Consider the following 56,387-nt stretch of genomic DNA (forward strand, 5'->3'; position numbering starts at 1 on the left):
CGCCGCCACGGCCGCCGTCGCCGGGCCCGCCATCCCCGCGCCCAGCGCGCCGCCCGCCACGGCCCCCGCGCCGGCGAGCAGCCTCCGCCGGCTCACCTGCTCTCGCTCCGACTGACTCATGTCCATCCTTCCGGCGCCGGTCCCCTGAAGACCGGGGTCTCCTCACCGTCCCAGCGCCGCGACCGCCCCCGCATCGGCCGATCCCCCGGTACGGCGGCTGAACCGCCGCTCCACCGGACGGCTGACCCGGCTCCGCCGATCGGCCGGTCGCCGGGCGATCACCGCGTCACGAGCGGGCGCAACCGGGCCGAGAAGCGGTCGGGGTGATCGACGAAGCCGGTGTGGTCGCCGGGGAACAGCACGGGCTCGGCGCCGAGGGCGTCCGCCAGGGCCCTCGCGGTGCGGTCGCACAGCTGACCGGCCGACTCCTCGCCGATGCCGATCACCAGCCGGACCGGCAGCGTACGCATGAGGGCGAGGTCGGGCAGCCAGTGGTCGGTGTGCACCATCTCGTGGGCGAACCAGCGGCGCTCGTCCTCGACGTGCCGCGGATCGCGCTCACCACCGAACATCATCTCCAGCGCCCCGTCCGGCAGCTCGATGCCGGCCTGCTCCATGAACATCGCCCACGCCCCCACGACGTCGCCGGCCAGGTAGGAGGCCCTGAGCTCCTCGGTCCGCGCGTGCACCCGCTCACGGTCGGGCAGCAGGTTCACCAGCGGGGGTTCGTGGGCGATGACGGTGTGCACCTGATCGGGGCGGGACTGGGCCAGGGCCAGCGCGGTGACCGCGCCGCCGCTGGAGCCGAAGACCGCGGCCGGGCCCGCGTCCAGGTGGGCCAGCAGCCGGGACAGGTCGTCGGCGCGCAGGCCGGGGGTGGAGTCCTGCCCGGGGTCGGCGAGCCGGCTGCGGTTGATGCCGCGCGGGTCGGTGGTGAGCACCGTGTGGCCGGCGGCGAGCAGACCGGCCAGCGGCTCGAAGGCCACGGCGTCCATCGGCGCGCCGACCAGCGCCACGAGCGGCCCCTGCCCGCGAACCTCGTAGTGCAGGCGTGCGCCGGGGACGTCGAGCGTGCCGGTGGTGATCGTGCTGGTCATGGCATTCCTCCTGTTCGGAGCCGTCGCGGCCCCTCCGGGGTGAAGGTGAGATCTGCATCGTGGCCGAGCCGGTCGCGCGGAGTCCAACACCTGTTCGAACGGGATACACGCACCAGGCGCGTCAATCGGATAGGAAGGAGGCGTGCCCGACGACGTCGAAATGCGGTTGCTGCGCCACTTCGTGGCCGTGGCCGAGGAGCTGCACTTCAGCCGGGCCGCCCAGCGGCTCTTCCTGGCCCAGCAGGCGCTCAGCCGCGACGTGCGCCGGCTGGAGGACCGGATGGGCGCCCGGCTGCTGCACCGCACCACGCGACAGGTCACCCTCACCCCGGCCGGGACGCTGCTGCTGGGCCGGGCCAGGGAGATCCTCGCGATCTACGACTCGACCCTGCTCGAACTGCACGGTGAGCGCCGCTCGCTGACCGTCGACGTGGTCGGCCCCGGGCTCACTCCCACGCTGGTGCTGGCGCGGGCCCGCCAGCAGGCTCCCACGGTGGAGTTCTTCGCCCGCTTCCACACCGGCACCGAGGCGGCCGTGCCGCTGCTGCTGGCCGAGAAGGTGGACGTCACGTTCGGCCGCGTGCCGGGCCGGGCCGACGGGGTGCGGCAGCGGCCCGTACGGTACGAGCCCATCGCGGTGCTGCTGCCCGATCGCCACCCGCTGGCCGAGGCCGACGCCGTCCCGCTGGAAGCGCTGCGCGGCACCGGGGTGTGCCTGCGCGCGGGCAACCACGCCACGCCGGGCTGGGAGCACGCGGTGCTCCAGTTGCTGGCGCCCTTCGGGGTCGACGCGGCGCTGGCCCATCCACACGTTCAGGGCGTGGACGAGCTCGCCCAGCACATCCGCGAACGCAACGCCCCCATCCTCACCATGACGACCCAGCCCGCCGTTCCCGGCGCCGTCGTGCGGCCGCTGGTGGAGCCGGTCGCGTTGTTCCCCTGGGCGATGATCTGGCGGCCCGGCACCGACCACCCCGGCCTGCGCGCCCTGCACGAGGCCGCGGACGACCTGGCCGCCACCCATGGCTGGCTCACGACGCCGCCGGCGGCCTGGCTCCCCGAGCCCGAGTCCGCCCCGCACGACTGATCACGCCGCCGGAACGGTCTGGCCGGGCGTCAGGAACCGGTGAGGACGACGAGTTGACGGGTCGCCCTGGTCATCGCGACATACCGGTCCACCGCTCCCTCGACGCCCTCCCCGAACCGCTCCGGATCGACGAGGACGACCAGGTCGAACTCCAGTCCCTTCGACAGCTCAGGGGTCAGTGACCGGACACGGGGGGTCTCCTGGAACGTGGGATCGCCGATGACGCAGGCGGTCCCGTCGGCGTGCTCGGCGAGCCAGGCGTCGAGGATCGGGCCCAGCTCCGCGACGGATCCGTACCCGACGGGGACGCCTGCGGCGCGGATGGACGTGGGCACGTTGGCGTCGGGCAGCACGGCCCTGATGACCGGCTCGGCCTCGGTCATGATCTCCTCGGGCGTGCGGTAGTTGACGCTGAGGCCGGCCAGGTCGATCCGGTCGAGCCCGATCCGCTCCAGCCGTTCCCGCCACGACTCCGTGAAGCCGTGCCTGGCCTGGGCCCGGTCCCCGACGATGGTGAAGCTCCTGGACGGGCAGCGCAGCAGCAACATCTGCCACTCCGCGTCGGTCAGCTCCTGGGCCTCGTCCACGACGACGTGCGCGAACGGTCCGGCGAGCAGGTCGGGCTCGGTGCCGGGCGGTGTGCCCTCCTCGATCAGGCTGTTCTGCAGATCCTCCCCGCGCAGCATGGTCACCAGGCCCTCGCCGTCGGGGTCGGCGTCGATCAGGGCGTCGACGACCTTGTTCATGCGCTCGCGTTCGGCGGCGACGGAAGCCTGGTGCCGGCGCCTGCGCCGGGACGCCTCCGGGTCGCCGAGCCGTTGCCGGGCCGCGTCCAGGAGCGGCAGGTCGGAGACCGTCCAAGCCTGGGCGTCCTGGCGGCGCAGCCGTCTGACCTCGTCGGGGCTGAGCCAGGGGGCGCACATCCGCAGGTAGGCGGGCACCGACCACAGGTCTCCGACGAGGTCCGCGGCTTCGATCAGCGGCCAGGCGCGGTTGAAGGCTGTGCGCAGTTCCCTGTTGCGCAGCAGCGACGTGCGCAGCAGGCCGTCCGGGACCTCCTCCTCGTGCTTGTCGATCAGGATCGTGAGCAGTTCCGCCCAGATCTGCTCGCGTGCCTCGTTGTGCGGCGTGCCCGGCTCCGCCGCCTCGAACGCCTCGGCCCAGTCCTCGGGGCTCAGCCAGAGGTCGGACCAGGGGGTGGTGACCGTCATCCCCTCGGCCGGGGGGTTCTCGTAGAACCTGACGGCCGGTTCGATCGCCTTCACCATGCCGGCGGACGACTTCAGGCGCGCCACCTCCGGGTCGGTCTCGACCGTCGCCGTGGCGCCCTCGGCGACGAGGTCGCGCAGGGTGCAGGTCTGTACGCCCTCCTCCCCGAGGCTGGGCAGGACGTCGGCCACGTAGGCCAGGTACGGCTGGTGCGGGCCGACGAACAGCACGCCGCCCCTGCGGTGGCCGAGGCGGGGGTCCGCGTAGAGGAGGTAGGCGGAGCGGTGCAGGGCGACGACGGTCTTCCCGGTGCCCGGGCCGCCGTCCACGACGAGGGCGCCGCGCGATCCGGCGCGGATGATGGCGTCCTGGTCCGCCTGGATGGTGCCGAGCACGTCCCGCATCCGGGCCGAACGGCTGCCGCCCAGGCTGGCGATGAAGGCCGACTGATCGTCGAGCGCGGCGTGCCCTTCGATCCCGTCGGGGGTGAACACCTCGTCCCAGTAGTCGCTGATCCGGCCGCGGGTCCAGCGGTACCTGCGGCGGCTGGTCAGGCCCATCGGGTTGGCGTGGGTGGCGCCGAAGAACGGCTCCGCGGCGGGTGAGCGCCAGTCGAGCAGCAGCCGGCGGCCCGCGCTGTCGGTCAGGCCGAGCCGGCCGATGTAGACGGGCTCGGGGTCGTCCGCGCCGACCATGTGCCCGAGGCACAGGTCCAGGCCGAAGCGGCGCAGGGCGCGCAGGCGGGCGGTCAGCCGATGCACCTCCAGGTCCCGGTCCATCGCCTGCCTGCCGAGCCCGCCTGGCGACTTCCGCTCGGCGTCGAGGCGGGCGGACAACTCGGCGATCGACGCTTCCAGACTCTCCGCGATGGCCGCGAACCGCTCCTCGTCCCCGGCGATCAGCGCCGGGTCCGCCTTGGGGGCGAGGCGGGCGGGAAGGTCGAACGCGCTGATGGTCAGGTGGTTCACAGTCATTGACTCCCGTTTGCGCAGCTGTCGGCCTCGGCCGCCGATTCTGCGGCATGACCGGGGCCTTGTGGCAAGCCCCCCTGTGCGCTATACGTTGAGAGTGGAAGGGAGTTGTTTCTCCTCTTCTCCCCTTCTCCGCCCCGCGGCTTTTCCCGTTCCTGGCCCCTCGGCGCCGCCGCGCGTCAGGCGTGTGCGGCCGGTTCCAGCACCCAGCGGGCGAAGTCGGCGGGCAGCACGTTGCTGCCGCACAGGATCGTGGTGACGCGCCGGCCGGCGAAGCGCTCCGGCTGCTCCAGCACGGCGGCGATCCCGAGCGCCGCCGACGGCTCGACGACGAGGCCCGCGTGCTCGTAGAGGGCGCGCAGACCGGCCTTGATCGAGTCCTCCGCCACGAGCACCACGTCGTCCAGCACCACGAGCAGGTCGTCCAGCACCTCGGGGATCGGGCAGCGCCCGGCGACGCCGTCGGCGATCGTGTCGATGTGGTCGGTCTCGACGACCGTGCCCCGCCGCCACGACAGCGCCATGGCGGGCGCGCCGGACGGCTGGATGCCGATCACCTCGGCGTGCGGGGCGAGCGAGCGCACGACGTAGCCCACGCCGCCGGCCAGCGCCCCGCCGCCGAGGGCGACGAGCACGACGTCGAGCTCGGGGTCGTCGCGGACGAGTTCGAGGCCGATCGTGGCGGCGCCTTCGCAGGTCGCCAGGTCCAGGCTGTCCTCGACCAGGTACGCGCCGTCGGCCCGGGCCAGCTCGCGGGCCAGCAGCCGGGCGTCCTCGATGTCGGCGCCTTCGAGCCGCACTTCCGCGCCGAGTTCGGCGATCCGGCGCAGCTTGAGCGGGTTTGCGGTGGTCGCGGCCACGACGGTGACGTCGAGCCCCCGGCGCGCGCCGCTGTGGGCCAGCGCCTGGCCGAGGTTGCCCGCGCTCGCGCACACCATGCGGGACGCGCCCGCCCGCCGGACCTGGGCCGCCACGGTCTCCGTACCGCGTCCCTTGAAGCTCCGTACCGGATTGAGCGTCTCGACCTTCAGCGTCACCGCGCACCCGAGGGCCTGGCCGAGCGGCGGGCACGGCAGCGACGGCGTGTCGAGGAACACCGGATCGATCTCGCCGGCCGCCGCGCGGACCCGATCGAGCCGCATGCGAACGCGATCAAGGTCCCTCATGGTGACGGAGTATGTCACGCCCTCATCGCCGCTCGCCAGGCCCTCGGCAACGGGTGCCACGCGCTCAGCGCCGCCGCGCCTCCAGGTTGCGCTGCCACTGCTCCATGGCCTGCCGGAGCGCCTCGCTGACGAGGAACAGCAGCTCGGCGGCGGTCTCGAAGCGGTCGCCCGCCGGGGTGGCGGGCCCGAGGATCTCGCCGCCCCGCCGCGACGCGGCCGTCAGAGCCTCGTTCATGTCCACGGACGCCTGGATGGAGCGCAGCCAGATGTCGTCGTCGGTGACGTAGCGTTCGCGGCGCCCGCCGGGAGTCCGTTCGCGCCTGAGCATGCCCTGCTGTTCGAGGAAGGTGACGGCGTGGGAGACCGAGGCCGGGCTGATGCGCAGCCGCTGGACCAGATCGGCGGCGGTGAGGCTGCCGGCGTCGGTGACGTAGAGGCAGGCGAGGACCCTGGCCGCCATCTTGGGCAGCCCCTGCCCGACGAGGAGGTCGGTGAAGGACTCGGTGAACTCCTGGACCGCCTGGGGGTCGCGGCCGTGGCCGCCGTCGGGGATCGCCGGCTGCTGCGGCTGGGCCTGCTTGCGCCTGCGGGCGCGGTGCCGGGTGGCCTCCTGCGCGCGGTCCGCGCCGTAGTCGCCGGGGCCGCCGTTCCTGGCGACCTCGCGCATGATCGTCGAGGCGGGCCGGCCGAGGCGGCGGCCGATCTCCGCGTAGCCGAGCCCCTCAGCCAGCCATGTCGCGATGTGCCGGCGGTCCTGGCCGGTCAGTCTGCCTCCGGGCATCGGTGCTCGGCTCCTGTCTGCTCTGGTCGGCGTGCGCCGTTCTGTCGCACAGTATGCATTCAAGCGCACCTCATTGCAATCCTCGCTCGGATCCGTCATTGCGTTCACTCTCATTGTCATTGCAAAACTAAGCCATCCCGCTCTTTTCAACAGGTTATACAGCCAGCTTTTGCTTGTTGACGATTCCTTGAACGCAATGTACTGTCAGGGTCGTTCAGAGATTCCCGAACATCCATGAGGAGATTCACGATGGAACACGACAACGGCGGCTTCTCCGTCAGCGGGCTGCGCAGGCTGCACGACGTGCTGGCCCGGCGGGTCGAGTCCGGCCGCATCCCCGGCCTGGTCGCCCTGGTCAGCCGCGGCGGCGAGACGCATGTCGAGGCACTGGGCACCATGCGCCACGACGGCGGCCCGCCGATGCGCCGCGACACGATCTTCCGGATGGCGTCCACGTCCAAGCCGGTCGCGATGGCCGCGGCGATGATCCTGCTCGACGAGTGCCGGGTGCGGCTGGACGACCCCGTGCAGCAGTGGCTGCCCGAGCTCGCCGACCGGCGGGTGCTGAAGCGGGTCGACGGCCCGCTCGACGACACCGTCCCGGCCCGGCGGCCGATCACCGTACGCGACCTGCTGACCTCCACCTTCGGCCTCGGCATGGACATGACGTCGCTGGGCACCCCGATCATGAACGCGGTCTTCGAGCAGGGGCTGACGCCCAACCTGCCGGAGCCGATGCCCGAGCCCGACGAGTGGATGCGCCGCCTCGGCTCGCTGCCGCTGATGTACCAGCCGGGCGAGCAGTGGCAGTACCACATCAGCAACGACCTGCTCGGCGTGCTGGTGGCCAGGGTCACCGGGCAGACCTTCGAGACGTTCCTGCGTGAGCGGGTCTTCGAGCCGCTGGGGATGAAGGACACCGGGTTCCACCTGGACGGCGACAAGATCGACCGGCTGCCGGTCCTCTACGCCCCCGACCCGCAGACGGGCGAGTTCCACGTGTGGGACGAGGCCGAGGGCGGGCGCCACAGCAAGCCGCCGGCGTTCCAGGGCGGCGGCGGGGGCCTGGTCTCCACCGTCGACGACTACCACGCCTACTTCAACATGCTGCTGAACGGCGGCACGCATGAGGGCGAGCGGATCCTGTCGCGGCCGGCCGTCGAACTGATGACCACCAACCGCCTCACCCCCGCCCAGCAGGCGGTCAGGAACGCCATGGCGACCGACAACGTACACGTGTCCTTCGGTCAGGGGCAGCACGGCGGCTGGGGCTTCGGCATGGCGGTCCGCACCTACCGCGGCGACTACGCCTCCGTCGGCCAGTTCGGCTGGGACGGCGGCACCGGCACCACGGCCTACTCCGACCCGGCCAAGGGGCTCACCGGCATCCTGCTCACCCAGGTCGGGATGAGCATCCCGGACCCGGCCCAACTGGTCCACGACTTCTGGACCACCCTCTACCAGGCCATCGACGACTGACCAGCGCGCCCTACGCCCGACCACCTTGAAGAACTCGCACAAGGAGCAAACCCCCATGACCATCACCCTCACCGACCAGGACAAGCTGACCCTGCGCACCGCCGCGTACGGCGCCGTCACGCTGCTGGCCGCCGCCGACGCCGGGGGCAGCCCGCACAAGGTCGCCACCAAGGGCTCCATCGCCCTGTACTCCGCCACCGGCCCGATCGGCCACGTGCTGGCCGACAAGTCGACCGGCGTGGACCTGAACGGCAAGTCCGTGGCCGCCATCGCCGACCACGTGCTGCCCGCCCTGACCGCGGCGATGAGCCTGCTCAAGCGGCAGGACCCGGCGGAGGCGGGCAACTTCCGCCAGACCGTCCTCGTCGCCGTCGAGGCGGCCACCCGCACCGACCAGGGCCGTCAGCCGAGCCCGACGGTCGCCGACATGACCCGCAAGATCACCGAAGCCCTCGACGCCGCCTGACCGACGCACCACCTGTCACATCCCCCTCTTTTTCCCCACGGCGGAGCACTCGGCAGTGCTCCGCCGTATCGTGTGCCAGGCATGTCACATGTCGCCGGTGACTAAGCGCATAGTCAGCCCTAGAATGCGAGTTACCAAGACTCGCGGCGGGCCACACCCTCATCGTGGCCGGCATGTCCGATGGGCGGCGCGGGCGGCATCGAGACCACGCACTCGGGGTCGAAGGGGGCGAGGATCGAAGATGGCCCGACGGCAGGCCCGGTTCACCGCGCAGGATCTGGCGGACGACTCACGGCTGCGGGACCACTCTCCCGAGCTGTGGCGAGACGACCTGGGGGAGGTCCAGCGCCGGCTGCTGTCGTCGGCCGTGCGCTGCTTCGCCGCGAACGGCTTCCACGCCACGACCACGCGCGACATCGCCGAGTGCGTCGGGCTCAGCCCGGCCGCCCTCTACGTGCACTTCCCGTCCAAGGAACTCGTCCTGTACGAGATCGTCAAGGCCGGCCACGAACGCGTCCTCGCCCACGTCAGGGACCCCGCCATCACGGGCCTGGACGGTTCGGCCGAGCGGCTGCGCGCCATCGTCTCGGCGTACACCGTGTGGCACGCCCGCCACCACGTGACCGCCCGCGTCTGCCAGATCGAGTTGCACGGACTCACGCCCGAGCACTACGGCGAGATCGTGGAGCTGCGTCACCAGACCAACGGCTACTTCAGGGGCGCGGTCGCGCGCGGGGTGGCCGACGGGGCGTTCGCGAAGGTCGACGTCACGCGGGTCACGCGGGCGATGTTGTCGCTGGCCATAGACCTGGTCCGGTGGTATCGGCTCGACGGCCCCGACTCGCCCGAGCAGCTCGGCGAGTTCTACGCCGACCTCTCGCTGAAGCTGCTCGCCCCGGGCTGACACGCGGGCGGCGTTCGGCCGGGCTTGGCCTTCACCGGTTGACAAGCGACCGTTCACAGCCTGACTATGCGCTTAGTAACCTCGGCGGACTCCCGATCAGACCCCGGCCCGTGGTGCTCTGGAGGCCCCCTTGCACGCCTTGACGCAGGACCTGACCACCTTCTCACGCGGACGGCCCGCCGTTCCCCGCCCGCATGCGTGACCATGCCGTACCCGCGCCCCGACCAGCGCCGACCCACCGCACATGGACGGATGCACCGATGACCGTGCCATTGACCGTGCAGTCCCCCTTCGCTCCCCCCGCGCCCCTCGCCTCGTGCACCGTCTTCCTCGACCTGCTGGCCCGCGAGGCGGCGCCGGTCGAGTTCGAGGAGCCGGTGGTCGCGGCCCGGGCGGCGGGCGCGCCGCCCGAGACGCTGGCGCAACTGGAGGCCGCCAAGCTGGCGGCGCTGCGGGTGAGCGCGGACATGCGGCGCCAGGCCGGCCGGGAGGCCGAGCTGAGCGCGCTGTTCGACCTGGCGGGCGACCTGGCCGCGCTGCGCGACCTGGACGCGATCCTGGAGACGGTCGTACGCCGGGCCAGGCGGCTGCTCAACGCGGACGTCGCGTACGTGACGCTGAACGACGACGAGTCCGGCGAGACCCGCATGCGGATGACCGACGGGTCGATCTCGGCGGCCTTCCGGCGGCTGCGGGTCCCGTTCGGCGACGGGCTGGGCGGGCTGGTGGCGCAGACGGCGATGCCGTACAGCACCGATCACTACGCGGCGGACCCGCAGTTCCGGCACCGCGCCTTCATCGACGCGGCGGTGGCCGAGGAGGCGCTGGTGGCGATCCTGGGCGTGCCGATGCGGCTGGGCAGCCGGGTGGTCGGCGTGCTGTACGCGGCCAACCGCAGCCAGCGGCCGTTCGCCCCGGAGAAGGCGGTGCTGCTGGGCTCGCTGGCGACGCACGCGGCGCTGGCGGTGGACAACGCGCGACTGCTGGAGCACACCCGTACGGCGCTGGAGGAATCGGACGCGGTCAACGCGAGGATCCAGGCGCGCTGCGCGGCGATCGAGCGGGCCGCGCAGGCGCACGACCGGATGACCGCCCTGGTCGTCAGGGGCGGCGACGCCGGCGACGTGGCCGCGGTGGTCACCGAGGTGCTGGGCGGGGCGCTGCACGTCGTGGACGCCGACGGCCGCTGCCTGGCCGCGTCGGGCGAGCAGGCGCCGCTCTCCGAGGACGAGATCGACGCCGCCATGGCCGTGGCCGGCTCCGTCCACACGCGGGGCGGCACGACCAGGCACGGCGACCTGTGGGTCACCCCGATCGCGACTCCCGGCGAGGTGCTGGGCACGCTGGTGTTACGCACCACGGCGGAGCTCGGCGACGCCGACCGGCGCATCCTGGAACGGGCCGCGCTGGTCACCGCGCTGCTGTTGCTGCTGCGGTGCAGCGCGGCCGAGGCGGAGGCACGGGTGCAGGGCGAGCTCCTGGACGACCTGCTGGCCGGCCGAGCCGGCGGGTCGGCGGCGCTGGAGGCGCGGATGCGCCGGGCCGGTCTGGACGCGGACGCCTCGTACGTGATGCTCTCGGCCCGCTACGCCTCGCCCAGGCATCGCGGCCGGGCCGCGTTCTGGGCGGCCGCGCACGTGGCGGCTGCGCACGGGCTGGAGGCGGCCCGTGGCGAGGAGATCGTCCTGCTGCTGCCGGGCGACGCGCCGGGCGAGACCGCGCGCCGCGTCGCCAAGGAGCTGGGCGCGGCGCTGGCCGCGCCCGTGACGGTGGGCGCGGGCGGGGCGATCCGCGACCTCACCGGGGTCCCCGCCGCGCACCGGGAGGCCCGGCGCTGCGCCGACACGCTGCTCGCCCTCGACCGGCTGGACGACGGCGCCGACGCCCGCGAGCTCGGCTTCGTCGGCCTGCTGATCGGCACGCAGCGCGACGCCCGCGGCTTCCTGGACTCGACGCTGGGCCCGGTGCTCGACTACGACGCCCGCCGCGGCACGTCCCTGGTGCGGACGCTGGAGACGTACTTCAGCAGCAGGTGCGGCCTGTCCAGGACCGCCGAGCGGTTGCACGTGCACATCAACACCGTGCACCAGCGCCTGCACCGGGTCAGTCGCCTGCTGGGCGAGGACTGGCAGGAGCCGGAGCGGGCTCTGGAGATTCAGCTGGCTCTGCGCCTGCACCGGCTGCGGGGCTGACCGGCGGGTCCACCTGCCGCCGGGAGATCAGCAGGTGCCGGGCCGTACCCCAGATGCCCCGGCGGAACAGCAGCACGATCACGATGAAGATCGAGCCCGTGACGATGCCGATGCCCTCGAACCCGGCGGTGGCCAGGAAGTCCTGGAGCTGGACGACGATTCCGGCGCCGATGGCCCCGCCCCACAGCGTGCCGATGCCGCCGAGGATGACCATCATCACCACCTGTCCCGAGGTGGTCCAGTAGAGCCCGTCGAGCGCGGCGAAGCCGTGGCCGATGGCGAAGACGCCGCCGGCCGTCCCCGACAGCGCGGCGGACAGGACGAACGCCAGCAGCCGGTAACGCTCGACGGGATAGCCGAGGGCACGCGCGCGGGCCGGGTTGTCGCGGATCGACACCAGCACCCGTCCGAACGGCGAGCGCACGATCCGCCAGGCGGCGAACAGCCCGGCCAGCACGAACGGCAGCCCCGCGTAGTAGAAGAAGAACGGGTCGGACAGGTCGAGACCGAGGAACTCGCGCGGGATGCCCTGCAGCCCGTTCTCGCCGCCGGTGACGTCGCGCCACTGGTTGGCCACGAAGTAGATCATCTGGGCGAAGGCCAGGGTGACCATGGCGAAGTAGATGCCCGTCAGCCGTACCGACAGCAGGCCGATCGGCAGCGCCAGCAGCGCCGCGAACAGCGCGCCACCGAGGATCGCCACCGGGAACGGCATCCCGCCGTGCAGCACGATCAGCCCCGTGCAGTACGCCGACCCGCCCCAGAACGCGGCGTGCCCGAACGACAACAGCCCGGTGAAGCCCAGCAGCAGGTCCACGGCGGCGGCGAACAGCGCCCAGCAGGCGATGTCCAGCGCGACCGGCGGATAGATCAGCCACGGCAGGACGAGGGCGGCCAGCAGCCCGAGCACCAGGAGCACGATCCCGCCCCGGCCCGAGCGGGCCAGCCTGGACAAGATCACCGGTACGCCTCCTCACGTCCGAACAGACCGGCAGGTCGCCACAGCAGCACGGCGGCCATCAGGATGAACACCGTGATCTGGGAGAGTGCGGGCACGTACAGGTTGCCCAGCGCCGACACCAGCCCCACGGCGAACCCGGCGGCGACCGAGCCGAACACCGAGCCCAGCCCGCCGATCACGACCACGGCGAAGACGGTGATGATCAGGTCGGCGCCCATCAGCGGGTTGACCGCGCGCATCGGCGCGGCCAGCACCCCGGCGAACGCGGCCAGCGCGATCCCGAAGCCGAACACCGGCGTCACCCAGCGGCCGACGTCGATGCCGAGCGCCCTGGTCAGCTCCGGCCGCTCGGTCGCGGCCCGTACGATCATCCCCACCCGGGTCCTGGTGAGCACCACCCACACGGCGAGGCACATCAGGATCGACACTCCCAGCACGAACACCTGGTAGGCCGGGTAGGTGAACAGCCCCAGGTCGACCGTGCCGGCCAGCTCGGCCGGCCGGGGGTAGGGCTGGGAGTTCACCCCGTACTCGCGCCGGACGAGGTCCTGGAGGATGAGCGCGAGCCCGAAGGTGAACAGGAAGTTGTAGAGCGGGTCGAGCGGCGTCAGCCGCCGGACGAACAGCCGCTCCAGCACGGCGCCGCCCACGCCCAGCAGCAGCGGCACCAGCACCAGTGACACCCAGAAGTTCAGGTCGAACGCGTCCAGCGCGATGAACGCCCCGAACGCGCCGAGCATGTAGAACGCGCCGTGCGCGAGGTTGACCACGCCGAGCATGCCGAAGATGACGGCCAGGCCGAGGGCGAGCAGGGCGTAGAACGACCCGCCCACCAGCCCGTTGAACGCTTGCTGGAGCACTCCTGCCGCCCTACAGCTTGCACGCCGGGTCGGGCTGCGGCTGGAACGCCTCAGCGGCCGGGATGGTGTTGAGCACCTTCTCGTAGTCGTACGGCTCCTTGACGTCGGCGGACCCCTTGACCTCCGCCAGGTAGGCGTCGTGCAGCAGCAGGTGGTCCTGGGCGCGGATGGTGCCGTTGCGGACGAACATGTCCTCGACCTTCTGACCTTCCAGCGCCGCCACCACCTTGTCGGCGTTGTCGGTGCCGGCCCGCTGCACGGCCTCCAGGTACTGCAGGGCGGCCGAGTAGTTGGCGGCCATGTTGGCGGTCGGCCGCTTGCCCAGCTTGGTGTTGAACCTGTCGGCCCAGGCCCGGGTCTTGTCGTCGAAGTTCCAGGTCCACATGGTGGTGTAGCGGGTGCCGGCCAGGGAGTCGGGCCCGAGCGAGTGGATGTCGCTGAGCAGCAGCAGCCCGATCGCCAGCGTGACGCCCTTGTCGCGCAGCTTGTACTCGTTGTACTGCTTGACCAGGTTGACCAGGTCACCGCCGGCGTGCATGGTGCCGAGCACCTGCGGCTTGGGGTCGAGCCCCGGCGCCTTGAGCAGGAACGTGGAGAAGTTGTCGTTGGGGAACGGGGTCGGGTCCGACTCGACCACGGAGCCGCCGGCCCCCTGGATCGCCGTGCTGAACGTCTTGGTCATGTCCTGGCCGAACGCGTAGTCCGGATAGACGATGTACCAGCTCTTGGCGCCGGCCTTGGTCACCTCGGTGCCGGTGCCGTGGGCCAGCATGTAGCTGTTGTAGCCGTAGTGGAAGGTGTACTTGTTGCACGCCTTGCCCTCCAGCTCGGTGCTGGCGGCGCCGACGTCGATGAACACCTTCTTCTTGTTCTTGGCCACGGTGGCGACGGCGAGCGCGGCGGAGGAGGTGGGTACGTCGAGGATCACGTCCGCCTTCTGGCGGTCGTAGAGCTCCTGTGCCTTGGAGTTGGCGATCTCGGGCTTGTTCTGGTGGTCCGCGCCGGTCACCTCGACCTTCTTGGCCACCGCCTTGTCGCCGTATTTGGCCTTGTAGTCCTCCACCGCCATCTTGACCGCCTCGATCGAGCTGCGGCCCGAGGTGTCGGCGTAGATGCCCGACTGGTCGTTGAGCACGGCCAGAGTCACCCCGCCGTCGCTGATCGCTCCCCCGCCGCCGCCCGGCCCGCCTCCGCATCCGGCCAGCAGCAGCGCGGCGGCGGCCAGTCCGCCGCTCCAGCCCGTGATTCTCATACGGCATCTCCTCTGTTCCCGGGCGCTCGGCCGTTCTGTCGGCGGTCGTCAGATTCCGAGGTATTCGAGTAACTGGTGCTCGCGTTCGCGGACCTGGTCGCGATCCAGCGACTCGACGATCCGTCCTTCCGCGAGCAGGTAGTGGCGGTCGGCGACGGCGGCGGCGAAGTGCACGTTCTGCTCGACCAGCAGCACCGTCGTGCCCGCCGCCCTGACCTCGCGCAGGATCTCGCCGATGCGCTGGACGAACAGCGGCGACAGGCCCTCGGTCGGCTCGTCGCACAGCAGCAGCCGGGCGCCCGTGCGCAGCACCCTGGCCAGCACGAGCATCTGCTGCTCACCGCCCGACAACGTCGTGCCCGGCGAGCGGCGCCGCTCCCTCAGGTGCGGGAACGTCTCGTACACGCGCTCCAGCGACCACGGCTCAGGGCCGCCGCCGCCCTTCACCACCGGCGCGAGCGTGAGGTTCTCCTCCACCGACAAAGTGGCGTAGATGCCGCGGTCATCGGGGACGTAGCCGAGGCCGCGGCGGGCCCTGGCGTGCGGGGGCAGCCCGGTGACGTCGTCGCCGGACACCGAGATCGTGCCCGTGGTCCTGCCGTAGGCGCCGTGCAGACCCATCAGGCAGCGCAGCAGGGTGGTCTTGCCGGCGCCGTTGCGGCCCACGAGGGTGACGATCTCGCCCTCGTCGACCCGCATCGACACCTCGCGCAGCGCCTGCGCCTCGCCGTACCAGGCGGACAGCCCGTCAACGCGCAACATCGGAGTCCCCCAGGTAGGCGGTGATGACGCGAGGATCGTGGCGGATCTCGGCGTACGGGCCCTCGACCAGCACCTTGCCGTGCTGGAGCACGGTCACCCGGTCGGCGAGGCTGGCGACCACGTTCATGTTGTGCTCGACCATGACCACGGTGCGGCCCGTGCGGATCTCCTGGACGAGCTCGATGGTGCGGTCCACGTCCTCCGCGCCCATCCCGGCCGTCGGCTCGTCGAGCAGCAGCACCTTCGGGTCGAGCGCCAGGGCGAGCGCCAGTTCCAGGGCTCTTTTGCGGCCGTACGACAGCGAGCCCGCGGGGACGTCGCCGTGTCCGGCCAGCCCGACCCGGGCCAGCAGCTCGGCGGCCGGGGCGGTGAAGCGGGCCAGCGCGCGGTCGGAGCGCCAGAACCGCCAGCCGAGCCCGGTCGGCCCGGCCAGCGCCAGCTCCAGGTGCTGCAGCGGGGTCAGCTCGGCGAACAGGCTGGTGATCTGGAACGAGCGCGCCAGGCCCAGCCGGCTGATCGCCTCGGGGCTGCGCCCGACCAGCTCCCTGTGGCCGTCGATCACGACGCTGCCCGCGGTCGGCTTGAGGAAGCCGGTGAGCAGGTTGAACAGGGTGGTCTTGCCGGCGCCGTTGGGTCCCACCAGGGCGTGCACGCTGCCCTCGGCCACGTCCAGGTCGACGCCGTCCACGGCGCGGAAGCCGCGGAACTCCCTGGCCAGTCCTCGCGCCCGCAGGACGGGGACGGATCCGGCATCGTGCGGGCCTGCCGCGGGACCTTCGCCCATGCACCCCTCCTCACGACTCACAAGGTGAGCTGGAACACCGTGAACGCTAGGTGGCGGCCCGGACGGCGGACCAGGTGAGGCACCTCCACATTCGTACGGCCTGATGTGCGGTGGTACACACCCGTTCGGCGCTCGGGCTTCCCCGTGCCGCCCGCCGCCGATCCGGCCGGCTCGCCGGCGGCGCGGCGGTGGAGGTCGTGTCCACAGGTAGCCGGGGAACAGTGGCGACCGCATACGTCGCCGCGCCCGTCTCCGTCGATCACCATGGCGTCCACCACGGCCTGACCGATGGGAGTCGCACATGTCCTTTCCGCTCCGCAGATCCACCCTCCTCCCGGCTTTGGTGGCCACGTTCCTGGCTCTCCCCCTGGCGCCGGTGGCCGCCGCCGCGCCCGCCGACGCCCGCTGCGCCCGGATCGGCAAGCTCCACGTGCCGGGCGCGCGGCACCAGGTCGCCGCCTGCCTGGACGACCTGACCACCGCCGGCACGACCGCCTCGGGACACACCGATCCGGCCGACTGGACGGGGCTGCACTCGACGGGCACCCGCAACCCGAGCGGCGTGCCGGGGATCCAGATCGACGGCTACTTCGACGACACCTCCACCGGCAACCCCACCCACGGCTGGAACCACGACGCGCAGTTCGTCATCCGGCTGCCCGAGCGGTGGAACGGCGGCCTGGTCGTCGCCGGGGCGCCGGGCAACCCCCGCCAGTACGCCAACGACTTCACCATCTCCGACTGGGTCCTGGCCAAGGGCTACGCCTACGCCTCGACCGACAAGGGCAACGTCGACCTGGGCTTCTACCACGACGGGCAACGGCCTGGCGACGCCATCGCCGAGTGGTACCGCCGGATGACCGAGGTGACCGTCGCGGCCCGGGCGACCGTGGCCCGGCATTACGGGAAGAAGCTACGCAGGACGTACGCGATGGGCATCTCCAACGGCGGCCAGCTCGTGCGCTGGGCGCTGGAGAACCACCCCGAGCTGTACGACGGCGGCGTCGACTCAGAAGGCACCTTCTGGACGGCGGACGGCCGGCCCAACGCGCTCACCTACCTGCCGGTGGCGCTGCGCGAATATCCCAAGTACGCGGCCACCGGCGACCCTGAGGCGCACGCCGCGATGCTGCGGGCCGGCTTCGAGCCCGGCTCGGAGTTCCTGTGGGACTTCAACTACCGCATCCTGTGGGACGGCACCCAGCGCAAAGTCCGCGAGGAGCTCGACCCGGACTTCGACGGCGACCTCGACGCGGGCATCCCGTTCTGCCAGAGCGGCACGCCGAACTGCGACGCCGACTACGACTTCTACGCCCGTCCGCGGAGCGTGCAGCAGGCGGTGCGGAAGGTCGCGCACACCGGCCGCATCGGCAAGCCGCTGATCACCGTGCAGGGGACGCTGGACGCGCTGCTGCCGATCAAGGTGCACGGCGACGCGTACGCCAAGTCGGTGCGCGCGCAGGGCATGGCCGCCCGGCACCGCTACTACCGGATCGAGGGCGCCTCCCACCTCGACATCGAGTACGACATGTTCCCCGACCGGATGCGGCCGCTGCTCCCGTGCATGCGGACCGCGTTCGAGGCGCTGGAGCGCTGGACGTCCGGGCAGCAGCAGCCGCCGCCCAGTGCCACCATCCCGCGTCAGACCTCGGGCGACGTGGCCAACACCTGCTCGATCGGCTGACCGATCAGCTGACCGTCAGCTCGCCGGCCCTGGCCCTGATGAGCCGCCTGACGATGAGGGCGGAGGGCGAGGGCCGGCTGTCCTGACGCTGCGTCAGGCACAGGTGGACGGGGTCGGCGTCCGACAGCGGCAGCCAGACCACGTCGGCGATGTCGGCCGAGGTGTCGAACCTGGCCAGGATGCCGACCCCGGCGCCCTGACCGACCATCACCTTCACGGTCCGCGCCGACATCGCCTGCACGACGACGTCGGGTGCGGCCACGTGGCGGTGCAGCGTCTCCCACATCACGGTGCCCGCCCGCATGGTGACGATCGGCCAGGTCTCCAGGTCGCGCCACTGGATCTGGTCGCGGCCCGCCAGCGGATGGTCCGTGCGCGCGTACGCGCCGACGGGCGCCGAGATGAGTGGGATGCGGCGCAGCCCGGGCGCGGGCGGGCTCGCCGGCATGGTGACCACCCCGAAGTCGAGCGCGCCGTCCAGCACCGCGGCCTCGATGTCGGCCGACGCCCCCTCGCGGACCGCGAACCGCAAACCGGGATGGAACTGCCGCAACCGGCCCACGACCGGCGCGATGATGGTCTCCACGGTCACGGTGACGCCGCCGATCTGCACCCGGCCCCGGTAGGTGCCGCTCGTCTCCATCGCCGACTCGCGCACGGCCTCCTCGGCCGCCACCAGCCGGCGCAGCGGCTCGATCAGCGCCTGCCCGGCCGGCGTCGGGCGCACGCCGTGGCGGCTGCGGGTGAGCAGCACGACGTCCAGCTCCTCCTCCAGCAGCGCGATCTGCTGGCCGAGCGCGGGCTGGCTCACGCCGCACCGGGCCGCCGCCGCGCGCAGCGACCCCGTCTCGACCGCGGCCAGGAAGTACCGGGCCCGTTCCACCCGCACGCGGCCCACCATAAAGGCAGAACCTTTCACCTGTGAACTGCTTCCACGTCTTCCCGTCGCCGCGACGGGGCGCGATCGTGGCCGATGAAACACGAGGTGAAAGGAATATCAAGTGGCTGACCGCCCCCTCAGCGGAGTGCGTGTCCTGGACGTGTCGACGATCCTGGCCGGGCCGCTCGCGTCCGCGCTGCTCGGCGAGTTCGGCGCCGAAGTGATCAAGGTCGAGCATCCCGGCACGGGCGATCCGGCCCGCCACTACCCGCCGCTGGAGGACGGCGAGTCGGCCGCCTGGTCGATGATCGGCCGGGGAAAGCGCAGCGTCACGATCGACCTGCACCACGCCGAGGCGGCCGCGCTGGTCGGCCGGCTGGCCGCGGCCGCGGACATCGTGGTGACCAACTTCCGCCCGGCGACGCTGCGCCGGTTCCGGATCGACTTCGACGACCTGCGCGCGTACCGGCCCGACCTGGTGATGATCCAGGTGAGCGCGTTCGGCAGGACCGGCCCGTACGCCGACCGGCCCGGCTTCGCCCGCGTCGCGGAGGCGTTCGCCGGCCTGACCCACCGCACAGGAACCCCCGACGGGCCGCCCGTCTTCGCCGGCTATCCCGTGGCCGACGGCGTCACCGGCATCTACGCCGCGTTCGCCGCCATGCTCGCGCTGCGCCAGCGCGACCTCACCGGGCAGGCCCAGCTCGCCGACATCCCCCTGTACGAGCCGCTGCTGCGGATGATGGAGGACTTCGTCGTCGAGTACGGCGCCACCGGCGAGCCCCGCGAACGCCAGGGCAACCGCAACCCGCACATCAGCCCCAACGACCTCTACCGCACCCGCGACGGCCGCTGGCTGGCCCTGCCCGCCTCGACCGAGCAGATGTGGCGCCGGCTGGTCACCGTCATGGGCGCGGACGACCTCGCCGTGCACGACTCCATGACCGCCCGGCTGGAACACCGTGAGGAGATCGAGGCCAGGGTCGCCGCCTTCGTCGCCGCCCACGACCTCGAACCCCTGATGTCCCTGCTCACCGCGGCCGGAGTGGCCGCCGGGCCGGTCAACTCCGCCGCCGACATCTGCGCCGACCCGCACATCCGCGCCCGCGGCTCGATCGTGGAGGTGCCGGACGCCAGGACGGGCCGCCCGCGGCTCATGCAGGCCCCGGCCGGGCGTTTCTCCGGGTTCGACACCACGATCGGCGGCCCCGCGCCCGCCCTGGGCGAGCACACCGACGACGTTCTCCGCGACCTCGCCGGGCTGGCCGAGCCGGAGATCCATGACCTGCGCCACCGAGGAGTGGTCTGACCCGAAAGAGGTGTGCCCATGACCATGGCCACCCTGTCCATCATCGTGCTGGTCGCCCTGCTCGCGGCGACCCTGATCCCCGGCTTCGACCTCGGCCTGGGCGCCCTGGCGGCGGCGTTCCTGCTCGGGCTCGCCGCCGGCGTCCCGACGAACGACGTGACCGGCTTCTTCCCTGCCGACTTCTTCGTGCTCATCGTCGGGGTGACCGCCCTGTTCGCCGTCGCGCAGCTCAACGGGACCCTCGACTGGTTACTGGACGTCCTGCTGCGGGCGGCCGGCGGCCGGCTCGTGCTGATCGCGCTGGCGCCGTTCGCCATCGGCGCCGTGCTCACCGCGGCCGGCACCCTGCCCGCCGCCGCGACCGCCATCGTCTCCCCCATCGCCCTCGGCTTCGCCGCCCGCTACCGGATCTCGCCGATGCTCGCCGCCGTCCTGGGCGTCACCGGCATCATCAGCGGGCTGCTGTCGCCGCTGGCCGTGTACGGGGTCACCGCGCGCTCGCTGAGCGGCAAACTGGGCATCGACCTGCCCGGCTCGGCGCCGGTGACGTTCCTGGCCGGGGGGCTGGTGGCGGGGCTGGTCGTGTGTGCGGGGTGCCTCGTGGTCGGCCGGTTCACCGGCGGCATCCCCCGGGGCCGCGCCTCCGTCCCGGCCACGCCGCTCGGGGCCGGCACCACCGACCCGGCCGGCCCCGCGTCCGGCACCGCCGACCTTGACCCCGCGTCCGGCGCCACTTCCGGCGCCACTTCCGGCGCCACTTCCGGCGCCACTTCCGGCGACGCGGCTTCCAGTGGCGGGGCTTCCGGCACCGCGACCGTGACGGTCGCACCCACGGCGGCGGCGACGCAAGGTCCAGGTTCAGGAACGCGAGCCTTCACGCTGGTGTGCATGGCCGCCGTCGTCGTCCTGTCCGTCGGCTTCGACATGAACGTCGGCTATCTCGGCCTCACCGCCGCCCTGGTGCTGCAGCTCGCCTTCCGGCTGCCGCTCGGCGCGATCGTCTCCAGGATCCCGTGGAACGTGGTCCTGCTGATCGGCGGCCTGCTCACGTACGTGGGCCTGATGCAGCACCTGGGCGCGTTCAAGCAGATCAGCGAGCTGCTCGGGGTGGCCGGCTCGCCGCTGCTCAGCCTGCTGGTGCTGTGCTACGTCGCCGGGATCACGTCCTTCGCCGCCAGCTCCATCGCGGTGTTCGCGACCGTCATGCCCCTGCTGCCGCCGCTGGTGGCCGCCGGAGTCTCCCCGGTCGGCGGGGTGCTCGCCGTGGCCCTGGCCTCGGTGCTGGTCGACCTCAACCCGCTCGGCATCACCGGCGGCCTCATCCTGGGCGCCGCCGAGCCCCCGGCCCGAGCCCGCCTGTTCCGCCAGCTCCTGGTGTACGGGCTGATCTCGATCGTCGTCGCCCCCGTCCTGACCTGGGCCGCCTTCGGCTGGTGGTGATTCGCCGGGGACGTCAGAAGGCGTAAGGACCGAACCGCCCCCAGGCGACGAACGCCGCGAGCAGGAACAGGACCGCGTTGACCGCGATCCCGGACGGCTCCTTACGGCGGACGTGGACCACCGCGGCCAGCACCATCGTCAGCGCCAGGCCGGCCGCGGCCAGCGGAGTCAGCACGGGGGCGATGCCGGTGAGGGCGGGCAGGATCAGGCCGAGCCCGCCCGCCACCTCGGCGACGCCGATGAAGCGGATGGTGCCGGCGGAGAAGTCGTCCACCCACGGCAGCTTCGGGGCCAGCTTCTCCTTGGGCTGCGTGGCCTTCATCACTCCTGCCATGAAGAACATGGCGCCGAGAGCGATCTGCACGATCCACAGGGCGATGTTCATGGGGACTCTCCTTGACGGTCGGGGGTGCGGTGGGCAGCTCGGCCAGGCGAACGACGGTGCTCGGCGTCGTCCCCGGGAAAAGTGGAACGGCCTACCCGCTTTCATCATGCCACGTTCGGCGATGAAATGGGTAGACCGTTCCACTTGGTTAGAATGGAAGCATGAGCCGCAGCGCCGACCCGGATCCGCCCGACGACCGGCAGCCCGAGCCGGGGCTGCGCGCCGACGCCGAACGCAACCGCGTGCGCATCCTGGCCGCGGCCCGCCGCCTGTTCGCCGGGCAAGGACTCGGCGTCTCGATGGCCTGCGTGGCCCGGGAGGCGGGCGTCGGCAAGGCCACCCTGTCGCGCCGCTTCGCCAGCCGCGAAGAGCTCATCAACGCCGTCTTCGCCGACCGCATGGACGCCTACGCCGCCGCCACCGCCCGGGCGCTCGCCGATCCCGACCCGTGGCGCGGCTTCACCGGCTTCATCGAGACCGTATGCGCCATGCAGGCCGCCGACCGGGGCTTCGCCGACGTGCTGGCCAGGTCTTTCCCGTCCGCCAAGACCCTGGAGGCCCGGCGCGCGGAGGCGTACGAAGGGTTTCTGACGATCATCGCCCGCGCCCAGGCCGGCGGCCACCTGCGCGACGACTTCACCGCCGAGGACCTCGTCATCCTGCTGATGGCCAACGCCGGCGTCGTCGCCGCCACCGCCGAAGCCGCCCCCGACGCGTGGCGCCGCCTGGTCGGCCAGATGCTCCGCGCCTACGCCACCCCCGGCACCCCGCTCCCGCCCCTGGCACCACCCCCAACCGGGACCGCGGTCTACCGCGCCATGCTCCGCATCTCCCGCCCCGCCCCAAACTCGGGTACTTAGCGATCAGCCGATCGCCTTGGCGAGCTTCCTGGTGAACCGGTGCATGTGCGGATCGAGCCGTTCGACGGGCTCGGCGAGCACCTCCCGCGGCGACAGCCACCTGACGCCGGCGAACTCGCCCTCGTCGTAGGTGGTGATGGGGTCGGTTTCGATGACGAACCAGAGCGACACGTCGGTGTGGGAGCGCGCACCGCGCGTCCGCGTCGCCGTGACGAAGAACGGCCGCTTCCCGGCCGGCCCGGCTGGGCGGGCCGTTACGCCCAGCTCCTCCCGGCACTCGCGTTCGACGGTCTCCCAGGTGTCCTCGCCCGGCTCGACATGCCCGCCGCTCGGCAGCCAGAGCCGCGCCTTGCGGTGATCGACGAGCAGGATCTCCTCGCTCGGGCTGAGGACCACGGTGTAGGCCACGAGGTGCGGATCAGGCACATCGGGCGCATCCGTACGGTAGAGCGGCGCCCCACTGGCGATCCAGTCAAGCCCCTCGGCCATGTGGACGGCCTCCAACTCGTCCCACGGGGTGATGCCGGCGAACTGCCGCGCCAGCCGCTCCCGCGCGCCCCCGGAGCCGCCTCGCTCGATCACGACCGCACCAGGGGCAGCCCCCGACCTCCCGGCTCCTTCATGAGAACCGACTGTATCGCCCACGACCGGCAAGAACCGGCGAGCGGAATGGGCCGGCTTTGCGAGAAATCACGAAGACCGCGGCACGGCTCGCTTCCTACGTTGGTCCCCATCCAACTCACGACAGGGGAACGAACGTGGGACGACGATCACTGACCCGAACGCTCATCGCCATGCTCATCGCCATGCTCATCGCCGTGACCGGCTGGTCCGCCCTCACCGGCAACGCCTCCGCGAGCACCGGCGGCACGCTCCTCGACGACGTACCACCCGGCACCTACAGGATCACCCTCCCGGCAGACGCCACGCAGTGCCTGACCGCGGGCGCCAAACTGATCGACCCCCAGCGCATCTACGTGTACTTCGACCCGTGCCAGCCGGGCGACACCAGGCAGGCGTGGAGCTTCCAGCCGTCCGCCAACCCCGGCTCCCCCACAGGCGCGCGCCGCGTCCAGAGCGCGGCGTTCTCCGGACGGTGCCTGGACGCCGACAACCGAGGCGGCCGCCTCACCGGCGTCATCCACGTCTACGCCTGCAACACCAGCCCCAACCAGGCGTGGCAGTTCAAGGGTGGCCTGGGCGCACCCGGTAGCGGGTGCGTGTGGGTGGCCTACCTGTGCGACGTGCGCATGGTGCGCGTCCCGGCCATCCCGTACTACGACGACCTGCCCGCCCGCCTGATCAAGCCGAGCCTGGAGGACGTCAACTTCGGCCGGGACCTGTTCATCGTCCAGAACTGACGATCGGCCCGCCCGCGCCGGGCAGGAGGACGGCGCCTACTCGCCACCGCCTCCCTCGTCGTTGTAGCTGTCGTCGCGGCTTCGGGAGGGGACGCTCATGGAGAGCACCGCGCTGCCGGGCGACCTCGACGAGGAGGATCCGGCGGAACCTCCGAACCTGCTCGCCGAGCCGGCCGGCTGCCCCTTCGCCCACCGCTGCCCGCACGCGACCCCGACCTGCCACACCGAGGCGCCGCCGACGCACACGTTCACCCCGGACCACCGGACCCGCTGCTGGCTCTACGCCTGACGGTTTCGGCTCCGGTCCTGCGGCAGACCTGCCGGCGGATGCGGACACGAACGGTCCTCGTTCTGCAGCAGACTGAGGGGTATGCCGGACACCACCGCACGCGCGCTCGCCCTCCTCAACCTGCTGCAGACGCACCGGCACTGGACGGGCCCCGACCTGGCCCGGCGGCTCGGCGTCACGCGGCGCACGGTGCGCAGGGACGTCGAACGCCTGCGTGACCTCGGATACCGCATCGAGTCGGCGCCGGGGCTCGCGGGCGGTTACCGGCTCGAACCCGGCGGGGTGGTGCCGCCGCTCCTGCTCACCGACGACGAGGCCGTGGCGATGGCGGCGGGCCTGCGCCTCGCGGCGACGCGGCAACTCACCGACGGGGCCGACACGACGCTGCGGGCGCTCACCAAGCTCGAACGCGTGCTGCCCGCCGCGCTGCGCGAACGGGTCAACGCCCTCGCCACCGCGGTACGGCCGTCCAGGACCCGAACCAGGGCCGGGGTGTCCCATGCCGTACTGACCGATCTGGCGCTGGCCTGCCGCGACCACGAGCGCACCCGCTTCACCCATACATCCCCCTCAGCGAGCGGCCCGTCAACACGCCACGTCGAACCCCACCACCTGACCCCGTCCGAACGTCACTGGTACCTCCTGTGCTGGGACCTCGACCGCGACGACTGGCGCACGTTCCGCATCGACCGGATCTCCGCCGTACGCCGCACCGCCGTGTTCTTCGAGCCGCGCCCGCTCTCCCAGCGCCAGATCGAGGAGTTCGTGGCCGTCGCGACGTCATGGGGCAGGCAGGCGACCGACGCGACCGCGACGATCCGGATGCCGATCGAGCGGCTCCGGCAGGAGTTCGGCGAGTGGGCGCAGGGCGTCGAACCGGCGGGCGCCGGCACCACGCGCTGGCCGGTCGGCGGCGGCGACGTCCGCGAGACGATGTACGCCCTGTCGTGGATCCCGGCCGGCGTCGAGTACACCGTCGACCTGCCCGGCCCCGCACGCACGCAACTGCGCGAGATGCTCGCACGCATGCTCCGCGCCCTGGAGACGCCGCCTGAAGTCACCCGTCGATCCCCCGCAGACGCGGACGGAATATGACCTCGTCTCCTGCGAGCATGCCTGCACCGCTCACGCAGGAAGGATCACCATGACCACATTCCCCCACGCGCCCGCCGGCTCGAACACGGTCAACCCGTTCATCATCACCGACCAGGCCACCGACCTGATCGGCTTCGTCATCGACGTGTTCGGCGCGACCGACGTGCCGGCGGCCCGTACGATCGACAAGGACGGGCTCGTCCTGCACGCCGAGCTCCGCCTGGGCGACTCGCTGCTGACGCTCGCCGACCGCAAGCCCGACTGGCCGTTCACCCCCGCGCTCACCCGCGTCTACGTGAACGACATCGAGGACACTCTCGCCCGCGCGGAGGCTCGCGGAGCACGCATCGTGACCCGCCCGACCGACTTCTTCGGCGACAAGCTCGCCCGCTTCCAGGACCGTTCAGGAAACCTCTGGTGGGTGTACCAGCACGATCCCGCGGCGACCGACCAGGACTGGACCACCGCCTCCGACGAGCCGGCGGAGTGGTCCCAGGAGACCGACGACTGGACCAGCTTGTCCACCCCTGAGCTCGACTACATCCACCAGACCCTCATGGACGCGATGCACACACTCCACGACCCGAGAACCCCCTGAGCCCGCAGGCTCCATAGGACCGTTGGCCACCGGCGCGGTGATCACAGAGCAGACCGCAGAAAATCCATGAGGATCTCGTGGTAGACGTCCGGACATTCCATGTTCGGGTAGTGGGCCGCACGGTCGACGGTGATCGTGCGGCCGTCGGCGACGGCGGAGGCGACCCGTTCCGCCATGCCGATGTGATCGGGCGAGTCGAGAGCCCCGTTGACGGCCAGCACGGGAACCTCGATCTTGGCGACGCGCTCCCAGGTGCCGGCCACGGGAACGAGCAAATCAGTTTCACCGGCGGTGTGCTTGGCCATGGTCCGCCTGGCCATCCGCCGCAGCCGGCTCACGACCTCGGGATCGCACTCGTCGAGGGTCCGGTACGGGCCGGCCACGAACGCCATGAACCCCTCGACCGACGCCTCCAGATCACCGGCCGCCATGGCCGCGTGCCAGGTGGTCAGGCGCTGGACGGTCCAGGGGTCGGTGAAGTACGGCTCGCCGGTGCCGGCGCCGGTGATGACCAGGGCACTGACCAGTCCGGGATGCTCCAGCGCGGTCTCGACCGCGACGCTCGCGCCCATGGACACACCCACCAGCACGGCCGGGCCCGTACGCAGCCGGCGCAGCAAGGCGGCGAGGTCGTCGGTGAGCCGGTACGGCTCGGTGGCGTTGGCGGAGCGGCCGTGGCCGCGGGCGTCGGGCGCGATGACCCGGTGGCTCCCGGCGAACTCCGCGATCTGCGCGTGCCACATGCCGTGGTCCACGAACCCGCCGTGCAACAGGACGAGAGGCCGGCCGGCGCCGACGTCGAGCCAGAACACATCATTCATGACAACCAAGGTGTCATCTTGAACCAAGAATGACAACTAAGGTGTCATCATGGAACGGTGAGCGGAACAGACCGGCCCCAGCACCCCGCAGACCTACCCGACCGCCTTGCCGAGGTGTTCGACCTGGTAGGGCCGCTGTACCGGCGCGCCCACCGCAAGGTGGAGCAGGACGCGCCCATCGAGGGCCTGCCGGTCGGAGTGCGGGCCGTCCTGGTCCTGCTGCGCGAGCACGGCCCCATGACCGTCCCCCAGATGGGCAGGGCGCAGGCGCTGAGCCGCCAGTTCGTCCAACGCATGATCAACGACGCGGCCGCGCGCGGCCTGGTCGAGTCCGTCCCCAACCCGGCACACAAACGCTCCGCACTCATCCGGCTCACGGAGGAAGGCACAGCCGCCATCACCGCCGTACTCGCCCGCGAACGCGCCGTACTCTCCCAGGCGGGCGACGGCTTGACCGACGCCGACCTCACCGCCTGCATCCGAGTCCTCACCCACCTCCTGCACTTCCTCGACAACGTCGACGTGGACTGACATCCATAGGAGCGTCCCGCGCGCGACCGCGCACGGCTCCCGCCAACCAGCTGGCACGGCCCGCATACCGCCACCCCCGGTCAGCGACCCGCAGGCGGGCCGCAAGCATGGTGACGCTCAATGGTGACGAGCACACGTACCGTCACCGGGAGAGCCGATGAACCGTCCTCTGAGTGCCCTGCTCGGCCTCACATCCGCTGCCGTGATCGCCACGACCGTCGCCGCCCCGGCGAGCGCCGCCACGTCCCAGGCCGAGCGTCCCTTCCTGTTCACGTACACCTTCGACGGTCACCTCAAGGTGGCCGGCGGTCATTTCACGGTCGGCGGCCGGGTGTACGTGAGCGTCAAGTACAGCAACGGCGTCACCGCGTTCCACAAGTGGGCGACGGCCCGCACGCACCCCGTCACGCCGGGCGGGGCCGTCTACGTGGACACCACGCTCGCCTCCCCCTGCTCGGGCAGCAACAACGGCTATGCCGAGGCGTACGACGCCGCCACCAAGAGGTGGTCGGCCCGCCTGCCGGTGACCGTCTGCCGCCGCATCGACTGAGCCCGCGCCCGATCCGCTCGATGACAGGCGCCCCCGGCAAAGGGGGCGCCTGAAGTCATCTCTGGACGCCGGCTGAACCAGACGTATTCCCGTCGTATTCCAGGCTGCTACCGACGCGTGCGACGATCACTCCAGCGAACCTCGGACCGCCGGGATTCCTCATGTCCGAGGAATCCGGGCATGACGAAGCCCCGAGGACTGGAAGAACGATCGACCCGCACAGAAACGGTCACCGTCGGCGTCGCAGTCGCGAGCGTCATTCTCGCGCGACCGGCCGCCGGGCCGTTCACGAGAGCTACTGGAGCGGGCGCGACACCGTCCTGCGCGAGACGTTCACCTTCGGGACCTGACGCTCAGGCAGGGCCCCCGCACCATCGATCGCCGTTCTCATCGCGATCCGCCACGAGGCGACACCTCGCGCATCTCCCCCGCCGGCCACGCGGAGGGGTGAATTCCACGCCCCAAGGCCAACCGAAACATCTCTTGCTGGAGGACTGTTGAAGACACGCATTCTTGGCGCCGTACTGGGAATCGCAACACTGAGCGGACTGCTGGTGCCAAGCCCGGCGCAGGCGGCCGACGGAGTGTCCTCCGCCCGCCTGAATGGCTCGGCCAACTACGGTGGCGGGTCCGTCCGGGCGAACGTCGACTTCGTCAACCGGAAGAAGGTCATCTTCCGGAACTTCACGGTGCGCGACCTCTGTCCCGGTGACAACCGTCCGGTACGGGCTCGGGTTGTCTGGATTCACACCGACGGAACCACCGGGTACAGCGCCTGGAGGAAGGACACCAACGGCTGCGGCGACCACGGCACCAACTTCGGAACCATCATCCGCACCGGCACCAAGCCCATAAGGAAGGTCTACCTGCACCTGCAGATCTACGCCCGATCAGGCGGGGTCAGGGGTTTCGCCTTCAGCGCGAACCGCGACAACCAGTACACCTGAGCCGCTGACGCTCAGGCCTTCAGCCGGTCGGCGTACCAGGACCTGATGGCGTTGCCGACGAATCCGGGGCCGGCTTTGTCATCACACGAGGTGATGGACCGAGATCACGCGCGGAATCTGCGCCTCCGTGGCCGCGTATTCAGCGCCTGCTCTCGTACCTGGTCATAAGCACCCCGCCGGGAAACGTCCGAGTCTCCATCAGAGTCAGGTTCACCCAGTTGTCCAAGGCCGTGAAGAACGGCGTACCGCTACCCACCAAGACCGGCGCGGTGACCAGCACGTACTCGTCGATCAGCCCCGCCCGCATGGCCGCCGCGGCGAGCGTGGCACCGCCGATGTCCATGGACCCACCGTTCTCGGCCTTCAACCGGGCGATCTCGGCGACCGCGTCACCGGTGACCAGACGGGCGTTCCAGTCGACCGTACGGGTCGTCGAGGAGAACACCACCTTCGGCATGTCCCGCCACCGGCCGGCGTACTCGATCACCGCCGGCGTGGCACCAGGCTGCTGATCGGCCGTCGGCCAGTGGGAGCTCATCCCCTCCCACAACCTGCGCCCGTACAACGCCAGACCGGTCGCCCCCACCCGGTCGGACCACCACTGGAACAACTCGTCACTCGGTACACCCCAGCCGAGGTCGCCGCCGGGCGCGGCAACGTAGCCGTCCAAAGTCACATTCATGGCGAAGGTCAGTTTCCGCATGGCGTCAGCCTCCCGTGAGTCGGTAGTCGGCGTACAGACCAGCACCGCGCGGAAAAATCATCGGTCAGGCCGCACCTCTCGATGCCGGATGACCCGGCGTATTCCACGCTGCTACCGACGCGTGCAACGATCACTCCGGCGAACCTCGGCCGCCGGGATTTCTCACGTCCGAGGAGTCCGAGCATGGCGAATCCCCGAGGACCGATGTCCGCGCGAGAGAAGGAAGAACGATCGACCCGCACAGAAACGGTCACCGTCGGCGTCGCAGTCGCGGTGACGAGCACCATTCTCACGCGACCGGCCACCGGGCCGTTCACGAGAGCTACTGGAGCAGGCGGAACACCGTCCTGCGCGGGACGTTCACCTTCGGAACCTGACACTCAGACAGGGCCCCGCCGCACCATCGATCGCCGTTCTCATCGCGATCCGCCACGCGGCGACACCACGGGCATCTCCCCCGCCGACCACGCGGAGGACCGAAGTTCACACCCCAAGACCAACCGAACCATCCCTTGCCGGAGGACCGTTGAAGACACGCATTCTGGGCGCCGTACCGGGAATCGCAGCACTGAGCGGACTGCTGGTGCCAAGCCCGGCACCGGCGAAAGACGGAGTGTCCTCCGCCCGCGTGGATCCCGCACGCGGCCACGGTGGCGGCTCCAAGTCCATATCGAGGGTCTACCTACAGGTGTCCGTCAATGTCCGACCAGGCCAGTGGGTTTACGACATCAGCCCGATCCGCGACAACCAATACACCTGAGCCGCTGGCATTCGGCCTTTCAGTCGGTCGGCGAACCAGGACTTGATGGCGTTGCCGATGAATCCGGGGCCTCTTCGCATTCCCCAGTGCACACGCTCGCTTCCTCACGCATCCTCCGCCGGATGACGGTAGGGCTCCGGAGTCATCGGGATGCCCTGCCGCCACAGGTCGCTCAGCTCGGCGTTGCGGCGGCGCTCGTCGTCGGGGTCACGATGGCGCCTGATGGGAGTCGTAACCGGCGTTCCGTAGGAAACAGACCGATCCCCAGAGCACCAGCCGCCCGAAGTCTCGCGCTGTCGTAAGCTCCCTACCCATGTTCGGATGGCGGGCTGTACTGCCGGAGAACGAGCGTCAGCAGTGGACACTGACCCCGTTCGTGAGCGTCGGCCCACTGCACTTCGGAATGAGTCCCGGCGAGGTGACTGCCGCGCTCGGCGGCGTCCCGCCGCGCCCGCGGTACCTAGACGGCCGCGCGGAGATGGCCGATTACCGGGAGGCCGGCCTGACGCTGTACTACACGCCGGCGAACCGGGCTCGATTTCCCTTGGTGTGGTGGTAGGCGTGCAGCGGGCGGGCGACCTTTTGCTCACACGACCGGTGTTCCTGCCGGCCGAGGCGATGGACGACCCTTCCCACTGGCTTCCTCGGGAGGCGTGGGCAATCCAGAATCAGCCGTCGGCCGAGGCGCGACCGAACCGCACCGACGCATGACAACACGATAACGACCGCACCTGCAAACGTTGTCAATATACTCGGGTTGTGAATGATCCGAAGCTGGCCGAAGCTGCAGGCGTCGACTTCCCGCGCTTCCAGGTGGGCGCGCCCCCGCAGCACCTGATCACCACGTTGCTCGGCGACTACTGGATCAGCCGGCCCGAGCAGCTCCCCTCGGCGGCCCTGGTGCGGCTGACCGCGGAGTTCGGCGTCTCCCCCGTGGCCGCGCGGGCCGCGCTGAGCCGCCTGACCAAGCGGGATCTGCTGGTGTCGTCGAAGTCGGGGCGGCGCACCTACTACCGGCTGACCGACCAGGCCGCCGCGGTGCTGCAGGCGGGCCGGCAGCGGATCATGTCCTTCGGTCTGGAGCAGGGCGCCTGGGACGGCAGGTGGGTGATGGCCGCGTTCTCCATCTCCGAGGAGCAGCGCGACCTGCGCCACACGCTGCGCGCGCGACTGCGCTGGCTCGGCTTCGCCCCGCTCTACGACGGCCTGTGGGTCTCGCCCAGGGCCGAGGCCGACAGTGCGGCGGCGGTGCTGAGCGAGCTGGAGATCCCCATGGCGACGGTCTTCCGCGCCGAGGCGCTCGGCCTGCCCGGCATGCGGGCGCCGCAGGAGGCGTGGGACTTCGAGCAGTTGCGCCGCACGTACGAGGGCTTCGTCGCCCAGTACGCGCCCCTCCTCGACCGCGTACGCAAGGGCGCCGTCGGCGCGTCGGAGGCGCTGGTGGCGCGTTCGGGGATCATGGACACCTGGCGGACGTTCCCCAACCACGACCCCGACCTGCCCGCCGAGCTGCTGCCCGCCGACTGGCCGCGCGCCGCGGCGCGCGAGCTCTTCGTCGAGATCTACGACACCCTCGGGCCGCTCGCCGAGTTCCGCGTCAGGCAGATCGTGGCGGAGTTCAACCCCGCGCTGGCCGGTCTGGTCTCCCACCACAGGACGGGCTCCACCCTCACCCCCTCCTGATCCGTCCCCTCCGCACGATGGGCCCTTGACAGGTGTGCACCCCGAGATGTGACACTTGCCCAAACGACCGCACAACTAACTGCATCATTAGCCGGTCGCGGAAGGACCACCATGAGACTGTCCAGGACCATGCTCGCGGGAGCGGCGGCCGTGACGCTCGCCTCCGCCTCGGCGTGCGGCGGAGGCGCCGGTGAGCCGCAGCGTCCGGCCGGCGCGACGGCTCTGTACGACGCCCTGCCCGATGCCGTCAAGGAGGCGGGCGTCATCCGATTCGCCGGGGATTCGCATCCGCCCTACCGGATCGTCGCCGACGACGGCAAGACCGTCACCGGCATCGACAAGGAGCTGCAGGACGCCCTCGGCAAGGTGCTGGGAGTCCGCACCGAGATCTCGATCGTCAACGGCCTTCCCGCGGCGCTGTCCGGCATGCTCGCCTCCCGCTACGACGCCTTCAACGGCCCGGTCAAGGACACCGCCGAGCGTGAGAAGCAGTTCGACGCGATCGTGTGGATGGTCACCAGGACCTCCTACCTGATCCCCAAGGCCGGGTCCGCGGCCGTCAAGAGCTCGGCCGACCTGTGCGGCAAGCGCGTGGCGGGCACCGCGGGCAGCATCGTGGAGGACCAGGCCAAGCGCCTGACCGACTGGTGCGTCAAGCAGGGCAAGCCGGAGATCGACTTCATCGGCCTCGCCGACACCAACGGCACCATCCTCGCCGCCAAGTCCGGCCGCGCCGACGCCGCGGGCATGACCGAGAGCGCCGCGATCGACGTGCTGGGCAAGGAGAAGGACGCCTTCACGTACGTCACCCAGACCGACGAGCAGGGCGCAGGCGTCGACCAGCTGGCGATGCTCGTGCCCAAGTCGAGCGGGCTCGGCCCGGTCATGCTCGACGCGTTCAAGGAGATCTTCAAGAACGGCGAGTACAAGAAGATCATGGACAAGTACGGGCTCCAGAAGGTCGCGGTGGAGGAGCCCGCGCTGAACACGGCGGGCGCGCAGTGAGCAGCGCCCCGATCAATGCCCCCGTGGACATAGCGTCCGCCCGTCCCCGTGTCCGCCCCCTGCGCTGGGTGGCCGGAGCCGTGCTGCTCGTGCTGGCCGCGCAGTTCGCCTGGTTCCTGCTCACCAACCCGCGCTTCGAGTGGGCGGTGGCCGGCAAATACCTCTTTGACCCGAACATCCTGCGCGGCCTCGGCATGTCGCTGCTGCTCACCGTCATCGGCATGACGCTGGGCAGCCTGCTCGGGGTGCTGCTCGCGGCCGGCCGGCTGAGCGGGTTCAAGCCGGCGGCCTGGGCCTGCGGGATCTACGTGGCGGTCTTCCGCGGCATCCCGCCGCTGGTGCAGCTGATCTTCTGGTTCAACCTCGGTTACCTGCTGCCACGCCTCTCGCTGGGTGTGCCGTTCGGCCCGACCTTCGTCTCGTGGCCGACCAACTCCGTGATCAGCTCGCTGACCGCGGCCGTCATCGGGCTCACCCTGCACGAGGCCGCGTACATGGCGGAGATCGTCAGGGCGGGCATCCTGGCCGTCGACCCGGGGCAGCGCGACGCGGCCCGAGCGATGGGGTTCACCGCCGGGCAGGGCTTCGTCAAGGTCGTGCTGCCCCAGGCGATGCGGGTGATCGTGCCGCCGACCGGGAGCCAGTTCATCAGCCTGCTGAAGGGCACGTCGCTGGTCAGCGTGATCGCGATGGCCGACCTGCTCTACTCCGTGCAGGTGATCTACAACAGGACGTACGAGATCGTCCCGCTGCTGATCGTCGCCTGCGCCTGGTACCTCGCGGTCGTCACCGTGCTCTCGCTCGGCCAGCGACGCCTGGAGCGGCACTTCGGGAAGGGGCAGCGGTGAGCGACGGGCCGGTTCTTCACGTACGCGACGTGCGCAAGCGGTTCGGCGGCCACGCGGCGCTCGACGGGGTGAGCCTCGACGTGCACGAGGGCGAGGTGGTCACCGTCATCGGCCCGTCCGGGTCGGGCAAGTCCACCCTGGTGCGCTGCGTCCACCAGCTGGAGAGCATCGACGGCGGGGCGATGTACCTCGACGGGGAACTGCTCGGCTACGAGACGCACCGGGGCCACCTGCGCCCGCTGCCGGACCGCCGGGTGGCCGCCCAGCGCAGCCGCATGGGCATGGTCTTCCAGCAGTTCAACCTGTTCGGCCACTGGAGCGTGCTGCGCAACGTGGTCGAGGCGCAGGTGGCGGTGCACGGCCGCGACCCCGCCGAGGCGCGCGCGGAGGCACTGCGGCTGCTGGAGCGGGTGGGGCTGGCCGGCAGGGCGGACGCCCATCCCCGGATGCTCTCCGGCGGCCAGCAGCAGCGCGTCGCCATCGCCAGGGCCCTGGCCACGAACCCGCGGATCATGCTGTTCGACGAGCCGACCAGCGCGCTGGACCCCGAGCTGGTGGACGAGGTGCTGAGCGTGGTGCGCGATCTGGCGCGCGGCGGCATGACCATGATCATCGTGACGCACGAGATGAGTTTCGCCCGCGAGGTGGCCGACCGTTGCGTCTTCATGGAGCAGGGCCGGGTGGCCGCGACCGGCACGCCCGAGGAGATCTTCGACGACCCCTCGTCGCCCCGCCTGCGCGCCTTCCTGTCGCGCTTCACCGGAAAGACCCCCGTAGAGGAGAGCACGTCGTGAGTCTCACGGTGATGGCCGTCGGCGACCTGGTCGTCGACGAGCCCGATCCCGCGTCCTTCTTCGACCCCGCACGGGAGACGCTGGGCCGGGGCGGCGTGGTGATCGGCCACGTGGAGGTGCCGCACAGCACGTCCACCGCCCAGGTCAGCACCGACGTGCCGGCGCCGCCCGCCGACCCCGCCGCGCTGCGCGCGGTCGCCGAGGCCGGCTTCCACGTGGTGACGCTCGCGGGCAACCACGTCTACGACGTCGGCGACGAGGGCGTGGCCGACACTCTGAAGTACGCCGCCGAGGCCGGGATGGCCACCGCGGGCGCCGGCATGACGCTCGCCGAGGCCCGCCGTCCCGCGATCGTGACCCGCGACGGACTGCGGGTCGGCGTGCTGAGCTACAACTGCGTCGGCCCTCGCGAGTCGTGGGCGACCACTCGCAAGCCGGGCTGCGCGTACGTCAAGGTGCTCACCCACTACGAGCTCGACCACGCCAGCCCCGGCGGCCCACCCGAGATCTACACCTTCGCCGACCCCGCCGGGCTCGATCGGATGGCGGCCGACGTCGAAGCATTGACGGCTGAGGCCGACGTCGTGGTGGTCTCGCTGCACAAGGGCGTCGGGCACACGCCGGCGGTGCTCGCGATGTACGAGCGGCCGGTCGCGCACGCCGCGATCGACGCGGGCGCGCAGGCGGTGTTCGCGCACCACGCCCACATCATGCGGGGCGTCGAGATGTACCGGGGTCGGCCGATCTATCACGGGCTGGGCAACTTCGTGACCGTCACCAGGGCGCTGACCCCGGCGGCGGGCGACGAGGGCGAGCGGGCCGCGTGGGCGCGCCGCAGGGTCGAGCTGTACGGCTTCGCCCCCGACCCGGACATGCCGTACTACCCGTTCCATCCGGAGAGCCGCAACACCGCGATCGCGCTGTGCCGCTTCGACCGCGAGGGTCTGGTATCGGCCGGTCTGGTGCCGTGCTGGATCGACGACGCGGGCCGCCCGGTGCCGCTCGGCGACGACGCGGAGGGCCGCGGGGTCGTGGCCTACATCGAGCGCATCACGCGGCAGGCGGGCCTGACGACGGAGTTCCGCTGGGAGGGTGACGAGGTGGTGCTGCGTGGCTGAGCGCCCGCTGGCCGGCCGTACGGTGATCGACCTGACCACCGCGCTGTCCGGCCCGTACGCGACCCTGCTGCTGGCCGGGCTCGGCGCCCGCGTCATCAAGGTGGAGAACCCGCTCACCGGCGGCGACAGCTCCCGCAACAACGCCCCCTACCTCGGCGCGGGCGGGCTGTCGCTGGCCCGCCACGACACCGACGACATGTCGGTGTCGATGCTCCTGCGCGGCCGCAACAAGCAGAGTGTCACGCTCAACCTCAAGCATCCTCAGGCACGCGACGTGCTCGCCGGGCTGGTCCGGGTCGCCGACATCATGATCGACAACTACAGCGCGGGCGTGACGGCGCGGCTCGGCATCGGCCACGACTGGGCGAGCGCGATCAACCCGCGCATCGTCTGCACGTCGATCAGCGGCTTCGGCGGGCAGGGCGGCCCCGGCTCGGGCAAGGCGATGGACACCATCATCCAGGCGCTGAGCGGCGTGATGATGACCGCGGGCGCGCCGGGCGAGCCCCCGGTCCGCTTCGGCCTGCCCGTGGGCGACCTGGTCGCGCCGCTGTACGCGGTGATCGGCACGCTGGCCGCGGTCCTGCGGGCCGACGCGACAGGCCAGGGCCAGCACGTGGACGTGTCCATGCTCGGGGCGCTGACCTCGCTGGTGGCGTGCGAGCCGTTCGACGCCTACGAGAAGCTGGGCCTGCCCATGCGGACGGGGGCGACCGTGCCGAGGCTGGCGCCGTTCGGCACGTTCAGGGCCGCGGACGGCTGGTTCGCGCTGTGCGGCCCCACCGACGCCTTCGCGCGCGGCCTGTTCACCGACCAGGCCCGCGACGACCTGGCCGCCGACCCGCGCTTCGCCTCCCGCGACGCGCGGGTGGCCAACGCCGGAGAGCTGCACGAGCTGGTGAGCGGGTGGGCTGCGGACCGCCCGCTCGCCGAGCTCCTCGACCTGCTGGCGCGGCACGGGGTGCCGGCCGCCGAGGTGCGCGAGCCCGGCGACGCCGTACGCGACCCGCTGGTGCTGGAGCGCGAGGAGGTCGTGCCGCTGACGCACCCCCGGCACGGCGACCCCGGCGACCTGTACGGCACCGGCGTGCCGATCCGCTTCTCCGGCTCGGAGGCGGCGCTCGACCGGCCGGCGCCTGGGCTCGGCGAGCACAACGACGAGATCTACGGCGGGCTGCTCGGATATTCGGCCGAAGAGCTGAAGGCACTGGCCGACGAAGGGGTGATCTGACGTGGTCAGCGCACTGGCCGCGCTGGAGGAGGCGTACGCCCGCCGTGCTCAGGAGGGTCCGGTTGTCGGTTACGTCGGCGCGGACGTGCCGGTCGAGCTGCTGACCGCCGCCGGGCTGCGCGCGATCCGCCTCACCGGCGACCCGGAGTCCGGCTCCGAGCCAGGAGACCGCTACCTGGGGCGCGGGGTGGACCCGGCGGCCCGCTCGGTGCTCACCCGGCTGCTCGACGGCGCCTTCGGCGACCTCCACCGCGTGGTCGTAGCCCACGACTGCGAGGCGTCGCTGCGCTTGTTCTACGCGCTGCGCGAGCTGAGGCGGGTGGAGCCGGGCCGGGGGCTGCCGGAGGCGTACCTGGTGGACCTGCTGCACCTGCCGCACCGCACGACCGCCCGCTACAACCGGCGCAGGGTCGGCGAGTTCGCCGCCCGGCTTGAGGCGTGGACCGGCCGCGAGCTCGACCTCGCGGGCGCGGTGGCGGCGCACGACGAACGGCGCCGCCTGCTGGCCGCCGTCGCCGAGCTGCGCAGAGCCGTGCCCGCCCGCCTCACCGGGCGGCAGTTCCTCGCGGTGGCGAACGCCGTCCTGCCGGTGACCGAGCACTTCGCGCTGCTGGCCCGGCTGCTGAGCGAGGCGGACCGGCTCGACGAGCACACCGGGCGGCGGGTCTTCCTGAGCGGCAGCGCCCACGACACGCCGCACGTGTACGAGGCCATCGAGGCCGAGGGCCACGTGATCGTCGGCGAAGACCACTCCTTCGGCGACCTCGCCGTGACCGGCCCGGTGGGCACGGCGAGCCTCGACGCGCTGGCCGAGCACTACCACCGCGGCATCCTGACCGCACACCGGGCCACGCCCGGCGCGCGGGCCGCGTACGCGGCGGCGGCCGTCCGCCGCTGCCGGGCCGAGTTGTTCGTCGCCTACTGCCGCGAGTCGGACGAGGCCCCGGCCTGGGACTTCCCCGCGCAGCGCGCGGCGCTGGACATCCCGGCCGTGCTGCTCGAACACCAGGAATACGGGCGCGCCGACCTGACCGCCCTGCGGAAGGAAGACCCATGCCCGAAATGAGCTCGCGCAGCGTGAAGTCCCTCGCCACGGCGGCGGAAGCGGGCAGGCACCAGCGCGAATGGTTCGCCGGCCTGCGCCGCCGGGTCGCCGCGGGCGAGCCGTTCGCGCTGCTCAACGCGGACGTCCCGCACGAGATCTTCCGCACGATGGACATCCCGTACGCGGTCGGCCAGTGGTGGGCATCCCTGGTGACCGCCAAGCAGCGCTCAGGGCACTACCTCGACCTCGTACGGCGGCGCGGCTACCCCGACTACTCCGAGCAGTACAACGCGGTCACCCTCGGCTCCGCGTTCGACCCGTACCCCGACGAGGGCCCGTGGGGCGGCCTGCCCAAACCGGACATCATCGTCGGCGACGCCACCGGCGACGTCACCCGCAAGATCTTCGACATCTGGGGGCACGAGCCGGGCGTCACCTTCTTCCCCTTGGAGAGCGCGGCCGAGAACGAGGTCCCGGTCAACTGGTGGGAGCTGATGCCGCACCGGTGGGAGGAGGCCGTCGGCCCGGCCCGGCTCGACCTGCTCACCGCCGAGCTGGAGAACCTCGTCAGGTTCCTGGAGACCACGACCGGCAGGCGGTTCGACGAGTCCCGCTTCCGCGAGGTGATGGCCCTGGTCAACGAGCAGGAGGAGTGGAACAGGAAGGCGCGCGACCTCATCGCCCGCGCCCGTCCCGCGCCGCTCGGCGTGGTGGACAGCATCCCCAGCGTCATGCTGCCGCAGTGGCACCGGGGTACCGAATGGGCCCGCGACCTGGCCAGGAGCTTCTACGAGGAGGTGCGCGAGCGCGTGGACGCGGGCGTCGGCGCCTGCGAGAAGGAGCGGGCCAGGCTGATGTGGATCGGCCGCGGCCTCTGGTACGACATGGGCTTCTACCAGCGCTTCCAGGAGGAGTACGGCGCGGTCTTCGTCTGGTCGATGTACCTCGCCATCGCCGCCGACGGCTACATCCGCTACGGCGACGACCCGATGCGGGCGCTGGCGGCGCGCTTCGCCGCGTTCGGGGACCAGCTCTACACGCCGCCCTGGTCGAGCGAGTGGTACGTCAAGGAGGCCCGCCTGCACGGCATCGACGGCGTGGTGCACCTGGTCTCCGACGACCCCAGAGGCAGCTATTTCACGGCCAGGGCGCTGGAGTCGGCCGGGTTCCCGGTGATCGAGGTGCACGCCGACAACGTCGACACCCGCACGTTCGGCGAGGATGTGGCCGATCGGGTGGGTCAGTGGCTGGAGACCGTGGTCCTGCCGCGCCCGGGGTCGCCGGACGTCTCGACGATCTCCGAGATGAGCTCTGACGCGAGCTTCGCCGCGGGCGGCTCGTAGACACGGGCCAGCCGGTGGAAGACCTGCTCGGCGCGGATCGCCGGCCAGTCGGGCGGCAGGTGCTCGGCGGGCAGGTGCGGGTCCTGCCGGATGAGCTGCAGCCAGTCGGTGTGCAGGAGGAGCTGGCGGGCGAGGTCGTCGGCCGCGCCCGGCAGCGGGTGATCGGTGTCCCAGCGGTCGAGGAAGGCGCGGTAGCGACCGGCGATCTCGTCGATGTCGAACGCCTTGCGGACGATGTCGGCCGACTCGGTGGGGCCCAGCGCTTTGGCCTGCAGCACGGTGACGTGGTCGGCCACCCGCAGGTCGCTCGCTTCGAGCGCGGTGAGGACGCCGCCGACGTCCTTGGTGCCCGGCGCGATCCACAGGCCGCTCTGCAGCAGGCCGAAGCCGGCCCAGATGAGCTGGGAGCGCAGGTCGTGCCGGGTGGCGCTGTCGGGCAGCGAGAAACCGACGAGGGTCCAGGTGCCGTCCCATGCGCGGTTGACCGCGCCGGTCTCCCAGACGCGACTGCGCCCGTCCTCCAGCACCTCCTCCGCGCGTTCCGTGAGTCCGAAGTACGTCTTGCGCCCCCGCCGATGGCGGGCCAGCAGGCCGCGCTTGGCCATGCGGGCCAGCGTGGACCTGACCGCCTCCTCGGAGACGCCGAGGCGGGCGAACACCTCGATGAGGCTGCCGGAATAGACGGCGACGCCCCGGCCCAGGACGTAGATGCCCAGGAAGCTGAGCAGCAGGGGCTGCGGCCGCGCGGCCGCCTGGCGGGGGTCGTTCCCCTCGGTACGCGTCACACCACGAGCGTAGGCAGCCCGGCAACGTTGGGCAAATCTTTGACGGCCGTCACAACAGTGACATATATTCGCGTTCGTCCGCCTTATCACTTCAGGGGGAATCCCATGGATCTTTCCGGCAAGGTCGCCGTTGTCACAGGTGCGGGCCGCGGGCTCGGCCGCGCGTACGCCGAGGCGCTGGCCGCGGCCGGAGCGGCGGTGATCGTCAACGACGTGGACGCCTCGGCGGCGGCCGAGGTCGGCGCGGGCATCACCGCCGGAGGCGGCCGGGCGCGCGGGGTCGTCGCCGCCGTCGGCTCGGCCGAGGTGGCCGAGCGGCTGGTCGAGACCGCCGTCAGCGAGTTCGGCCGGCTGGACGTGATGGTGACCAACGCCGGCATCCTGCGCGACAAGGTGCTGTGGAAGATGTCGGACGACGACTTCGACGCCGTCATCGACGTGCACCTGCGCGGCACGTTCAGCTGCGCGCGGGCCGCGGCGGTGCGGATGCGCGAGCAGGGCACCGGCGGCCGGCTGATCCTCATCTCCTCCCCCGCCGGCCAGCGCGGCAACTTCGGCCAGACCAACTACGCCGCCGCCAAGGCCGGCATCGTGGCCATGGCCAGGACCTGGGCGATGGAGCTTGCCAGGGCGAACGTCACGGTCAACGCGGTCGTCCCGGTCGCGGCGACGGAGATGACCAAGACGATCCCCGCGTTCGCGCCCGTCATAGAGAAGTCCGAGCGGACCGGCGAGCCGTTCCCCGCCTGGCTGCGCAGGGACGAGGGCATGGGCACCGTCGAGGACGTCGCGGGGCTGATCGTCTTCCTCGCCTCCGACGCCTCCGCCGGTGTCACCGGGCAGGCGATCGGGATCGGCGGCGACCGCCTCGCCCTGTGGTCGCATCCCGCCGAGAAGGCCGTCGCCTTCGCCGACGGGGGCTGGACGGCCGACGCCATCGCCGAGTCGTGGCAGGCGGGGGTCGGCGCCGAGCCCGAGACGTACGGGATCCCCGCACCGAAGGCCCCCGCCGCGACCGGGCAGGGCGCCTGAGATGGCCGCCATGGACGTCGCCGGCCTGGTCGCGATCGACGTGCACACCCACGCGGAGATCTCCAAGGACGGTCACCGCTCGCTGAGCCCCGAGCTGTTCGGCGCCTCGGAGGAGTACTTCAAGGCCCACGGCCACCGGCAGCCGGCGATCTCGGAGACGGCCGCGTACTACCGGGAGCGGAAGATGGCGGCGGTGGTGTTCACCGTGGACGCCGAGCACGCCACCGGGCACCCGCGCATCTCCAACGAGGAGGTCGCCGAGGGCTGCGCCGAGCACGCCGACGTGCTGATCCCGTTCGCCAGCGTCGATCCGTGGAAGGGCCGGGCGGGCGTGCGCGAGGCGCGGCGGCTGGTCGAGGAGCACGGCGTGCGCGGCTTCAAGTTCCACCCCAGCATCCAGCGCTTCGCGCCCAACGACCCCATGGCCTACCCGCTGTACGAGGCCATCGAGGAGCTGGGCGTCCCGGCGCTGTTCCACACCGGGCAGACCGGCATCGGCGCCGGCGTTCCCGGCGGAGGCGGCATCCGGCTCAAGTACGGCGATCCGATGCTGGTGGACGACGTGGCCGTCGACTTCCCCGAGCTGCGGATCATCCTCGCCCATCCCTCGTTCCCCTGGCAGGACGAGGCGCTCGCGGTGGCCACGCACAAGCCGTACGTCTACATCGACCTGTCCGGCTGGTCGCCGAAGTACTTCCCGCCGCAGCTCGTCCGGTACGCCAATTCGCTGCTGAAGGACAAGGTGCTCTTCGGCTCCGACTACCCCGTGATCACCCCGGACCGCTGGCTGAGCGACTTCGACAAGCTCGACATCAAGCCCGAGGTCCGCCCGAAGATCCTCAAGGACAACGCCGCCCGCCTGCTCGGCCTGAACTCAGCCTGAACTCGGCCTGAAGGAGAACGCCTGATGACGACCACCGCGCACGGACTGACGGAGCTCAAGGCCCTGGCCGGCAAGGACCTCGGCCACAGCGCCTGGCTGGAGATCTCCCAGGACCGCGTCAACACCTTCGCCGACGCCACGAACGACCACCAGTGGATCCACGTCGATCCGGTCAGGGCCGCGGACGGGCCGTTCGGCGGGACGATCGCGCACGGCTACCTGACGCTGTCGCTGCTCATTCCGTTCTTCACCGAACTGCTCGACATCCAGGGCGTCACGATGAGCATCAACTACGGCCTGGACAAGGTCCGCTTCCCCAGCCCGGTCAAGGTCGGCGCGCGGGTGCGGCTGGGCGCGGTCGTCGCCTCCGTCGAGGAGGTCCCCGGCGACGGCGTGCAGATGCACCTCGACTTCAAGGTCGAGATCGAGGGCTCGGACCGGCCCGCCTGCGTCGCCCGCGCCATCTACCGCCACTACGCCTGACCTCGCCGCCCCCCACGCCTGACCTGGCCGATCCCCACGCCTGACCTGGCCGATCCCCACGCCTGACCTCGCCGACAGGAGGCCGTACACCTCATGCGCAACACCGGACTGGGAGGCTGGCCCGCCCGCCGGGCCATGATGACGCCGCAGCGGACCGCGTTCGTCTTCGCCGGCCGGTCCATCACCTACGCCGAGGTGCACGACAGGACGACACGCCTGGCGGCTCAGCTGCGCGCGTCGGGAGTGGGGGCGGGCGACCGGGTCGCCTACCTCGGACGCAACCATCCGGCCTTCGTCGAGACGATGTTCGCCGCACACCTGCTGGGCGCGATCTTCGTACCGCTGAACTTCCGGCTGGCGGTGCCGGAGGTGGCGTACATGCTGGACCATTCGGGCGCCGAGACGTTGATCTACGCGCCCGAGTGCGCCGACGTCGTCCACGCCCTGCCGGAGGACGGTCCACGACACCGCGTCCCGCTCGGCGAGGAGCACTACGAGCCCTGGCTCGCCCAAGGCGACCCCACCCCGATCGACACGCCCGTTGACCTCGACGACCTGGCGCTCATCCTCTACACCTCGGGCACGACGGGCCGGCCCAAGGGCGCCACGCTCACCCACGGCAACCTGGTGTGGAACTCCTTCAACCTGCTGCTCGGCGTCGACGTCACCAGCACCGAGACGACGCTGATCAGCGCGCCGCTGTTCCACGTCGCGGCCCTGAACCAGACCCTGCTGCCGACCTTCCTCAAGGGCGGCCGCTCGGTGATCATGCCGTCGTGGGACGTGGACGAGTGCTACGACCTCATCGAGAAGCACGGCGTCACCTGGATGTTCGGGGTGAGCACGATGTTCGCCGCGTTCGCCCGCTCGCCCCGGTGGGCCGAGGCCGACCTGTCGTCGCTGCGGCACCTCATGGCGGGCGGGGCGTCGGTGCCGGCCGCGCTGATCCGCACGTACCAGGAGCGCGGGCTGGTGTTCTGCCAGGGCTACGGGCTCACCGAGACCGCTCCCGGGGCCACCTTCCTGGAGGCCGACCAGAGCGAGCGCAAGGTGGGGTCGGCGGGCGTGCCGGTGTTCTTCTCGAACGTACGAGTCGTGCGCGCCGACGGCACCGACGCGGCGGCCGGCGAGCCGGGCGAGGTGCTCATCCAGGGCCCGAACGTCACCCCCGGCTACTGGCGCGACCCCGAGGCGACCAGGGCCGCGTTCTCCGACGGCTGGTTCCACTCGGGCGACCTCGCCATGCTGGACGAGGACGGTCACCTGTACGTGGTCGATCGGGTGAAGGACATGTACATCTCGGGCGGGGAGAACGTCTACCCGGCCGAGGTGGAGGCGGCGATCTTCGAGCATCCCGCGGTCGCCGAGGCAGCCGTGCTGGGAGTGCCCGACGCGAAGTGGGGCGAGGCCGGACACGCGTTCCTCGTCCTGCGTCCCGGGGCGCTCATCACGGCCGGCGAACTGCGCGACTTCCTGCGCCCCAGTCTGGCCGCGTACAAGATCCCCGCCCATGTCGAGGTCGTGGACGAGCTGCCGAAGACCGGCTCCGGCAAGATCCACAAACTCGCACTGGCCCGTCGCTTCACGTGATCACACCGAACCCTTCGATCGCGCGGGCGCGACCGCCACTGCGGACCCGGCCAGGGCCGACTTCAATAGCAGACGCATCGCGTGATCGCCGCATCGACAGGAGTTTCGTCGCTCGAACGACTACTGACGCTCGCGCATCACCTGACTGGCCATGGTGGCGACAGCGCCGCCGTCCATACTTCGGAGACAACGCCGGCTGAGCCGGCTGTGGACCGGTCCTCATGCGGCGGGCTGAGTGCATATGGCAGTGCTGTGGGTCCTTGCGCCGAGAGCACGGTCGACCGTGTCAAGAACGCGATCGAGCTCTGCGGCTTGATATACCGCCGACATACCGGCGATCCCTAGGGTCAGCTCGTCCGTGAGAATCGACTCTTGGGGGAGACCAAAGATGAGCAAGCGCACCCGCTGGATCACCGCCCTCGTGAGCGGCCTGGACGACCCGAGCAAGGCGAGCAACGTCAAGACCCGGGACACCGACACCGTCTGGTCGGGGCCGGCGGGCTTGAAGTGCCAGGTGCGCACAGGCACGTACAAGGGCACGACCTATGTCTGGGGCCGTATGACCAAGGGGCGCACCGGCACGTTCAAGTCGCTGAAGAACGGTGTCGGCATGGGCCAGCTGGACGTCAACCTGGGTTCAGGGGAGACGCACTACAGCCGGGGCATGACATTGCAGAAGGGGTACACCTACGAGGCGTCCTTCTTCGACGGCAAGTACCGCTGCACGGCCAAGTGGACGAACTAGTAGACAGCTCCTGAGCTGGATGGCCGGATTCCGGGATCGTTGTCCGGCGTACGTTGTGATCTTCGTAGTGAGCCTGGCCGGACAGGATGTTCCGGCGGCAAGCCGTGGTTGCGGATCCAGGTAATGCATCCGCTCCATACGTGGTGCTGGCGCGCCGCACCCCAGTGCCGGGATGCCATGGCCGAGGCGCTCATGAGCTTGGCCCAGGAGTCAGGGGCCCGCGAACGTCGGCCATCCGCTGGAAGGCCCCGCCCCGCGCTCCTTCGTCACCTCCGAGGCCCTCTGACTCCGACCACCCGAAGCCCCGGCTATGCCGCGCTCCGTCCATCCAGCCCCTTCGGAAAGGATTCCCGTGCGTCTCGCTCGTCCTGTTGCTGCCGCGATGCTCATGGCCGCCGCTCTGGCTGTTCCGCAGCCCGCACAGGCTGCTGCCGGGTTCAAGCACCCCGGTGTCCTGGTCAGCCGTGCCCAGCTCGACTTCGTCAGGGCCAACCTCGGCAAGGAGCCTTGGAAGTCAGCCTGGGACGCCCTGCAGAAGAGCTCCTTCGCCTCGCTGTCCTACACGGCCAAGCCCCGCTCCGACGTGAACTGCGGCGGGAATTCCATTCCCGACAACGGCTGCTCGGACGAGCGTAAGGACGCGATGGCGGCCTACACGCATGCCCTGCGGTGGTACCTCAGCAAGGACGCCCGCTACGCCAAGAAGGCGATCCAGATCATGGACGCCTGGTCGGCCGTGATCACCAAGCACACTGGAAGCAACGCGCCGCTGCAGACCGGCTGGGCGGGCGCCAACTTCTCCCGGGCGGCCGAGCTCATCAAGCACACCTACGGCGGCGGCTGGAGCCAGGCCGGCCGGTTAGCGAGCAAGCTTCGCACCGTGTACCTCCCGACCCTGCTCGCCGGACGGCCCGACAACAACGGCAACTGGGAATTGATCATGACCGATGCCGCCATCGGCATCGCCGTACATCTCGATGACCGGACCTCCTTCAACAAAGCGGTCACGACGTGGTACGGCAGGCTGCCCGCCTACATCTACCTCACCACCGACGGGTCGATTCCCAAAGCTCCGCCGGGCAGCAAGTACAACACCAAGGCCGAGATCATCGAATACTGGCACGACCAGACCAAGTTCGTGGACGGCCTGACCCAGGAGACCTGCCGCGACTTCTGGCACACCGGCTGGGGCCTCGCGGCCATCTCCCATGTGGCAGAGACGGCCCACCACCAGGGCATAGACCTGTATGCAAAGGCCAAACACCGGCTGCGCCGCGCGATGGACCTGCACGCCAAGATCCAACTCAGCGGCTCAGTCCCCAGCTGGCTGTGCGGCGGCAAGGTCAAGGCCGACCTCGGCAACCACTACGAGGTCGGCTACAACGCGCTGCACAACCGACTCGGCTACAGCGACTTCCCCTACGCCGCCAAGTGGGTCGAGCAGAAGCGCCCCATGGGGACGTCGCACTTCCTGGGCTGGGAAACCCTCACCCATGCGCAGAACCCCGCCTCCTCCTCCAAGGAGACCGCTTCGATTTACGGGGCGTTACCGGACGGGAAGTTGACCTACACCGCCATCGACGCCGCCACCGGACAGCGCACGCATAACGCTGTGGTGTCCACGGCCACTCTGGGTTTCACCCCCAAGGCGATGGCGACGCTGGACTCCAACACCATCCTGGTCACCGAGGAAGGGTCGGAAGGCCGGCTCTACCGGGTCGACATCCAGAGCGACAGTGGCAGCCTCACCTTCGATCGGCCGGTCCATCTCGGCGGCGGTTACACCCACGACCTCCTCGCCTACGACGGCAACGGCCACCTGTTCGGCATCGCCGGCGGAACTCTGCGCCGCTACACCATCAACGCGGCCAAGCCCACGATCAGCGGCATCAGCGGCAACACCAAGATCGGCGACGGTTTCACCCTCAAGACCCTGACCACCACCGGCCCTGGCTGGATTCTCGGCACAACGACTGACGGCAGGCTGATCTCTTACCGGATCAACGGCGCCGGCTCCTGGCAGAGGTACCAGCTTCGCGACACCACCTGGCAGGTCTTCGACCATCTCCTGTCGCCCGGCGGGGGCGTGTACTACGGCCACCGGAGCGAGGGCTCCCTGTTCCGCTACGACGACGAGAACCCCTACGACGGCCGGGGCGACGACCTCCGCGGCCAGGGTGCCGTCGACACCACAGGCTGGACGCAAACCCTCCTGTCCGCCCAACCCGCCACCGTCAGCTGACCGACAACCGACAGCCGCCGGAACTGCGGACTGTCGCCGCGCTGACCCGGCGTCAGCACCAGCGACAACATCCGGCAGCGACCGTCGGCCGACAGGTGGAGTTCGCCGGTGAACCCGCCGCGGGACCAGCCTTAGCACTCCCCAGCCTGACCACCTCCGCCAGACGGGCGGCCAGCGAGGCCGGCACCGGATCGCTCCGCGCGGTCATGACACCTCACCGACCTGGTCCAGGGCATAAGCGGTGAGGGGCCGAGTGGGGACGTGCATGGGACCGAGTCGCAGGAATGCCTTCACCGGTTCGGCGCGTGGCCGGGCCGCGCGGCGGGGCCCCGGCCGCGGCCCCCGGCATCACGTGCTCCCCACGCATGTGGGGGTGACCCGATCCGGCAGGTGCGCGGCACCCGGGCTCGTAGGTGCTCCCCACGCGTGTGGGGGTGGCCCGTGGTGCGGCAGCTTGCAGGAGCTCTGGGGGAGGTGCTCCTCAAGCACGTAGAGCTTGATCACGAGCACCCCTGGTGGCGTCTTGCACAGCTTGATCGTTTGGGAACGCAATGGGAACGATCAACTGTGGAGCGCCGGCATCAGCCGTCGACCCCCGGACACGAAGCGAGAGGCCCGTCACCGCGTTTCCGCTGGTGACGGGCCTCTTCCCGCTGGTGTGGCAGGTGCAAGGTCCGAACTTGCGTAGGCTGAGCCGACGGTTTACAGGGGATCATCGATCTCGACCCAACTGACCGCTTGACCTGCGCCTCCGGGTCGCGTCTCGGCTATGCGACGTCACATCATCCCGCGCGTATCCCGGATCTTGCTCCAGTGAGCTCGATCTCGAACGGATCGCCGTTGTACTCGATCAATCGGGCCAAAGCTTCACGGTCCCGTTCAACCGAACCACAGGCGCGGACATGATTGCGCCACTCATCAGCGCTCGCCTTGGCCATGCCCACCCCGTCACCGTAAACTCCCCAAACCGCTCACGCGGAACCACGGCAGCAGCCCGACAGGAATCATGTGAGCTCGTGCTCCGATCTCCACCCCCGCCAAGCAAATTTGCTTACGGTGGCCGCGGCGATCACGCGGCAGGCGATTCCCCGTTCATGCGGGCGGTAAGCCATGGTTGCAGCCATGCTGACCATGAATGCTGCTCGGTTCCGACCTCTGTCCATATTATGACGGAAGCTTCCGGTTGGTGCCCAGGTGGTGCTGACAGTACGCGGCAAGGATTCGGCCGGCTGAATATGGTCAGCGTCGTCTGCTACCACATCGTCGAGCGGTGGCACCTGTTCTACAACCTGCTCATCTACCATGTCGAGTATGTTTTCCCGACCGTACTCCCCCGCGAACTACCCGCGGCACGTGGCGCCGTTCAACAGATTCGCCACATCAAACACCGGCAGGAGGCTGCTGGACGCCTATCTGCGCGACATCTATCAAGACATAGATGACTGGCTCCCGATTCCGGCGGCAGCGGGCACGGACTACCGGGGATCCCTGGAGCGACATCTTGCCGACCTGGACTTTCCCAGAACGCTAGCCGCATACCTTGACGAAACCGGCGACGAGGAAACAGTCTCCGCAATGGAGGATCTCCACCACCGGATTCGCGAGACCTTCGAACCGGTGGCTTCATATCCGATCCCAATCACCGCGCTGACCGAACTGGAGGACCACATCCGGCGCAGCATCCAAAGAGCTGACGATGCCACAGCCATGGTAAGCGTCGTGTTCGCCCACCCGAGGTCGATCGTCTTCAGGGACCTTCGAAACAACTTCGCATATATCAATGTCCGCTCGGGGGAGGCTTGGGACGTATACTTCGCCGGTTACGTGAAAGTGCCGCTCATCAACCGCTGGCGCTTCGATGCCGAGAGCTTCAACGAAACCCGCAAGGCGATCGAGAGCCTTCATCAGAAGGCTCTCCGGTCCATCCACTCCCCAGCGCAGTACGCCAGATCGTGGAACTTCTCGGGCACCGCCGACATCGTCAGTTTCATGGCTTACCTGCAAGACGACATCCACCTCGACTGGCTCTCTCTGCACGCCTGCCGACTGCTCGACGCCGACGGCCGTTACCTTCGCTACAGCCTCGGTGAGATAGTCGAGAGCCTTAGCGATTGGCGGAAAGAAGACGACGCCGTCATGCGAGAATTCGCACCGGGCGAGATGAACCGTGAAGTAGCATCCGCGCTTTCGCTGAAGTCGGTCTTGACCGCAACGGCTCAGCAGTTCCCAGGCGGCATAGCGGTCAACGCCGCCTATGATCTCCTCAAGAAAGTCCTGGGAGGATGAACAAGCCCTTCCGGGAAGGGCGCCAGCGCAAACGCCATTGCCAGCTTGAGCTCGGAATCCGAGTCGGTGGTCGGCCAGGCGAGGAGGAGCAGCAGCAGAACCGCCACTGCGGACCCGGCCAAGGCCGACCTCAATAAGAGACGCACAGCGTGATTGTCGCAAATCAGGGGCGGACAGGTCGATATACGGATACTGGCCTGCTGAACCTCGGCGACCAGCGAAGGCCAGCCTTCAGACGGTGGTCTTCCCGATCACGCGTCCTGGAGCATGTGACCATGCAGCAACTCCCCGACCCGTTGCCACACTTCTACGACTGCGGCTGCCCGGACATCTACTTCTGCCCAGCGTCCGACGAAGTCGAGTGCGCTCGCCACAGCGGTTTCTCTGCCTGCCGCGACAACATACCTGGCCACATCCCCGTGCGGACGCACACGCCTCCCACCTGATCATCCCGCCTGCCGTCGACCCGCCCACAGGGGAAGCGGGCCACGGATACCGGATGGAGCGCCCCGTCGGACGAACGATCTGGTATCCGTGGCCCTGGTCCGCTCGGCTTGTCCCGGGTCGATGGCGGGCGGGATGATCAGGCTTCCACCTCAGCCACCTACTGCCCGACGCCTGGCGCGGCGATCATCCCGGAGCCAGAGTGCCCCCGCCGGAGGCGATCCCATCGTACGACCGTCACAGGGACGGTCAGGTGAGGACCCTCGTCCCCTTATGAGGATTGATCGGTTCAAGGTCTACCAACACTTAGGAGGGTGCGTCAGCCTCATCGAGCAACGCCGACAAGCGCGGGTAATGGCGGCGCATCTCCTCGACATCGCTGAAGTCCCACATCTCCCCCAACGTCGGGTACTCCCCAGTGCCCTCGGGCAGTTCCTGGCCCATGACGCCCTCGTAGGCCCTGTTGGGGGTGTACATGAAGCCCTCGCACTCGCATTCGTCGGAATCGTCGAGCATGCAACTGCGGACCGGCCCGTACTCTGCAAGGGAATCCGGATTATCGAGTGCTGCTTCGTAGACCTGACGTCCCTGGCCGACCAGCCAGCAACGGAAATACTCGAAGCCGTCGTCGGAGCAGCCAGCGTTGATCAGGTAGGCGGCTCCCCAGAGGTCGATCCGATGTGCGGCGAGGCGGAGGTCAGTGAGGTGACGGTCGAATGCGACGATCTCCGGCGGGGGTAATCGGCTGAGCCTTGAGGTCAGTTCGTCGCAGTCATCGTCGGGGCCGGCGGCCGGAGGGCATTCCGCGAGGATCGCCCAGAAGTCGTCACGAGTCATGATCGGCATTCTGACATCGTGGGTCGTGCATGGGGAACGGCTGATCTACGACAACCGGTGGATTCGGCTGGGGCTGGCCGAGGTGGAGATCCCCGGCGGGGAGCGGTTCGAGCATCACGTGGTGCATCTGGATCGGGCCGCCATCGCGGTCGTTCTGGATGAGCAGGATCGGGTCTTGGTGATGTGGCGGCATCGGTTCGTGTTCGATCGGTGGGGTTGGGAGCTTCCCGGCGGGCTCGTCGAAGCCGGTGAGGATCCGATGGCGACCGCTGTCCGGGAGGTGGAAGAGGAAGCCGGGTACCGGCCGAAGAACGTCGAACGCCTGGTGAGCTATCAGCCGATGGCCGGCATGGTGGATGCGGAGCACCTGCTGTTCGTGGCGCGTGGGGCCGAACTGGTGGGCTCGCCTGAGGGTGAGGTGGAGGCCGACCGGGTCGAGTGGGTTCCGATGGCGGAGGTTCCCGGCATGATTGCCCGCGGGGACATCTGGACGTCCGGGACGTTGATCGGGTTGCTTCAGCAGCGAACGCGGTGGCGTCGTGGCCTCAACCGCCTACACCGAGGTCTGGCAGGCCGCTCGCCTCCTGGCCTTCGCACCCGCCCAGGTCGCCTCTCCGCTCGCCAAACGCCCGTACGATCTCCGGCACGCGGCCGTCTCACTCTGGCTCAACGCGAGCGTCTCAGCCCCGGACGTGGCCGAGAGGGCGGGCCACAGCGTCGATGTCCTGCTGAGGGGTCTACGCCAAGTGCATCGACGGCCAACAGGAGATCGCCAACAAGCGAATCGGCGATGCACTCGCCGCATGACCACGTCCCAACCGCACCCAGAGCCCCGGCCCACCACCGGGGCTCTTCTTCTTGGCCGCGTATTGGCCAAATCGGGCCACCGACCTGCGGAAACGCGCTCAAGATCATTGCACGTATATTGGTGGACCAGCGGCAACGGGCCGCTCAGAGCGGCATCCGACTGCACACCCCTGAAATGCAGAAGAGGCCCCGTAGGGCCTCTGAGCTGCACTTACTGCTGGTGGCAGGTGCAAGGTTCGAACTTGCGTAGGCTGAGCCGACGGTTTTACAGTCCCGTTGCAAAGGGGGTCCGACCTGGTCTTCCTTAACTGACTAGGCCTCAGCGGGAACATAGAGGGAAACGATCACGATGTACGGGTGGTCGTGGCGGAGAAGCAGGCCGCTGGTCGGATTCGACGGTTTAGGCTCCACCAACCACTGGGATCCCCGACTCTTGCACCCAACTTTCGATCACCGCCCAGGTCGACCCCCATGCATAAGGACTAATGCTCCCATCGCGCCTGGCCTGTGCGTTCTCCGCGATGCCGAACATCTGCAGCAGGTCGCCGACCAAATGGGCGGCTGCTCTGATCAGAGGCTGGCCATCATCGGACAGATCGTCTAGCCAGGCCACTGACTCGCCATGGGCGAGCCTGACTGCGCGCGATCCCCAGGAACGAGGGGCTCCTCCTATCTTAGTGGGGGTTAGTAGATCGACGACATATCTGCCGTAGCTCGGATCGTTGTGTGGCCATTCCTCGCCATAATGCTTCGGCTTTATGGCTGGATGCAGATATAGGTCGGAAAGTAGCATGACACGTAGCAGAGCTGATCCCGTCGCACCTGTACGGTCGCGTGCATGCCGACCGAGGTAACGCAAGGCGCTGATGGTGCGCAAGACAATTTCGGCGTCTAGTATCCCAACCTTAGTCTCGTCTCCGGAGGAGGGGTTGATGGCCTCTGGATGGATGACGAAAGTGCCGGCGCCATCGGCGTGCAGTTCAGCGCGCACCGCGTGTCCCGTCCCTGGATGCGATTCCGCAATTATCCGGCGATGGCCAACACTTACATCTTGGAAGGTCGGGGTTACTGCACCCAGCATGACGACTTCGTCCCTGGCCTGCTGCCGAAGCCGATCGACAGCGGCCCCATCCACAAGCATGTCGCCGGGCAGATCTGGCACGAGGGACACCATGAATACCGGAAGTGGGCGAGGAATCTGCTCGCTTGTTCGGGCTGCTACGAATACGGCGGAACTCTCCAATTCACGTAGCCGCTCTTCTTGGCCGGAAGCGCTCATCAAACGCCGCCGATAGGCGGCTGCAATCTCCGACTCGACCAGCCACACCTTGTCGGCCCCGTGCCGCCGCGGCCAGCGCAAACCACTCTCACGGCGAGAAGGAACGGACACAGCATGCGGTGCATATGAGCTGGGCGGGATCCCTATCAGCAGCACTCCTCTTCCAGGGCTGTCGGGGTTTTCGACGCGCAGGAGAGTGAAGTTCGGCATCGGATGAATGCGCGAGGCAACTGCCTGACGAATTCGACTCTCAATATTGCCGAACTCGATATCCATCACCTTCGAGGGAACCTCCGCCACTTCGGCCATGCCCACAATGATCAGGCCGCCGACGTGGTTGGCGAAGGTCGCGATGTCAACGGCAATGTCTTCGTTGCCCTTCTCCGTCCTTTCCTTGTCGCCAGATGCGTACTCACGCTTGTAGTCCAGATCTTCCGCTTCTCGGGCGTTGGGGTTTCCCACCAAAGCGGTGATGTGCTGGTAGGTCACCCCTTCTAGGGGAGCTATCCCTAGAAGAGTTTCCAGACGACGAGGACTGTACAGCATAGACGATAAGACTCCTCTAGGTGTGAGTCAGCAGTAAGGATGAGTCGTTACGGTAAGTGGCTGGGTATAGAGAGTCTCACGACGAGACGCTGCCAACCATCGAGCCCACAACATCTGCGCGGAGGGCAACGCTTATAGCCTCATTCCATGCAAGCTGGAGTCGATCCCGAGTACTGCCGCTATCTGGATGGGGACGACCACGGCGTGGGGTGTGAGCCGCGCGGGTCAAGCTCCTCGTCGGCCTAGAGTACGCTCACGGGTCTTCCCGAAATGGCCGCTTCCCATCAGAACCGGGGAACCATGAAACTTCCTCCTTCCTGATCATCCTCATCCATGGGAGGCGGCGGAAGGATGGCAGAGAGATCCTCATCTATTGCGATCTCGTATTGAGTGGCTATAGCGGCTACAAAAAAGCCCACCCGAGATCTCAGGTCGCCGAGCGCTAGACCGAAACGATCGGCTCCACTGGAGCCCATCCGATACCTGAAGTTCTCACCCTCAGGGCCAGCAACATCGACGAAGTGACGGAATGCAGCCCTCATAGCCTTCAGCGCAAGGTGGAGCTCCCTGCCCATGTCGTACCGTCTGAGTTGTTCGGTAAGGAACGCCCGAATCTGGAGCGCTGAGCTTATGCAGAACCGCTCATCTTCGACATGTCGGTCACCAAAGAGCAGTCGGCGATCTTCGAGGAAGACGATCACCTCGTGGGCGATTGTGTGATCCGTACTCTTCTTCTGCCACTCAACGCCGAAGACAGGCGTGCTCACGCCTGTCTGTTCGTATGGTATCCGGCCCATGATCTGAGCGTAGTGTCCCGCTTCGGGTACCGTGGGATGTTTACGGCATCATGCAGGTCATTGCATGAACCAGTTGAGGTCCACCGTGAAGATTACGGGCACAGCGACATCCGACAGTATTAGATCTAGTCGCACACGTTCACGTACGCGGCTGCTCATGGTTGGTCAAGTATCTTGGCCGTGATCAGGAATGGGACGACCCCTGAAGCCTCGTGAGCGCCAGTCAGCGGCATGGCCTCCCCCGCCGCTCCCTGCTCACGAACAGCTCTGATAGCAGGCATCGTCATCATGCGCGTTTCCACTGGAAGCGGGGCACGGCCACCACGTGGCGCGTACGTCACCGGAAAGGCCGTGTCTCCGCGCTGAAGGGTGAGGGTGATCTCCTCACCTGCGCTCTCGGCGACCTGGGAACCGGCAGGCGCGCCTCGATCGTCACATCACCTCCCGAATACCTGCCTCTTCGGCGGCCCAACCAGCGATCAGGCCGCTGACGATGCGGGTTTCGAGGCTGGCCAGGTCGAAACCCAACTCGGTGACGTACTCCTGGGTCTGTTCGCGAGTGAAGTGCGGGTCGAGCACGTCAGGAGCCGGGATTGTCCATCGGCCGGCCTCCATGACGGCGAAGTCGTCGCGGCCGGTCACCCCCAGCTCGGCCTCTACCAGGTCGAGCCACTCGGGAACGCCTACCTTCTCGCCATCGCGCCACCGATGGAGGACTGCGAGGACCAGATCGTCAAGCGAGCGGCGGCCACGGCGAGCGGAGCTGATCTTGGCGTTGAGGTCGATGAGGTAGAACAGGCCACGACCGTACGGCACTCGCTGGGCGCGCTGGTCCTTCCCAAACAGCTCGGCCGCCGCGGCGCGGGTGAGGGTCTGCAGGAGGTTGGGTTAATAGGAGCGGGCCCTCCAGTCGAACCCCTGCAAGATCGGCGCCTTGGCCCAGGATGAGGGCATCCGAACGAGCCAACCATTGCGCGTGAGGACCGCATCGGAACAAAGCGCAGTCACCGAAGATTGTCCCCTCGTTCGGGGCACCAGCTATCCACGAAGCCGCGATCTGATCCGCCACTACCAGGCAAAACAGTATCCGCTTCGTCTGCTGAGCCAGCGCAGAGCGACCATGAGTGATCGAGTAGAGGTGCCCACCGACATCCTCCTGACCAACGGAGGGCATAGCCAGTTGATCACATTACCGGGACAGACGGGCAATTACTAGTTGAAACGTTGATCCAAAACTGTACGATAGCAACATAAGGATGGTCGGATCAGGGAGGTGCGATGCTGTTCGAGCAGAGAGCATTCGCCAGGCTGAGCTTCTTACACAAGCTACCCGACTTATACGAAAACGCGTTCGAGGATTTCTTCCATAATCTTATGGCGGCCCGCTATACCGACTATGTCGATATTAGGACGCATGGAAATATTGGCGATCAGGGCGGTGACGGCCTCAGCCTTCACAACCGCAGACTCTACGCTGTCTATGCCCCTCAGGTTTTCGATGTCTACAAAATCAAGAGTAAGTTCACATCAGATCTAAAAAAGGCCAAGGCGAAGCGCAACGGTCAGTTCGACACGTTCGTATTTGTACATAATGATTATCGCGGAACCCACCCGGACATGGCGTCTATAATCGCCATCGCTACACGCGACCATGCTCCGCTGAAGTTTGATCACATGGGCAGAAGGCGCTTGTGGCAGGAAATCATGCAGCTGAGCCTTGATCAGATCGAAGATTTACTTGGCTGCGTTGTTCCGGTACATGAGCGGACGTATGGGGTTGGCCTGGAGGATTTAGCCGAACTTCTTAGCCATCTTCGTGATAAGCGACGTGCCGCCGATCCCATGATGGACCTACAGGAGGTCAGCGGCCTAAAGCTTGACTACAACGGCCTCGATGGCGAGAGTCGGGAAGATCTCGTAAAAGCCATGAAATACACGCACCTCGTAGATGAGTACTTTGCAGGACTCATCAACCCTCAAGAGGTGGACGAGATCGCAGCTGGCTTCTCTATGTATTACCGTCAAACGCGTAAACTTCTGGACGATCCGGAAGATATCCTTTGGCATCTAGAAGAGTATGTTCTCGGCAACGCCCGTCAGCACCCGCAAGTGCATCGTGCCGCATGGGTTGTACTTGCATATTTCTTTGAGAGATGCGATATATTTGAGCAGCCTACACCTAACTGGCGACCAGCAACTTCAGGGATCGCGTAGTGATCACGCCTACAAAAGGGATCGCCCCCGATCGCGCACTGCTGGCTGTCGGCGCCCAGATCCTGCAACAAATTGACGGACCCACATCAGTTAGCCAGGCATGGTACAAGCTCCGATCATGGAGACTAGAAAATAGCCACCATGCGCCTATATCCTTCGGCTGGTT

At 69.3% G+C, this 56,387-nt stretch carries 55 protein-coding genes (1 of these 55 running past the window's edge); 35 read left to right on the plus strand and 20 right to left on the minus strand.

Going from position 1 to position 56,387, the window contains the following annotated elements:
- Positions 1-278 precede the first annotated feature (278 nt).
- Positions 279-1,097 (minus strand): alpha/beta fold hydrolase, encoded by an 819-nt coding sequence (locus ABFX54_RS35680; protein WP_346111097.1) that lies wholly within the window; start codon positions 1,095-1,097, stop codon positions 279-281.
- 142 nt (positions 1,098-1,239) lie between these two features.
- On the opposite strand from ABFX54_RS35680, the gene ABFX54_RS35685 reads away from it, so the two are divergent.
- The gene (locus ABFX54_RS35685) at positions 1,240-2,184 is read left to right on the plus strand and encodes a LysR family transcriptional regulator (RefSeq protein ID WP_346111098.1); all 945 of its coding nucleotides are present in this window, start codon (positions 1,240-1,242) and stop codon (positions 2,182-2,184) included.
- A 29-nt stretch (positions 2,185-2,213) separates the two neighbouring features.
- Here the strand turns inward: ABFX54_RS35685 and helR are convergent, their stop codons facing one another.
- The 3 genes from helR to ABFX54_RS35700 all read right to left on the minus strand — a co-directional run bounded on the left by helR (position 2,214) and on the right by ABFX54_RS35700 (position 6,311).
- Complete coding sequence (gene helR, locus ABFX54_RS35690; RefSeq protein WP_346111099.1) at positions 2,214-4,367, minus strand: RNA polymerase recycling motor ATPase HelR; 2,154 nt, start codon at positions 4,365-4,367, stop codon at positions 2,214-2,216.
- 176 nt (positions 4,368-4,543) lie between these two features.
- Positions 4,544-5,530: a threonine ammonia-lyase gene (locus ABFX54_RS35695; protein WP_346111101.1), complete on the minus strand. Its 987-nt coding sequence runs from the start codon at positions 5,528-5,530 to the stop codon at positions 4,544-4,546.
- 64 nt (positions 5,531-5,594) lie between these two features.
- Complete coding sequence (locus ABFX54_RS35700; protein WP_346111102.1) at positions 5,595-6,311, minus strand: GbsR/MarR family transcriptional regulator; 717 nt, start codon at positions 6,309-6,311, stop codon at positions 5,595-5,597.
- A 249-nt stretch (positions 6,312-6,560) separates the two neighbouring features.
- On the opposite strand from ABFX54_RS35700, the gene ABFX54_RS35705 reads away from it, so the two are divergent.
- The 4 genes from ABFX54_RS35705 (at position 6,561) to ABFX54_RS35720 (ending at position 11,352) form a co-directional block, all read left to right on the plus strand.
- The gene (locus tag ABFX54_RS35705) at positions 6,561-7,790 is read left to right on the plus strand and encodes a serine hydrolase domain-containing protein (RefSeq protein ID WP_346111103.1); all 1,230 of its coding nucleotides are present in this window, start codon (positions 6,561-6,563) and stop codon (positions 7,788-7,790) included.
- A 55-nt stretch (positions 7,791-7,845) separates the two neighbouring features.
- Positions 7,846-8,256, plus strand: a complete 411-nt coding sequence (locus tag ABFX54_RS35710; RefSeq protein ID WP_346111104.1) for a hypothetical protein — start codon at positions 7,846-7,848, stop codon at positions 8,254-8,256.
- A 241-nt stretch (positions 8,257-8,497) separates the two neighbouring features.
- Positions 8,498-9,160 (plus strand): TetR/AcrR family transcriptional regulator, encoded by a 663-nt coding sequence (locus tag ABFX54_RS35715; RefSeq protein ID WP_346111105.1) that lies wholly within the window; start codon positions 8,498-8,500, stop codon positions 9,158-9,160.
- Between the two features lie 260 nt (positions 9,161-9,420).
- Positions 9,421-11,352 (plus strand): helix-turn-helix domain-containing protein, encoded by a 1,932-nt coding sequence (locus ABFX54_RS35720; protein WP_346111106.1) that lies wholly within the window; start codon positions 9,421-9,423, stop codon positions 11,350-11,352.
- Here ABFX54_RS35720 and ABFX54_RS35725 read toward each other — a convergent pair.
- The 5 genes from ABFX54_RS35725 to ABFX54_RS35745 are packed head-to-tail and all read right to left on the minus strand — an operon-like array spanning position 11,264 to position 15,971.
- Positions 11,264-12,313, minus strand: a complete 1,050-nt coding sequence (locus ABFX54_RS35725; RefSeq protein ID WP_346111107.1) for a branched-chain amino acid ABC transporter permease — start codon at positions 12,311-12,313, stop codon at positions 11,264-11,266. The two genes, ABFX54_RS35720 and ABFX54_RS35725, sit on opposite strands and share 89 nt — an antisense overlap.
- Positions 12,310-13,173 (minus strand): branched-chain amino acid ABC transporter permease, encoded by an 864-nt coding sequence (locus ABFX54_RS35730; RefSeq protein WP_346111108.1) that lies wholly within the window; start codon positions 13,171-13,173, stop codon positions 12,310-12,312. The genes ABFX54_RS35725 and ABFX54_RS35730 overlap by 4 nt, the downstream gene beginning before the upstream one ends.
- A gap of 10 nt (positions 13,174-13,183) precedes the next feature.
- Positions 13,184-14,425, minus strand: coding sequence for an ABC transporter substrate-binding protein (locus ABFX54_RS35735; protein WP_346111109.1), 1,242 nt, complete (start codon positions 14,423-14,425; stop codon positions 13,184-13,186).
- 48 nt (positions 14,426-14,473) lie between these two features.
- Entirely contained in the window at positions 14,474-15,187 is a 714-nt protein-coding gene (locus ABFX54_RS35740; protein WP_346111110.1) for an ABC transporter ATP-binding protein, read from the minus strand.
- A complete protein-coding gene (locus ABFX54_RS35745) occupies positions 15,174-15,971 on the minus strand; it encodes an ABC transporter ATP-binding protein (protein WP_346111111.1) in 798 nt (265 codons plus the stop codon). The genes ABFX54_RS35740 and ABFX54_RS35745 overlap by 14 nt, the downstream gene beginning before the upstream one ends.
- A 301-nt stretch (positions 15,972-16,272) precedes the next feature.
- On the opposite strand from ABFX54_RS35745, the gene ABFX54_RS35750 reads away from it, so the two are divergent.
- Positions 16,273-17,655 (plus strand): 3-hydroxybutyrate oligomer hydrolase family protein, encoded by a 1,383-nt coding sequence (locus tag ABFX54_RS35750; protein ID WP_346111112.1) that lies wholly within the window; start codon positions 16,273-16,275, stop codon positions 17,653-17,655.
- Between the two features lie 4 nt (positions 17,656-17,659).
- Here the strand turns inward: ABFX54_RS35750 and ABFX54_RS35755 are convergent, their stop codons facing one another.
- On the minus strand, positions 17,660-18,544 hold the full coding sequence (locus ABFX54_RS35755) for a LysR family transcriptional regulator (RefSeq protein WP_346111113.1): 885 nt from the start codon (positions 18,542-18,544) through the stop codon (positions 17,660-17,662).
- Between the two features lie 112 nt (positions 18,545-18,656).
- Here ABFX54_RS35755 and ABFX54_RS35760 point away from each other — a divergent pair, with 112 nt between their 5' ends.
- Positions 18,657-19,844 carry a CaiB/BaiF CoA transferase family protein gene (locus ABFX54_RS35760; protein ID WP_346111114.1) on the plus strand — a complete coding sequence of 396 codons (1,188 nt, stop codon included), beginning with the start codon at positions 18,657-18,659 and terminating at the stop codon, positions 19,842-19,844.
- A gap of 18 nt (positions 19,845-19,862) precedes the next feature.
- Entirely contained in the window at positions 19,863-21,284 is a 1,422-nt protein-coding gene (locus ABFX54_RS35765) for an SLC13 family permease (protein ID WP_346111115.1), read from the plus strand.
- Between the two features lie 13 nt (positions 21,285-21,297).
- Here the strand turns inward: ABFX54_RS35765 and ABFX54_RS35770 are convergent, their stop codons facing one another.
- Entirely contained in the window at positions 21,298-21,669 is a 372-nt protein-coding gene (locus ABFX54_RS35770; RefSeq protein ID WP_346111116.1) for a DoxX family protein, read from the minus strand.
- Between the two features lie 161 nt (positions 21,670-21,830).
- Between ABFX54_RS35770 and ABFX54_RS35775 the strand changes: the two genes are divergently transcribed.
- Positions 21,831-22,529, plus strand: coding sequence for a TetR/AcrR family transcriptional regulator (locus tag ABFX54_RS35775; protein WP_346111117.1), 699 nt, complete (start codon positions 21,831-21,833; stop codon positions 22,527-22,529).
- Between the two features lie 3 nt (positions 22,530-22,532).
- Here ABFX54_RS35775 and ABFX54_RS35780 read toward each other — a convergent pair whose 3' ends face one another.
- Positions 22,533-23,111: an NUDIX hydrolase gene (locus ABFX54_RS35780; protein WP_346111119.1), complete on the minus strand. Its 579-nt coding sequence runs from the start codon at positions 23,109-23,111 to the stop codon at positions 22,533-22,535.
- Between the two features lie 176 nt (positions 23,112-23,287).
- On the opposite strand from ABFX54_RS35780, the gene ABFX54_RS35785 reads away from it, so the two are divergent.
- The 4 genes from ABFX54_RS35785 (at position 23,288) to ABFX54_RS35800 (ending at position 25,872) form a co-directional block, all read left to right on the plus strand.
- Complete coding sequence (locus tag ABFX54_RS35785; RefSeq protein ID WP_346111120.1) at positions 23,288-23,890, plus strand: RICIN domain-containing protein; 603 nt, start codon at positions 23,288-23,290, stop codon at positions 23,888-23,890.
- Positions 23,891-23,987: 97 nt separating this feature from the next.
- Complete coding sequence (locus ABFX54_RS35790) at positions 23,988-24,179, plus strand: oligopeptide/dipeptide ABC transporter ATP-binding protein (protein WP_346111121.1); 192 nt, start codon at positions 23,988-23,990, stop codon at positions 24,177-24,179.
- 81 nt (positions 24,180-24,260) lie between these two features.
- Complete coding sequence (locus ABFX54_RS35795; protein WP_346111122.1) at positions 24,261-25,274, plus strand: helix-turn-helix transcriptional regulator; 1,014 nt, start codon at positions 24,261-24,263, stop codon at positions 25,272-25,274.
- A gap of 49 nt (positions 25,275-25,323) precedes the next feature.
- Complete coding sequence (locus ABFX54_RS35800; protein ID WP_346111123.1) at positions 25,324-25,872, plus strand: VOC family protein; 549 nt, start codon at positions 25,324-25,326, stop codon at positions 25,870-25,872.
- A gap of 41 nt (positions 25,873-25,913) precedes the next feature.
- Here ABFX54_RS35800 and ABFX54_RS35805 read toward each other — a convergent pair whose 3' ends face one another.
- Positions 25,914-26,693, minus strand: a complete 780-nt coding sequence (locus ABFX54_RS35805; RefSeq protein ID WP_346111125.1) for an alpha/beta fold hydrolase — start codon at positions 26,691-26,693, stop codon at positions 25,914-25,916.
- 57 nt (positions 26,694-26,750) lie between these two features.
- Here ABFX54_RS35805 and ABFX54_RS35810 point away from each other — a divergent pair, with 57 nt between their 5' ends.
- The 3 genes from ABFX54_RS35810 to ABFX54_RS35820 all read left to right on the plus strand — a co-directional run bounded on the left by ABFX54_RS35810 (position 26,751) and on the right by ABFX54_RS35820 (position 28,721).
- Entirely contained in the window at positions 26,751-27,224 is a 474-nt protein-coding gene (locus tag ABFX54_RS35810) for a MarR family winged helix-turn-helix transcriptional regulator (RefSeq protein WP_346111126.1), read from the plus strand.
- 157 nt (positions 27,225-27,381) lie between these two features.
- On the plus strand, positions 27,382-27,774 hold the full coding sequence (locus ABFX54_RS35815; protein WP_346111127.1) for a hypothetical protein: 393 nt from the start codon (positions 27,382-27,384) through the stop codon (positions 27,772-27,774).
- A 497-nt stretch (positions 27,775-28,271) separates the two neighbouring features.
- A complete protein-coding gene (locus tag ABFX54_RS35820; protein ID WP_346111128.1) occupies positions 28,272-28,721 on the plus strand; it encodes a hypothetical protein in 450 nt (149 codons plus the stop codon).
- Positions 28,722-28,860: 139 nt separating this feature from the next.
- On the opposite strand, the gene ABFX54_RS35825 is transcribed toward ABFX54_RS35820, so the two are convergent.
- Positions 28,861-29,424, minus strand: coding sequence for a dihydrofolate reductase family protein (locus ABFX54_RS35825; RefSeq protein WP_346111130.1), 564 nt, complete (start codon positions 29,422-29,424; stop codon positions 28,861-28,863).
- A 1,073-nt stretch (positions 29,425-30,497) separates the two neighbouring features.
- Here ABFX54_RS35825 and ABFX54_RS35830 point away from each other — a divergent pair.
- The 9 genes from ABFX54_RS35830 to ABFX54_RS35870 all read left to right on the plus strand — a co-directional run bounded on the left by ABFX54_RS35830 (position 30,498) and on the right by ABFX54_RS35870 (position 39,251).
- A complete protein-coding gene (locus ABFX54_RS35830) occupies positions 30,498-30,743 on the plus strand; it encodes a hypothetical protein (protein WP_346111131.1) in 246 nt (81 codons plus the stop codon).
- Between the two features lie 200 nt (positions 30,744-30,943).
- Positions 30,944-31,867 carry a PaaX family transcriptional regulator gene (locus ABFX54_RS35835; protein ID WP_346111132.1) on the plus strand — a complete coding sequence of 308 codons (924 nt, stop codon included), beginning with the start codon at positions 30,944-30,946 and terminating at the stop codon, positions 31,865-31,867.
- A gap of 111 nt (positions 31,868-31,978) precedes the next feature.
- On the plus strand, positions 31,979-32,872 hold the full coding sequence (locus ABFX54_RS35840) for a transporter substrate-binding domain-containing protein (RefSeq protein ID WP_346111133.1): 894 nt from the start codon (positions 31,979-31,981) through the stop codon (positions 32,870-32,872).
- Between the two features lie 23 nt (positions 32,873-32,895).
- On the plus strand, positions 32,896-33,720 hold the full coding sequence (locus ABFX54_RS35845) for an amino acid ABC transporter permease (RefSeq protein WP_346111135.1): 825 nt from the start codon (positions 32,896-32,898) through the stop codon (positions 33,718-33,720).
- Entirely contained in the window at positions 33,717-34,514 is a 798-nt protein-coding gene (locus ABFX54_RS35850) for an amino acid ABC transporter ATP-binding protein (RefSeq protein WP_346111136.1), read from the plus strand. The genes ABFX54_RS35845 and ABFX54_RS35850 overlap by 4 nt, the downstream gene beginning before the upstream one ends.
- Positions 34,511-35,632, plus strand: coding sequence for a CapA family protein (locus ABFX54_RS35855; protein WP_346111137.1), 1,122 nt, complete (start codon positions 34,511-34,513; stop codon positions 35,630-35,632). Before ABFX54_RS35850 ends, ABFX54_RS35855 begins: the two co-directional genes overlap by 4 nt.
- A complete protein-coding gene (locus ABFX54_RS35860) occupies positions 35,625-36,863 on the plus strand; it encodes a CaiB/BaiF CoA transferase family protein (protein WP_346111138.1) in 1,239 nt (412 codons plus the stop codon). Before ABFX54_RS35855 ends, ABFX54_RS35860 begins: the two co-directional genes overlap by 8 nt.
- A gap of 1 nt (position 36,864) precedes the next feature.
- Complete coding sequence (locus ABFX54_RS35865; protein WP_346111139.1) at positions 36,865-37,929, plus strand: 2-hydroxyacyl-CoA dehydratase; 1,065 nt, start codon at positions 36,865-36,867, stop codon at positions 37,927-37,929.
- A complete protein-coding gene (locus tag ABFX54_RS35870; protein WP_346111140.1) occupies positions 37,917-39,251 on the plus strand; it encodes a 2-hydroxyacyl-CoA dehydratase in 1,335 nt (444 codons plus the stop codon). Before ABFX54_RS35865 ends, ABFX54_RS35870 begins: the two co-directional genes overlap by 13 nt.
- On the opposite strand, the gene ABFX54_RS35875 is transcribed toward ABFX54_RS35870, so the two are convergent.
- The gene (locus ABFX54_RS35875; protein ID WP_346111141.1) at positions 39,149-40,036 is read right to left on the minus strand and encodes a PaaX family transcriptional regulator; all 888 of its coding nucleotides are present in this window, start codon (positions 40,034-40,036) and stop codon (positions 39,149-39,151) included. The genes ABFX54_RS35870 and ABFX54_RS35875 overlap by 103 nt on opposite strands.
- A 105-nt stretch (positions 40,037-40,141) precedes the next feature.
- Here ABFX54_RS35875 and ABFX54_RS35880 point away from each other — a divergent pair, with 105 nt between their 5' ends.
- From ABFX54_RS35880 to ABFX54_RS35905, 6 genes are all read left to right on the plus strand, one after another.
- Positions 40,142-41,068, plus strand: coding sequence for an SDR family oxidoreductase (locus ABFX54_RS35880; RefSeq protein WP_346111142.1), 927 nt, complete (start codon positions 40,142-40,144; stop codon positions 41,066-41,068).
- Positions 41,069-41,078: 10 nt separating this feature from the next.
- Complete coding sequence (locus ABFX54_RS35885) at positions 41,079-41,951, plus strand: amidohydrolase family protein (RefSeq protein ID WP_428834609.1); 873 nt, start codon at positions 41,079-41,081, stop codon at positions 41,949-41,951.
- A 24-nt stretch (positions 41,952-41,975) separates the two neighbouring features.
- Positions 41,976-42,434 (plus strand): MaoC family dehydratase, encoded by a 459-nt coding sequence (locus tag ABFX54_RS35890; RefSeq protein ID WP_346111146.1) that lies wholly within the window; start codon positions 41,976-41,978, stop codon positions 42,432-42,434.
- 93 nt (positions 42,435-42,527) lie between these two features.
- Complete coding sequence (locus ABFX54_RS35895; RefSeq protein WP_346111147.1) at positions 42,528-44,024, plus strand: acyl-CoA synthetase; 1,497 nt, start codon at positions 42,528-42,530, stop codon at positions 44,022-44,024.
- 388 nt (positions 44,025-44,412) lie between these two features.
- Positions 44,413-44,769, plus strand: coding sequence for a hypothetical protein (locus ABFX54_RS35900; RefSeq protein ID WP_346111148.1), 357 nt, complete (start codon positions 44,413-44,415; stop codon positions 44,767-44,769).
- Positions 44,770-45,121: 352 nt separating this feature from the next.
- Positions 45,122-47,011 (plus strand): alginate lyase family protein, encoded by a 1,890-nt coding sequence (locus tag ABFX54_RS35905; protein ID WP_346111149.1) that lies wholly within the window; start codon positions 45,122-45,124, stop codon positions 47,009-47,011.
- Between the two features lie 782 nt (positions 47,012-47,793).
- Here ABFX54_RS35905 and ABFX54_RS35910 read toward each other — a convergent pair.
- Positions 47,794-47,955 carry a hypothetical protein gene (locus ABFX54_RS35910; protein WP_346111150.1) on the minus strand — a complete coding sequence of 54 codons (162 nt, stop codon included), beginning with the start codon at positions 47,953-47,955 and terminating at the stop codon, positions 47,794-47,796.
- Positions 47,956-48,364: 409 nt separating this feature from the next.
- Here ABFX54_RS35910 and ABFX54_RS35915 point away from each other — a divergent pair, with 409 nt between their 5' ends.
- Entirely contained in the window at positions 48,365-49,297 is a 933-nt protein-coding gene (locus ABFX54_RS35915; protein WP_346111151.1) for a hypothetical protein, read from the plus strand.
- Positions 49,298-50,047: 750 nt separating this feature from the next.
- Here ABFX54_RS35915 and ABFX54_RS35920 read toward each other — a convergent pair.
- Complete coding sequence (locus ABFX54_RS35920) at positions 50,048-50,578, minus strand: DUF4240 domain-containing protein (protein WP_346111152.1); 531 nt, start codon at positions 50,576-50,578, stop codon at positions 50,048-50,050.
- A 181-nt stretch (positions 50,579-50,759) separates the two neighbouring features.
- Between ABFX54_RS35920 and ABFX54_RS35925 the strand changes: the two genes are divergently transcribed.
- Positions 50,760-51,635 (plus strand): NUDIX hydrolase, encoded by an 876-nt coding sequence (locus ABFX54_RS35925; RefSeq protein ID WP_346111161.1) that lies wholly within the window; start codon positions 50,760-50,762, stop codon positions 51,633-51,635.
- Between the two features lie 150 nt (positions 51,636-51,785).
- Here the strand turns inward: ABFX54_RS35925 and ABFX54_RS35930 are convergent, their stop codons facing one another.
- From ABFX54_RS35930 to ABFX54_RS35940, 3 genes are all read right to left on the minus strand, one after another.
- Positions 51,786-53,210: an AlbA family DNA-binding domain-containing protein gene (locus ABFX54_RS35930; protein ID WP_346111154.1), complete on the minus strand. Its 1,425-nt coding sequence runs from the start codon at positions 53,208-53,210 to the stop codon at positions 51,786-51,788.
- 284 nt (positions 53,211-53,494) lie between these two features.
- Entirely contained in the window at positions 53,495-54,007 is a 513-nt protein-coding gene (locus tag ABFX54_RS35935; RefSeq protein ID WP_346111155.1) for a DUF6650 family protein, read from the minus strand.
- Between the two features lie 432 nt (positions 54,008-54,439).
- A complete protein-coding gene (locus ABFX54_RS35940) occupies positions 54,440-54,823 on the minus strand; it encodes a hypothetical protein (protein ID WP_346111157.1) in 384 nt (127 codons plus the stop codon).
- 462 nt (positions 54,824-55,285) lie between these two features.
- Between ABFX54_RS35940 and ABFX54_RS35945 the strand changes: the two genes are divergently transcribed.
- Together ABFX54_RS35945 and ABFX54_RS35950 are read left to right on the plus strand one after the other, a co-directional pair.
- On the plus strand, positions 55,286-56,221 hold the full coding sequence (locus tag ABFX54_RS35945; protein ID WP_346111158.1) for an ABC-three component system protein: 936 nt from the start codon (positions 55,286-55,288) through the stop codon (positions 56,219-56,221).
- Positions 56,221-56,387, plus strand: the 5' portion of a protein-coding gene (locus ABFX54_RS35950; RefSeq protein ID WP_346111159.1) for an ABC-three component system middle component 6. Its footprint extends 100 nt past the window's final position; only the first 167 of its 267 coding nucleotides appear in the window; its start codon is at positions 56,221-56,223; the stop codon falls past the right edge of the window. The genes ABFX54_RS35945 and ABFX54_RS35950 overlap by 1 nt, the downstream gene beginning before the upstream one ends.

Source organism: Nonomuraea maheshkhaliensis, assembly GCF_039529435.1.
Taxonomy (GTDB): Bacteria; Actinomycetota; Actinomycetes; order Streptosporangiales; family Streptosporangiaceae; genus Nonomuraea; species Nonomuraea maheshkhaliensis.

Coding starts and splice junctions, on each gene's coding strand:
- ABFX54_RS35840 (WP_346111133.1), top strand. CDS start 31,979: ATGAGACTGTCCAGGACCATGCTCGCGGGAGCGGCGGCCGTGACGCTC.
- ABFX54_RS35695 (WP_346111101.1), bottom strand. CDS start 5,530: ATGAGGGACCTTGATCGCGTTCGCATGCGGCTCGATCGGGTCCGCGCG.
- ABFX54_RS35705 (WP_346111103.1), top strand. CDS start 6,561: ATGGAACACGACAACGGCGGCTTCTCCGTCAGCGGGCTGCGCAGGCTG.
- ABFX54_RS35825 (WP_346111130.1), bottom strand. CDS start 29,424: ATGCGGAAACTGACCTTCGCCATGAATGTGACTTTGGACGGCTACGTT.
- ABFX54_RS35740 (WP_346111110.1), bottom strand. CDS start 15,187: ATGTTGCGCGTTGACGGGCTGTCCGCCTGGTACGGCGAGGCGCAGGCG.
- ABFX54_RS35680 (WP_346111097.1), bottom strand. CDS start 1,097: ATGACCAGCACGATCACCACCGGCACGCTCGACGTCCCCGGCGCACGC.
- ABFX54_RS35900 (WP_346111148.1), top strand. CDS start 44,413: ATGAGCAAGCGCACCCGCTGGATCACCGCCCTCGTGAGCGGCCTGGAC.
- ABFX54_RS35925 (WP_346111161.1), top strand. CDS start 50,760: ATGTGGCGGCATCGGTTCGTGTTCGATCGGTGGGGTTGGGAGCTTCCC.
- ABFX54_RS35895 (WP_346111147.1), top strand. CDS start 42,528: ATGCGCAACACCGGACTGGGAGGCTGGCCCGCCCGCCGGGCCATGATG.
- ABFX54_RS35805 (WP_346111125.1), bottom strand. CDS start 26,693: ATGAATGATGTGTTCTGGCTCGACGTCGGCGCCGGCCGGCCTCTCGTC.
- ABFX54_RS35745 (WP_346111111.1), bottom strand. CDS start 15,971: ATGGGCGAAGGTCCCGCGGCAGGCCCGCACGATGCCGGATCCGTCCCC.
- ABFX54_RS35830 (WP_346111131.1), top strand. CDS start 30,498: ATGTTCGGATGGCGGGCTGTACTGCCGGAGAACGAGCGTCAGCAGTGG.
- ABFX54_RS35765 (WP_346111115.1), top strand. CDS start 19,863: ATGACCATGGCCACCCTGTCCATCATCGTGCTGGTCGCCCTGCTCGCG.
- ABFX54_RS35920 (WP_346111152.1), bottom strand. CDS start 50,578: ATGACTCGTGACGACTTCTGGGCGATCCTCGCGGAATGCCCTCCGGCC.
- ABFX54_RS35815 (WP_346111127.1), top strand. CDS start 27,382: ATGAACCGTCCTCTGAGTGCCCTGCTCGGCCTCACATCCGCTGCCGTG.
- ABFX54_RS35715 (WP_346111105.1), top strand. CDS start 8,498: ATGGCCCGACGGCAGGCCCGGTTCACCGCGCAGGATCTGGCGGACGAC.
- ABFX54_RS35790 (WP_346111121.1), top strand. CDS start 23,988: ATGGAGAGCACCGCGCTGCCGGGCGACCTCGACGAGGAGGATCCGGCG.
- ABFX54_RS35870 (WP_346111140.1), top strand. CDS start 37,917: ATGCCCGAAATGAGCTCGCGCAGCGTGAAGTCCCTCGCCACGGCGGCG.
- ABFX54_RS35710 (WP_346111104.1), top strand. CDS start 7,846: ATGACCATCACCCTCACCGACCAGGACAAGCTGACCCTGCGCACCGCC.
- ABFX54_RS35700 (WP_346111102.1), bottom strand. CDS start 6,311: ATGCCCGGAGGCAGACTGACCGGCCAGGACCGCCGGCACATCGCGACA.
- ABFX54_RS35750 (WP_346111112.1), top strand. CDS start 16,273: ATGTCCTTTCCGCTCCGCAGATCCACCCTCCTCCCGGCTTTGGTGGCC.
- ABFX54_RS35770 (WP_346111116.1), bottom strand. CDS start 21,669: ATGAACATCGCCCTGTGGATCGTGCAGATCGCTCTCGGCGCCATGTTC.
- ABFX54_RS35945 (WP_346111158.1), top strand. CDS start 55,286: ATGCTGTTCGAGCAGAGAGCATTCGCCAGGCTGAGCTTCTTACACAAG.
- ABFX54_RS35935 (WP_346111155.1), bottom strand. CDS start 54,007: ATGGGCCGGATACCATACGAACAGACAGGCGTGAGCACGCCTGTCTTC.
- ABFX54_RS35930 (WP_346111154.1), bottom strand. CDS start 53,210: ATGCTGTACAGTCCTCGTCGTCTGGAAACTCTTCTAGGGATAGCTCCC.
- ABFX54_RS35800 (WP_346111123.1), top strand. CDS start 25,324: ATGACCACATTCCCCCACGCGCCCGCCGGCTCGAACACGGTCAACCCG.
- ABFX54_RS35890 (WP_346111146.1), top strand. CDS start 41,976: ATGACGACCACCGCGCACGGACTGACGGAGCTCAAGGCCCTGGCCGGC.
- ABFX54_RS35735 (WP_346111109.1), bottom strand. CDS start 14,425: ATGAGAATCACGGGCTGGAGCGGCGGACTGGCCGCCGCCGCGCTGCTG.
- helR (WP_346111099.1), bottom strand. CDS start 4,367: ATGACTGTGAACCACCTGACCATCAGCGCGTTCGACCTTCCCGCCCGC.
- ABFX54_RS35775 (WP_346111117.1), top strand. CDS start 21,831: ATGAGCCGCAGCGCCGACCCGGATCCGCCCGACGACCGGCAGCCCGAG.
- ABFX54_RS35720 (WP_346111106.1), top strand. CDS start 9,421: ATGACCGTGCCATTGACCGTGCAGTCCCCCTTCGCTCCCCCCGCGCCC.
- ABFX54_RS35795 (WP_346111122.1), top strand. CDS start 24,261: ATGCCGGACACCACCGCACGCGCGCTCGCCCTCCTCAACCTGCTGCAG.
- ABFX54_RS35880 (WP_346111142.1), top strand. CDS start 40,142: ATGGATCTTTCCGGCAAGGTCGCCGTTGTCACAGGTGCGGGCCGCGGG.
- ABFX54_RS35885 (WP_428834609.1), top strand. CDS start 41,079: ATGGACGTCGCCGGCCTGGTCGCGATCGACGTGCACACCCACGCGGAG.